Origin of the sequence: Paraburkholderia polaris (genome assembly GCF_012927345.1) — a bacterium.
In the GTDB taxonomy this organism is placed as follows: domain Bacteria; phylum Pseudomonadota; class Gammaproteobacteria; order Burkholderiales; family Burkholderiaceae; genus Paraburkholderia; species Paraburkholderia polaris.
This window is the reverse complement of record NZ_JABBGJ010000041.1, coordinates 1-57,671: the sequence shown is the minus strand read 5'-3', so window position 1 is coordinate 57,671 and position 57,671 is coordinate 1. Positions and strand designations below refer to the sequence as shown.

General features: G+C 62.0%; 49 protein-coding genes. 37 read left to right on the top strand and 12 right to left on the bottom strand.

The annotated features are described in order from the left end of the window. Positions 1–279 precede the first annotated feature (279 nt). The 6 genes from HHL24_RS32160 (at position 280) to araD (ending at position 7,589) form a co-directional block, all read left to right on the top strand. On the top strand, positions 280–1,224 hold the full coding sequence (locus tag HHL24_RS32160; protein ID WP_169489337.1) for an SMP-30/gluconolactonase/LRE family protein: 945 nt from the start codon (positions 280–282) through the stop codon (positions 1,222–1,224). 283 nt (positions 1,225–1,507) lie between these two features. Continuing rightward, a complete protein-coding gene (locus HHL24_RS32155; protein ID WP_169489336.1) occupies positions 1,508–2,677 on the top strand; it encodes an extracellular solute-binding protein in 1,170 nt (389 codons plus the stop codon). Positions 2,678–2,819: 142 nt separating this feature from the next. Then, positions 2,820–3,899 carry an ABC transporter ATP-binding protein gene (locus tag HHL24_RS32150; RefSeq protein WP_169489335.1) on the top strand — a complete coding sequence of 360 codons (1,080 nt, stop codon included), beginning with the start codon at positions 2,820–2,822 and terminating at the stop codon, positions 3,897–3,899. After that, complete coding sequence (locus HHL24_RS32145; RefSeq protein WP_169489334.1) at positions 3,896–4,774, top strand: ABC transporter permease; 879 nt, start codon at positions 3,896–3,898, stop codon at positions 4,772–4,774. Before HHL24_RS32150 ends, HHL24_RS32145 begins: the two co-directional genes overlap by 4 nt. After that, entirely contained in the window at positions 4,774–5,703 is a 930-nt protein-coding gene (locus HHL24_RS32140) for an ABC transporter permease (protein WP_169489333.1), read from the top strand. Before HHL24_RS32145 ends, HHL24_RS32140 begins: the two co-directional genes overlap by 1 nt. 146 nt (positions 5,704–5,849) lie before the next feature. Then, complete coding sequence (araD, locus tag HHL24_RS32135; RefSeq protein ID WP_169489332.1) at positions 5,850–7,589, top strand: L-arabinonate dehydratase; 1,740 nt, start codon at positions 5,850–5,852, stop codon at positions 7,587–7,589. Positions 7,590–7,758: 169 nt separating this feature from the next. On the opposite strand, the gene HHL24_RS32130 is transcribed toward araD, so the two are convergent. After that, positions 7,759–8,364 carry a short chain dehydrogenase gene (locus tag HHL24_RS32130; protein ID WP_169489331.1) on the bottom strand — a complete coding sequence of 202 codons (606 nt, stop codon included), beginning with the start codon at positions 8,362–8,364 and terminating at the stop codon, positions 7,759–7,761. Between the two features lie 207 nt (positions 8,365–8,571). Continuing rightward, positions 8,572–9,024, bottom strand: coding sequence for a DUF3005 domain-containing protein (locus tag HHL24_RS32125; RefSeq protein ID WP_169489371.1), 453 nt, complete (start codon positions 9,022–9,024; stop codon positions 8,572–8,574). A gap of 361 nt (positions 9,025–9,385) precedes the next feature. Between HHL24_RS32125 and HHL24_RS32120 the strand changes: the two genes are divergently transcribed. The 3 genes from HHL24_RS32120 to HHL24_RS32110 all read left to right on the top strand — a co-directional run bounded on the left by HHL24_RS32120 (position 9,386) and on the right by HHL24_RS32110 (position 11,778). Beyond that, positions 9,386–9,619: a hypothetical protein gene (locus HHL24_RS32120; RefSeq protein ID WP_063498620.1), complete on the top strand. Its 234-nt coding sequence runs from the start codon at positions 9,386–9,388 to the stop codon at positions 9,617–9,619. A 133-nt stretch (positions 9,620–9,752) separates the two neighbouring features. Then, positions 9,753–10,679 (top strand): serine O-acetyltransferase EpsC, encoded by a 927-nt coding sequence (gene epsC / locus HHL24_RS32115; protein WP_169489330.1) that lies wholly within the window; start codon positions 9,753–9,755, stop codon positions 10,677–10,679. Between the two features lie 277 nt (positions 10,680–10,956). After that, complete coding sequence (locus HHL24_RS32110; RefSeq protein WP_169489329.1) at positions 10,957–11,778, top strand: AraC family transcriptional regulator; 822 nt, start codon at positions 10,957–10,959, stop codon at positions 11,776–11,778. A gap of 374 nt (positions 11,779–12,152) precedes the next feature. Here the strand turns inward: HHL24_RS32110 and HHL24_RS32105 are convergent, their stop codons facing one another. From HHL24_RS32105 to HHL24_RS32095, 3 genes are all read right to left on the bottom strand, one after another. Further along, entirely contained in the window at positions 12,153–12,668 is a 516-nt protein-coding gene (locus HHL24_RS32105) for a metal-dependent hydrolase (protein ID WP_169489328.1), read from the bottom strand. A 165-nt stretch (positions 12,669–12,833) separates the two neighbouring features. Continuing rightward, positions 12,834–13,187, bottom strand: coding sequence for a sugar ABC transporter ATPase (locus HHL24_RS32100; RefSeq protein WP_206003108.1), 354 nt, complete (start codon positions 13,185–13,187; stop codon positions 12,834–12,836). A gap of 294 nt (positions 13,188–13,481) precedes the next feature. Then, on the bottom strand, positions 13,482–14,633 hold the full coding sequence (locus HHL24_RS32095) for a porin (protein ID WP_169489326.1): 1,152 nt from the start codon (positions 14,631–14,633) through the stop codon (positions 13,482–13,484). A 628-nt stretch (positions 14,634–15,261) separates the two neighbouring features. Here HHL24_RS32095 and HHL24_RS32090 point away from each other — a divergent pair. Then, positions 15,262–15,834, top strand: a complete 573-nt coding sequence (locus tag HHL24_RS32090) for a hypothetical protein (protein ID WP_169489325.1) — start codon at positions 15,262–15,264, stop codon at positions 15,832–15,834. A gap of 208 nt (positions 15,835–16,042) precedes the next feature. Here HHL24_RS32090 and HHL24_RS32085 read toward each other — a convergent pair whose 3' ends face one another. Further along, complete coding sequence (locus HHL24_RS32085; protein WP_169489324.1) at positions 16,043–16,477, bottom strand: hypothetical protein; 435 nt, start codon at positions 16,475–16,477, stop codon at positions 16,043–16,045. 240 nt (positions 16,478–16,717) lie between these two features. Between HHL24_RS32085 and HHL24_RS32080 the strand changes: the two genes are divergently transcribed. The 6 genes from HHL24_RS32080 to ggt all read left to right on the top strand — a co-directional run bounded on the left by HHL24_RS32080 (position 16,718) and on the right by ggt (position 23,652). Continuing rightward, positions 16,718–17,401 carry a CDP-alcohol phosphatidyltransferase family protein gene (locus HHL24_RS32080; RefSeq protein ID WP_169489323.1) on the top strand — a complete coding sequence of 228 codons (684 nt, stop codon included), beginning with the start codon at positions 16,718–16,720 and terminating at the stop codon, positions 17,399–17,401. Further along, on the top strand, positions 17,398–18,219 hold the full coding sequence (locus HHL24_RS32075; protein WP_169489322.1) for a HalD/BesD family halogenase: 822 nt from the start codon (positions 17,398–17,400) through the stop codon (positions 18,217–18,219). The genes HHL24_RS32080 and HHL24_RS32075 overlap by 4 nt, the downstream gene beginning before the upstream one ends. Continuing rightward, positions 18,216–19,235, top strand: a complete 1,020-nt coding sequence (locus HHL24_RS32070) for a flippase-like domain-containing protein (protein WP_169489321.1) — start codon at positions 18,216–18,218, stop codon at positions 19,233–19,235. The genes HHL24_RS32075 and HHL24_RS32070 overlap by 4 nt, the downstream gene beginning before the upstream one ends. A gap of 26 nt (positions 19,236–19,261) precedes the next feature. Then, positions 19,262–20,026, top strand: coding sequence for a phosphocholine cytidylyltransferase family protein (locus tag HHL24_RS32065; protein ID WP_169489320.1), 765 nt, complete (start codon positions 19,262–19,264; stop codon positions 20,024–20,026). A gap of 258 nt (positions 20,027–20,284) precedes the next feature. Then, a complete protein-coding gene (locus HHL24_RS32060; RefSeq protein ID WP_169489370.1) occupies positions 20,285–21,688 on the top strand; it encodes an MFS transporter in 1,404 nt (467 codons plus the stop codon). Between the two features lie 230 nt (positions 21,689–21,918). Beyond that, positions 21,919–23,652 (top strand): gamma-glutamyltransferase, encoded by a 1,734-nt coding sequence (ggt, locus tag HHL24_RS32055; protein ID WP_169489319.1) that lies wholly within the window; start codon positions 21,919–21,921, stop codon positions 23,650–23,652. Between the two features lie 206 nt (positions 23,653–23,858). Here the strand turns inward: ggt and HHL24_RS32050 are convergent, their stop codons facing one another. Then, positions 23,859–24,905 carry a S1C family serine protease gene (locus HHL24_RS32050; protein WP_169489318.1) on the bottom strand — a complete coding sequence of 349 codons (1,047 nt, stop codon included), beginning with the start codon at positions 24,903–24,905 and terminating at the stop codon, positions 23,859–23,861. Between the two features lie 246 nt (positions 24,906–25,151). Here HHL24_RS32050 and HHL24_RS32045 point away from each other — a divergent pair, with 246 nt between their 5' ends. After that, positions 25,152–25,580: a VOC family protein gene (locus tag HHL24_RS32045; RefSeq protein WP_169489317.1), complete on the top strand. Its 429-nt coding sequence runs from the start codon at positions 25,152–25,154 to the stop codon at positions 25,578–25,580. Positions 25,581–25,773: 193 nt separating this feature from the next. Next, on the top strand, positions 25,774–26,700 hold the full coding sequence (gene ppk2, locus HHL24_RS32040; protein ID WP_169489316.1) for a polyphosphate kinase 2: 927 nt from the start codon (positions 25,774–25,776) through the stop codon (positions 26,698–26,700). A 111-nt stretch (positions 26,701–26,811) separates the two neighbouring features. On the opposite strand, the gene HHL24_RS32035 is transcribed toward ppk2, so the two are convergent. Continuing rightward, a complete protein-coding gene (locus tag HHL24_RS32035; RefSeq protein ID WP_169489315.1) occupies positions 26,812–28,398 on the bottom strand; it encodes an inorganic phosphate transporter in 1,587 nt (528 codons plus the stop codon). 423 nt (positions 28,399–28,821) lie between these two features. Between HHL24_RS32035 and HHL24_RS32030 the strand changes: the two genes are divergently transcribed. Together HHL24_RS32030 and HHL24_RS32025 are read left to right on the top strand one after the other, a co-directional pair. Further along, positions 28,822–29,691: a CHAD domain-containing protein gene (locus HHL24_RS32030; RefSeq protein WP_169489314.1), complete on the top strand. Its 870-nt coding sequence runs from the start codon at positions 28,822–28,824 to the stop codon at positions 29,689–29,691. 113 nt (positions 29,692–29,804) lie between these two features. Further along, positions 29,805–31,379 (top strand): sensor domain-containing diguanylate cyclase, encoded by a 1,575-nt coding sequence (locus tag HHL24_RS32025; protein ID WP_169489313.1) that lies wholly within the window; start codon positions 29,805–29,807, stop codon positions 31,377–31,379. A 64-nt stretch (positions 31,380–31,443) separates the two neighbouring features. On the opposite strand, the gene HHL24_RS32020 is transcribed toward HHL24_RS32025, so the two are convergent. Then, entirely contained in the window at positions 31,444–32,502 is a 1,059-nt protein-coding gene (locus HHL24_RS32020; protein ID WP_169489312.1) for a VTT domain-containing protein, read from the bottom strand. A 333-nt stretch (positions 32,503–32,835) separates the two neighbouring features. On the opposite strand from HHL24_RS32020, the gene HHL24_RS32015 reads away from it, so the two are divergent. Beyond that, a complete protein-coding gene (locus HHL24_RS32015) occupies positions 32,836–33,741 on the top strand; it encodes a DMT family transporter (protein WP_169489311.1) in 906 nt (301 codons plus the stop codon). A 213-nt stretch (positions 33,742–33,954) separates the two neighbouring features. Here HHL24_RS32015 and folE read toward each other — a convergent pair whose 3' ends face one another. Both folE and HHL24_RS32005 read right to left on the bottom strand, forming a co-directional pair. Then, complete coding sequence (gene folE / locus HHL24_RS32010; protein ID WP_169489310.1) at positions 33,955–34,593, bottom strand: GTP cyclohydrolase I FolE; 639 nt, start codon at positions 34,591–34,593, stop codon at positions 33,955–33,957. A gap of 123 nt (positions 34,594–34,716) precedes the next feature. Next, positions 34,717–35,646, bottom strand: coding sequence for a LysR family transcriptional regulator (locus HHL24_RS32005; protein WP_169489309.1), 930 nt, complete (start codon positions 35,644–35,646; stop codon positions 34,717–34,719). 1,254 nt (positions 35,647–36,900) lie between these two features. Here HHL24_RS32005 and HHL24_RS32000 point away from each other — a divergent pair. The 5 genes from HHL24_RS32000 (at position 36,901) to pcaC (ending at position 41,285) form a co-directional block, all read left to right on the top strand. Beyond that, positions 36,901–37,605 carry a 3-oxoacid CoA-transferase subunit A gene (locus HHL24_RS32000; protein ID WP_169489308.1) on the top strand — a complete coding sequence of 235 codons (705 nt, stop codon included), beginning with the start codon at positions 36,901–36,903 and terminating at the stop codon, positions 37,603–37,605. Between the two features lie 10 nt (positions 37,606–37,615). Beyond that, complete coding sequence (locus HHL24_RS31995; protein ID WP_169489307.1) at positions 37,616–38,275, top strand: 3-oxoacid CoA-transferase subunit B; 660 nt, start codon at positions 37,616–37,618, stop codon at positions 38,273–38,275. A gap of 441 nt (positions 38,276–38,716) precedes the next feature. Next, on the top strand, positions 38,717–40,096 hold the full coding sequence (locus HHL24_RS31990; protein WP_169489306.1) for a 3-carboxy-cis,cis-muconate cycloisomerase: 1,380 nt from the start codon (positions 38,717–38,719) through the stop codon (positions 40,094–40,096). 5 nt (positions 40,097–40,101) lie between these two features. Beyond that, on the top strand, positions 40,102–40,893 hold the full coding sequence (pcaD, locus tag HHL24_RS31985) for a 3-oxoadipate enol-lactonase (RefSeq protein WP_169489305.1): 792 nt from the start codon (positions 40,102–40,104) through the stop codon (positions 40,891–40,893). Then, positions 40,890–41,285: a 4-carboxymuconolactone decarboxylase gene (gene pcaC, locus HHL24_RS31980; protein ID WP_054043292.1), complete on the top strand. Its 396-nt coding sequence runs from the start codon at positions 40,890–40,892 to the stop codon at positions 41,283–41,285. The genes pcaD and pcaC overlap by 4 nt, the downstream gene beginning before the upstream one ends. Positions 41,286–41,427: 142 nt before the next feature. Here pcaC and HHL24_RS31975 read toward each other — a convergent pair whose 3' ends face one another. After that, entirely contained in the window at positions 41,428–42,129 is a 702-nt protein-coding gene (locus HHL24_RS31975; RefSeq protein ID WP_169489304.1) for a TetR family transcriptional regulator, read from the bottom strand. A 393-nt stretch (positions 42,130–42,522) separates the two neighbouring features. On the opposite strand from HHL24_RS31975, the gene HHL24_RS31970 reads away from it, so the two are divergent. The 11 genes from HHL24_RS31970 (at position 42,523) to HHL24_RS31920 (ending at position 56,634) form a co-directional block, all read left to right on the top strand. Continuing rightward, a complete protein-coding gene (locus HHL24_RS31970) occupies positions 42,523–44,127 on the top strand; it encodes a 6-hydroxynicotinate reductase (RefSeq protein WP_169489303.1) in 1,605 nt (534 codons plus the stop codon). A gap of 39 nt (positions 44,128–44,166) precedes the next feature. Next, on the top strand, positions 44,167–45,105 hold the full coding sequence (locus HHL24_RS31965) for a UPF0280 family protein (RefSeq protein WP_169489302.1): 939 nt from the start codon (positions 44,167–44,169) through the stop codon (positions 45,103–45,105). Further along, positions 45,081–45,671: an amino acid synthesis family protein gene (locus HHL24_RS31960; RefSeq protein ID WP_169489301.1), complete on the top strand. Its 591-nt coding sequence runs from the start codon at positions 45,081–45,083 to the stop codon at positions 45,669–45,671. The genes HHL24_RS31965 and HHL24_RS31960 overlap by 25 nt, the downstream gene beginning before the upstream one ends. 108 nt (positions 45,672–45,779) lie before the next feature. After that, on the top strand, positions 45,780–46,364 hold the full coding sequence (locus HHL24_RS31955) for an amino acid synthesis family protein (RefSeq protein WP_169489300.1): 585 nt from the start codon (positions 45,780–45,782) through the stop codon (positions 46,362–46,364). An 18-nt stretch (positions 46,365–46,382) separates the two neighbouring features. After that, positions 46,383–48,323 carry an ABC transporter permease gene (locus HHL24_RS31950; RefSeq protein ID WP_169489299.1) on the top strand — a complete coding sequence of 647 codons (1,941 nt, stop codon included), beginning with the start codon at positions 46,383–46,385 and terminating at the stop codon, positions 48,321–48,323. After that, positions 48,320–49,129: an ABC transporter ATP-binding protein gene (locus HHL24_RS31945; protein WP_169489298.1), complete on the top strand. Its 810-nt coding sequence runs from the start codon at positions 48,320–48,322 to the stop codon at positions 49,127–49,129. Before HHL24_RS31950 ends, HHL24_RS31945 begins: the two co-directional genes overlap by 4 nt. Continuing rightward, positions 49,126–49,839, top strand: coding sequence for an ABC transporter ATP-binding protein (locus HHL24_RS31940; RefSeq protein WP_169489297.1), 714 nt, complete (start codon positions 49,126–49,128; stop codon positions 49,837–49,839). The genes HHL24_RS31945 and HHL24_RS31940 overlap by 4 nt, the downstream gene beginning before the upstream one ends. 73 nt (positions 49,840–49,912) lie before the next feature. Continuing rightward, positions 49,913–51,112: an amidohydrolase family protein gene (locus tag HHL24_RS31935; RefSeq protein ID WP_169489296.1), complete on the top strand. Its 1,200-nt coding sequence runs from the start codon at positions 49,913–49,915 to the stop codon at positions 51,110–51,112. Between the two features lie 31 nt (positions 51,113–51,143). Next, a complete protein-coding gene (locus HHL24_RS31930) occupies positions 51,144–51,650 on the top strand; it encodes a (2Fe-2S)-binding protein (protein WP_169489295.1) in 507 nt (168 codons plus the stop codon). After that, on the top strand, positions 51,647–55,258 hold the full coding sequence (locus HHL24_RS31925) for a molybdopterin cofactor-binding domain-containing protein (RefSeq protein ID WP_169489294.1): 3,612 nt from the start codon (positions 51,647–51,649) through the stop codon (positions 55,256–55,258). The genes HHL24_RS31930 and HHL24_RS31925 overlap by 4 nt, the downstream gene beginning before the upstream one ends. A gap of 167 nt (positions 55,259–55,425) precedes the next feature. Beyond that, positions 55,426–56,634, top strand: coding sequence for an ABC transporter substrate-binding protein (locus HHL24_RS31920; RefSeq protein ID WP_169489293.1), 1,209 nt, complete (start codon positions 55,426–55,428; stop codon positions 56,632–56,634). Positions 56,635–57,671: the final 1,037 nt, after the last annotated feature.

Below are 57,671 nucleotides of genomic sequence, written 5' to 3'. Positions count from 1 at the left end.
CTATTGTCATACAAAAGCAGCGCACCGGCTTTGCCAACTTCGCTTTCTTCGCCTTGACTTCGATTCGAGGTAGCGTGGTGCCGTTTACGCCCAGGTTGTTTGACAACACGGCGAACCCAGTGCTAACTTGACCGCCCGAGCCCCGTGCGTTTTGGGCATCATGAGCGAATCTGCGATCCTCGACAGCGAGTTCTCCGCGTCGGTCATAGCTGTGCCGCCGCTTGCGCGCCGCGCTTCGGCCTGCTTTCCCCATCAACTTCCATCACCTAAAGCCCACGCATGACCGACACCAGCCGACGCTATCCCGATCCCTCCATTCGCGTGCTCGATCCGCGCTTCAAAGCGCTGATCCTGACGTCCGCTTCCGTCGAATGTCTGTATCAGGGCGCGCGCTGGTCGGAAGGGCCGGTCTGGTTCGGCGACGGCCGTTATCTGCTGTGGAGCGACATTCCCAACGACCGCATCCTGCGCTGGGACGAAACGAGCGGTGCTGTGACCACGTTTCGCCAGTCGTCGAACAATGCGAACGGCCACACGCGCGACCGGCAGGGCCGCCTCGTGAGCTGCGAGCACCTGACGCGGCGCGTCACGCGCACCGAATATGACGGCTCGCTTACCGTGCTCGCCGATCGTTACCGCGGCAAGCGCTTCAACTCGCCGAATGACGTGATCGTGAAGTCCGACGGTTCAATCTGGTTCAGCGATCCGACCTTCGGCATCGACAGCTTTTATGAGGGCGAGCGGCAGGAGTCGGAACTGCCCGCATGCGTGTACCGCATCGACGGCCAATCCGGCGAAGTGACGGTAGTTGCCGACGACGTGCTGGGCCCGAACGGCCTCGCGTTTTCACCGGACGAGTCGGTGCTGTACATCGTCGAATCGCGTGGCGTGCCGCGCAAGATTCGTGCGTTCGACGTCAACGTCAGCGGTGTCAGCGCCGCGCTGTCGAACAACCGTGTGCTGATCGACGCCGGCCCGGGCACGCCGGACGGTTTTCGCGTCGACACGCACGGCAATCTCTGGTGCGGCTGGGGCATGGGCACCGACGAACTCGACGGCGTACGCGTCTTCACGCCGCAGGGCGAGCCGATCGGCCATATCGCGTTGCCGGAGCGCTGCGCGAACGTGTGCTTCGGCGGACGCCATCGCAACCGGTTGTTCATGGCGGCAAGCCATGGGTTGTATTCGCTATATGTGAATGCGCAGGGCGTCCAGGGCGGTTGAGTGGGCGAGGGGGGCGCGCAGCCTGAACGCGCCGCGTGAGTTCAGGTTGCCTGACAACCTGACGCTCAACCTGCGTGCCGACTCCGGGTTTGCCCTTGGATAAAGCACGCAACCCGTTGAGCTACAAGGATTACCCACCAGAATACCTAATTTTCTGAGCCAGGCGCCGTGGCGAGTATTTGCTTGACATCGGCAGTTCCGCTTCGCTATGTTCCAATGGTAGAGACACCGCCAGCAACGCATCTGACCGGCGGACTTCCATACCAAGAAGCGAGGAGACGCAATGACTGTTTCAGGCAGGTTGGCGCTCAGGCTGGTGTCCGTATGTCTCGCGGCAAGCGCCGCGTTTGCATCCGCTGCGCACGCGGCCGATCCGGTTACGCTCAATATCGTCGACGTAGCGGGCGATCTTCAACTCACGCAGAAGGGTTTCGAGGCCTTCAAGGCGAAGTATCCAAACCTCGTCGCCAATCTCACGTTCACCAACGCGCCCGCGCCGCAGTTGCCCGGCAAGATCAAGGCGATGCAGGCCGCCGGCCGCTCCGATATCGATCTCGTCCTGACCGGCACCGACGCACTGGCCGCCGGCATCGAACAGAATCTCTGGATGAAGCTGTTGCCGGACAATGCGGCGGCTTTCCCCGGTGTGCTCGACAAATACGCGCCCGGTCCGCGCAAGATGCAGGACCTCGCACAAGGCTTCGGTCTCGAGGTCGCGTATATGCCGGCTGGTCCGCTGCTCGAATACAACCCCGCCAAAGTCAGCGATCCGCCCAAAACGCCTGAGCAACTGCTGCAATGGTGCAAGGCGCATCCGGACAAGCTGATCTACGCACGGCCGGCGAACTCCGGTCCGGGCCGCACGTTCCTGATGGGTTTGCCTTACATACTCGGCGACAAGGATCCGCAAGATCCGGTTCACGGCTGGGACAAGACATGGGCCTTCCTCAAGCAGCTGAACGATTGCATTCCTTACTATCCTGGCGGCACATCGGCTGTAATGAAAGAGCTCGGCGAGGGCACGCGCGACATGACCGTGACCGTCACCGGCTGGGACATCAATCCGCGCGCGCTCGGCATCGTGCCGGCGGAATTCCGTGTGCAGGCATTCGACAACATGACGTGGGTGAACGACGCGCACTACATGGTGATTCCGAAGGGCGTGCCGAAGGAAAAGCTCGACGTGATCTACAAGCTGATGAACTTCATGCTCGAGCCCGCGCAGCAGGCCATGACCTATGACGACGGCTATTTCTACCCCGGGCCGGCGATCAAGGGCGTGAGCGTCGAGCAGGCGCCCGCGCACAGCCAGGATGTGCTGAAGAAATATGGACGGCCGGAGTACGCGAAGCTGCTGGCCGAGCGTCCGCATGTTTTGCCACTGAATGCAGCAACGATGGTCGCGGCTTTCAAGAAGTGGGACAGCGACGTCGGTGCGCAGAAGACCAAATAGTCGCTGAATGAGTCCGTGCACTCGTTCGTTTGGTGCGCCGGGATGCGCGCGTCATGCAAGCAGGAAACCGCCATGAAGCTTCGCGCGCATCCGTTCTATTGGACCTTCGCGATTCGTGCGTCACGCGTATCAGGAAATCGCCATGAAGCATCACTTTGAGCAGTTGCGGCTCGATTCGGTGAGTCGCAGTTTCACGAATGCGGAGGGCCAGGCGGTCGCGGCGTTGCAAGGTCTCGATCTGAATATCCAGCGTGGCGAGTTCATCGCGTTGCTCGGACCTTCGGGTTGCGGTAAATCGACGGCGCTCAATTGCATCGCCGGTTTGCAGCCGTTGAGCGGCGGCGGTATCTGGCTCGACGATAAACGCATCGACGTGTTGCCGCCGGAAAAGCGCGGCTTCGGCATGGTGTTCCAGAGCTACGCGCTGTTTCCGCATATGAGCGTGCTCGATAACGTCGGGTTCGGATTGAAGATGCGCGGTGTCGGCAAGAGCGAAGCCATGCGCCGTGCGCGTGAAGCGTTGCAACTCGTGCAACTGGTCGGGCATGAACGCAAGCTGCCCGGGCAGCTTTCGGGCGGTCAGCAGCAGCGCGTGGCGATTGCGCGGGCGATCGTGATCGAACCGCCGCTGATTCTGATGGACGAGCCGCTGTCGAACCTCGATACGAAATTGCGCATTGAAATGCGTGCGGAGATTCGCCGCATCCATAGCCAGCTCGAACGCGCGACCCTCTACGTAACGCACGATCAGGACGAAGCGCTTTCCATGGCCGATCGCATCGTCGTGATGAAAGAGGGGGTGGTGCAGCAGATCGGCACGCCGAAAGAGGTCTACACGCGGCCGCAGAATTTGCATGTCGCGCGTTTCATGGGCTATCGCAACGTGACTGAATTCGTGCTCGAAGGCACGCAAGGTGATGGGGTTGCTGTGAGCGCGAACGGCGTGCGTCTGATCGGTATGCCGATGGCCGGTTTCAACAGCAAGCGCGTGAGCGTCGCGTTGCGCCCAGAGGATATGGAGCGTGCAGCGGCTGGCACGGAAAACGCGTTCGATGCGCTGGTGATGACCGTGGAATACGGCGGCCACGATTCACTGTTGCGGGTGAAGACCGCGTTCGGCGACTTGTGGGCGCGCATCGCGGGCGAATTCGTAGAGGGCGAACGCATCAGTCTGCGCGTGCCGCCGTCACGCACGCTCGTCTATGACGGAGAGGCTGCGTGAACACGCCTACGTTGTCGCCGCCGCTCGTGCCGCGCGACGCCAAAGCGTGGCTGGTCGCGCCGGCTTTGATCTTCATCGTCGCGTTGTTTATCTATCCGTTTGCGTACGGTTTGGTCCTGTCGTTCCGGCCGATGAACGGCGGTGGCCTGTGGGCCAACTATCTGACGTTCTTCACCGACACGTCGATGTGGCCGACTATTCTCGTCACGCTCAAGCTCGCTGTACCCGCGACGCTGATCAACGTTGGCGTGTCGGTTCCCGTGGCGTTCGCGCTGCGCCGCAATTCGCCCTATCAGAAACTCGTCACGACGCTGCTGGTGATTCCCGTCACGCTCGGCACCGTGCTGATCGCGGACGGCATGCTCACGTACTTCGGGCCGAACGGCTGGTTTCCGCAGGCGTTGCAAGGCCTGCATCTCTACACCCATGAAGTGCGTTTGACGCATAACTTCTGGGGCGTGCTGATCTCGCTGATCGTGTCGGGTTTTCCGTTTGCGTTTCTGCTGACGCTGTCATACGTGACCGGCATCGATCCGACGCTCGCGAGCGCCGCCGCCACGCTCGGCGCGAGTCCGTGGGAGCAGTTTCGTCGCATCTATCTGCCGCTGCTGGTGCCTGGGTTAACAATGGCCGCGTGTTTATCGTTCGTGCAGGCGTTCTCGGTGTTTCCGTCGGCGGTGCTGCTCGGGGCGCCCGCAGGCCCGACGCGTGTGATGTCGATCGCCGCCGCCGAAGCCGCGTTCGAAAGCTACGACTATTCGCTTGCTTCCGCGATCGCGATGGTGATGGGTTTCGTGCAACTGCTGGTGGTCGCCAGCATGCTCGGCGCGCGCCGCTTCTTCTACAGCGGTCCGGTGACGGGAGGCAAAGGCTGATGGCTGCCGATCGTCACGCCGCGCATCCTTCGTGGTCGGCGTCCACATCGAACGAAAACAACGACGGCGCGCAGCAACCCAGCAAGCGCGTGAAGCAGCGCGCCAGCGTGGCGGGCCGCATCTGGCACGTGCTGGTATGGGGCGCGATGGTGTTTTTCCTTGTCAACGTGGTGTTGCTGATTGCGACCGTGGCGGTGAATTCGGTGGCGACCCGCTGGTTCGGCACCTTGTTGCCGCAAGGCTTTACGCTGCATTGGTATGCGCAGGCGTGGAGCGATTTCCAGTTGGCGAGCGTGTTGTGGGTCACCGTCGAAGTGGTCGGCGCGGTAGTGGTGTTGTCGGTTGTGCTCGGCGTGCCCGCGGCGTATGCGCTCGCCCGTGTGCAGTTTCGCGGCAAGCGCACGGCGATGCTGATTTTCCTGTTGCCCCTGATGGTGCCGCCCGTGACGTACGGCATTCCGATGGCGACCGTGATGTACAAGGTCGGCCTCGCGGGCACGCTGGGCGGCGTGATTCTCGCGAATCTCGTGCCGGCGCTGCCGTTCGTGATTCTGGTGATGACGCCGTTCATCGAACAGATCGATCCCAATCTCGAAGCGGCGGCGCGCATTTTCGGCGCGAACACATTCCGCTATTTCCGCTATGTGCTGCTGCCCTTGCTGGTGCCCGGCATGCTGGCGGCCGGGCTGCTCGTGCTGGTGCGCACCATCGGCATGTTCGAACTGACATTCTTTACGGCGGGTCCCGCGACGCAAACGCTCGTGGTCGCCTTGTACTACGCTGTATTTTCAACCGGCGTGCGCGCGCCGCAATCGATCGATGCGATGGCGATGATCTACATGGCGATCACGCTGATCTGGGTGCTGATTGCGCTGCAATTCGTCAGCCCGACTCAGATCGTGTCGCGCGTGAAGGAGCAGAAGCGCTGAGCCATTGAAGCGCTGAAGCACTGCAGCGCTGAGGCATTGAATCACGGAAGCACTGAAGCGCGGAAGCACGCGGCGAAGAAATCCCCCGCCCCGAAGGAAGTCCCGTTGGTGGATCGGGGACGGCGAAAGACATCGTGGAGTAGACGTTGACGACGAGAAAGAAACCTGAAGAACTGCGCAGCCACCGCTGGTACGGCGTGAACGATCTGCGCTCGTTCGGCCATCGCTCGCGCACCGCGCAAATGGGCTATAGCCGCGAGGAATACGCGGGGAAGCCGGTGATCGCGATCCTCAACACGTGGAGCGAGATCAACGCTTGCCATACGCATTTCAAGCAACGTGTCGAAGAAGTGAAACGCGGCATCTGGCAGGCGGGCGGCTTTCCGGTCGAACTGCCCGTGCAGACACTCTCCGAGCCATTCCAGAAGCCCACCACGATGCTGTATCGCAACTTCCTTGCGATGGAGGCCGAGGAGACGCTGCGCTCGTATCCCGCAGACGGCGTCGTGCTGATGGGCGGTTGCGACAAGACTACGCCCGCTTTACTGATGGGCGCGATCTCGATGGATCTGCCGGCAATCTTTCTGCCGGCCGGTCCGATGCTGCGCGGTAACTGGAACGGCGTCACGCTCGGCTCCGGTTCGGACGCCTGGAAGTACTGGGCCGAGTTGCGCGCGGGGACCATCACGGAAGAGGACTGGCAAGGCGTCGAAGGCGGTATCGCGCGCTCGCCTGGACACTGCATGACGATGGGCACCGCGTCGACCATGACGAGCGCGGCCGAAGCGCTCGGCTTTACACTGCCTGGTTTTGCCTCCATTCCCGCAGCGGATTCGCGGCACGCGCAGATGGCGGCGAAAACCGGCATGCGTATCGTCGAGATGGTGTGGGAGGACCTGAAACCATCCGATCTGATCACCGCCGGCTCGATCGACAACGCCGTGACCACCTGCCTCGCGCTGTCTGGTTCGACCAATGCGATCGTGCATATGATCGCGCTCGCGCGCCGCGCCGGCATCGAACTGACGCTCGATCGCTATGACGACATCTCGCGCCGCACGCCTGTCCTGGCGAACGTTCGTCCGACCGGCGCGTATCTGATGGAGGACTTTTTCTATGCGGGCGGTTTGCCGGCCATGCTCGCCGAACTGGGCGAGCTGATCGACCGCTCGCAGAAAACCGTGAACGGCCGCACGCTCGGCGAGAACCTCGAAGGCGCGACGATTTTCAACGACGAGGTAATCCGCCGCCGCAGCGCGCCGCTCCTGCCCAATAACGGCCTCGCGGTGCTACGCGGCAATCTCGCGCCCGATGGCGCCGTGATCAAACCCGGCGCGGCGGAGCCGCAACTGCTCGTCCATACCGGCCGCGCGGTGGTGTTCAAGGACTACAACGACATGGCCGCGCGCATCGACGACGAAGCGCTCGACATCGACGAAAACTGCGTGATCGTGCTTCAGCATGCGGGGCCGGTGGGTGCACCGGGTATGCCCGAGTGGGGGCAACTACCGATCCCGCGGAAGTTGCTGCTAAAGGGCGTGCGCGATATGGTGCGTATATCGGACGCACGGATGAGCGGGACGAGTTACGGCGCGTGCGTGTTGCACGTCGCGCCGGAGTCGTTTGTCGGCGGCCCGCTTGCGCTGGTGCAAAGCGGTGATCTGATCGAACTGGACGTGCCGCGGCGCAAGCTCAACATGCTCGTACCCGAGGAAGAACTGACGCGTCGCAAGGCCGCCTGGGTCAAGCCCGAGCCACGTTTTACGCGCGGCTACGGCGCCTTGCATCAGGTGCATGTGCTGCAGGCGAACAAAGGTTGCGACTTCGATTTCCTGCAGCGCGGCGGCGCGCAAACGGGCGCAACCGGCGAGCCGGAGATTCACTGAGTTTACCCAGGGCCGTGGAGAGAGTCGTGAAGCTGCCTGAGAGTGGCCACACGCAAGGGAGGGGGGCGCGGTGCGGCTGGACCGCATCGCGTAACCTTAGCGATGGGCGTAGAGGCCCGGCGCGGGCGGCTCGCGCGTCGAGCCTGTGCTTCAGACCCTGTGCGTTGCCTTAGTACCCCACGCGATACACCCGGCCCGTTTGCGCGCCTTCCACACTGCGCAGGTAGGCCTGTGCCGCACGTTCGGCGCTCACCGGTTCGAAGCCGCGGAAGTAGGGCGCAAATGCGTCGAGCGCTTCGGTCAGTACGGTCGGGCTTACCACGTTAATGCGGATGCCGCGTGGCAATTCGATCGCGGCGCCGCGCACGAAGCCTTCCAGGGCGAGGTTGACGGTGGTTGCATTCGCGCCTTCGCGAATCGGTTCGTCGCCGACAATGCCACTCGTCAGCGTGAACGAGCCGCCGTCATTCACGTACCGCTGGGCGCCCAGCACTACGTTGATCTGACCCATCAGCTTGTCGCGCAGGCCGACCCAGAACTGCTCGACGCTCATCTCCGGCAGGGGGCCGAAATGCAGCTTGCCGGTGGCGGTGACGACGCCGTCGACCTTGCCGATCTCGCTAAAGAGGCGCTCGATGCTGGCCGGGTCGGTGCTGTCGACGCGATACTGGCCGCGCGTCGCGCCCACTTCGATGACTTCATGGCGCGCTTTCAATGCTGCGCTCACTGCCTGGCCGACCGTGCCGGTTGCGCCGATCACGACGATCTTTTTCATCTGCTGCTCCGTTTAGTATTGGACGTGCAGTCGATTGTGTCGGCGTTCGGCGGGCGGAAATAGCCCCTTCGGCTCGCAGGTCCTGCAACCCTGAGTTTCTAATCCGTGACGCAACGCGCGCCGTCATTCAAACGGGGCGCGCTTTGGAATTGACTGATTAATCGGCGCAAGCGGCGCAATTCAAACGAATACGCGCCGCGCAAATACTTATTTCGCCCGATGTAATTCGATCACACGAGTGGGCCGCAAATGATTAAGGGCGTAATGAATGCGGCCGCGTTCGCGACGGCTGCGGATTGAACGAGGGTCGTCGAACTCATCATCTGCTGATTCGACGCCTTGCGGCGGGACCATGCCTTTGTCGATGACCGTGTAGCCCGGTTCGAGCGCCAGCAGCAGGTGATTGCCGCCAACCCGGCTGTCGAAGCCGGCCATGCCGTCGTGCGCCTCGGGCACACTGTTGATGAGGGTCGCGTTGCTCGTCGTGATTTCGTCGGGCGAGATCGGGCTGTGGCCGGCGATGCGGGCGGCCTCGAGATTCTTGCCGTCGGTGTCGACCGTGCTGTCATGGGTGCGGTCGTTATGCAGCTCCGTCGTGCGCGGGCCGGTGGTGTGCAGTTGCTTGCTGGCGTCTGCTGGCTTGTTGATATCGCTGTTCATCATGCATTCTCCGGTGAAGATGACATGGTTGAAGTGCAGCAAAACCCGTTCCGCCTCGCACAATGTCTTTGTGCGTGTGAGTTTGTACTGCGCTTGTGCCGCAGTCGCTTCGCGGTTATGCGCAGTTACGTATGCGGGCATTTCAACTGGCGATTGCGTCCGGAATTCTTTTCGTTTTTTTTAATGGACGCCTATTTTCTACAGAGTATGATCTTACTCCGACGAGCGAAGCGCGGTTAATTAGACGACATGCGTTGACGACATGTGTTGACGACATGTGTCCGGCGGTTTTTACCTGGCCGAGAACGAAGAGACGCGCGCTACTCAAAACATCTCACGGGGCCGTCAGGGCGGGTGACACATGCACTTCGATGCTGCATTCACACATCGCGGCTATTTGCTGAATTGCGCGCCGGCGCGCGCGGGCGATGGCACTTGGCAACCTTATGTGGTCATCTCCCGCTCGAGCGACGGCGAACTGGTCGCCAACCGTTTTTTCCCTACTGACTTGCGTTTTCCTGACGAAGCCACCGCTATCGCGCACGCACGCGACTGGGCGGTGCGCTGGATCGATGCGAGCAGCGTGACCATCTGAAGCTGAAGCGCGTCCGGCATGCGCGGGCCAACATATCGGGCGGCCGTGCGAGGCTGCGCGAACCGCGGCAAAACGCGGTAATCTCTCGGGACAATCACTCTGAACCGCGCCTGGCGCACGGCGCTGTCCTTTTATGCCTAATGTGCCTTCCCACAGCTGGGGTCTCGAACAGATCGTCGCGGACTTGCGTGCGTCGCGTGAAGAATTGCATCGCACGCGGCATCCGCTCGGCATTCGCGAGCTGCCGTCGCGCGAAGCGGTGATCGCCATTGTCGGCGGCTTGCGCGCCGCGCTGTTTCCCACGCATTACGGGGCTCCCGATTTAACCGACGAAACGGTCGACTACTACGTTGGCCACACGCTCGAAAGCACTTTGCGATTGCTCGCCGAACAGATACGACGCGCCTTGCGCTTTCTGCCCGAGTTCGGAGAAACGCCTGATGCGGATCTGAGGGAGCGCGCGTTCAACGTCGCGCGGGAATTCGGCACGCAGTTGCCTGGCATTCGCGCGTTGCTGGTCAGCGATATTCAGGCCGCTTTCACTGGCGACCCGGCTGCCCAGCACATCACTGAAATTCTGCTGTGTTATCCGGGCGTGTGGGCAATGACGCACCATCGTCTTGCGCACGCGTTGCATCGGCTCGGCGTGCCCTTGCTCGCGCGCTTCATCAACGAGATCGCGCACTCGGCGACCGGCATCGACATTCACCCCGGCGCGACCATTGGGCCGAGCTTCTTCATCGACCACGGCACGGGCGTCGTGATCGGCGAGACCGCGATCATCGGCGAGCGTGTGCGTGTCTATCAGGCCGTGACGCTCGGCGCGAAGAGCTTCGCTGCGGACCTTGACGGCGCGCTGATCAAGGGCAACGCACGCCATCCGGTCGTTGAAGACGACGTCGTGATTTATGCCGGCGCGACGATTCTCGGCCGCGTGACCATTGGGCGTGGCTCGGTGATTGGCGGCAATGTGTGGCTTACGCATAGCGTGCCGCCGGGCAGCAGCGTGTCGCAAGGCAAGATCCGCGAGGGTGAGCGCACGGACGAGGGGCGTGGTTGATGAGCGGCCTGGCTGGCGCGTCGTTCCGTAGTTTGCTGTGCGGATCGGTGTGCGGCTTGCTCCGGAGATCCGCACACGGTTCGCTGCGCAATGCGGCGTGCCGACCGCGTTGCAGTTCCGCGCGAGGATTACTGCGCAGTTCGACGTGCGGTTCGTGGCGCGTCTCACCGTGCACTTCGCCTTCCGTTTTTGCTGTGTGTGCCGCAATGCAATTCGCTGCGCACGTTGCTGCGTAATATGCTACGCAAATCCTTCTTCAACTTCTGAGAGGCGGGCCATGTCACGCGGCCGCGTTCACATGCCTCGTTGCGCGATTGCCGGCGTCGAAGCGACGGTGGCCGAAACGGCGCATTCGTTTCCGCGCCATTCGCATGATCGCTTCGGTGTGGGCGTGATCGATGCTGGCGGGCATCGGTCGTCGAGCGGGCGTGGCGTGGTTGAAGCGCGGGCGAGCGACGCGATCATGGTGAATCCAGGCGAAGTACACGACGGCAGCCCGCTTGACGAGCGCGGACGTGCATGGCGCATGTTGTATTTCGAGCCGTCGATGCTGGCCGATGTTGCGGTCGAGTTGAGTGGTGTGGCTGCGCACGAGATCGAACTGACGCAACCGGTGGTACACGATCCGTTGCTGAGGGTGTTGTTCGAGCGACTGTTCACGGTATCGGTGGAAGCGACCGTGCCGGACGATCTGGTGCGTGAGGAGGCGATGCTCGAGTTGCTCGGCTATCTGGTTCGGACTCACGCGACCATGCATACACGTTCGCGCTTGCTTCGGTCGTTGGGCCCAATTGCACGAGCGAGGGCCCGCATCGACGACGATCCATCATCACCGCTCACGCTAGCCGATCTCGCTGCCGACGCCGGCATGAGCCGCTTCCAGCTGCTACGAGGCTTCGCGCACGAGATGGGATTACCGCCACACGCCTACAGGATGCAGCGACGGGTGACACTTGCGAGGCAGCTGATCGCGAGTGGCGCGACATTGGCTGCCGCGGCTGCTGCAGCGGGCTTTGCCGACCAGAGTCATATGACTCGAGCGTTCACACGATTGCTGGGGATCACACCTGCGAACTACGCGTCTGCGACGCGGCCATAACCCATCGAGGGGAGGGATATGAATTACGCTTCGGCGCGCGCAGCGCCGCCGGAAGAATGACACCCTTGTCACTGACGCCGAATGTGCGAGAACCCGGATTCCACGGGGCCACTAGCACTTGCGGGCTACGGTTCCCACTTAGCATGAGCGGTTTTAGCTGCTTTCTCTTGCCTACTTCTCTTTGCAGCCGGCAAAGAGAAGTAGGTGCCGCCCCGCACAGGGGCGACGCTAATAGACCAATAACAATTCAAGCAAAGGCCAACACCGTAGGCACGCGGACATCAAGCGCCTCACAAACGAACAAGACAAGAAAGGACCAACCCCACAAGCACCCAAACAACAACCGCCGCGCAGGCACAAAAAAAATCCACCCCTTACCCCATTCTCAAATACCTCAAAACCGAAACCCCCTGCACCCCGTGCAACCAGACATGCTCCCCGATAAACCACGCCGCGACCCACGAAGCAGCGACCACGATCAAATCACAGTGCCCGCTATTCCAAAGATTCAATGAATGCCGCCTGGCGACCCAAGGCACCCCCAAAGGATTGGGCCAATCGGCCAACAGATGCATCAACCCACCACAAGCAAACCCAAACGCCGGCGCGGCATAACCAGAACGCCCAAGCCAATGGTAAGAAACCGCGAGCAACGCGACCCACCCTACACCCCAATGCGTCAACGTACGATGCGTAATCCACAGCCTTCGCTTGCGTGACCACCACGCCACCTCCAGCCAGTCCGGCGCCGTACTCCCTGCCACCCCGGCGATGAAACTCAACAACACGCCGATATGAAACGAACCGCCGCCGCCGACGCGCGCGACAACAGCCGCCGCGATAACGCCGGCTGCAAACCCAGTCGCGTGATGTGCTTTGTTGGATGCCATCGAACCTCACGACGCAGCGCGCCGGATAAAAGCCAAAGGGCGGCTATGTTCGCAGATGAGCAGATAAAAAAATAGCCAACAAGCGATATAAAAAATCGCGCATCGGCGTGGCCTTCAGTGTGGTCTCAGTGTTGTCTTCAACAACGCAGCCGTGCGATCAAAAACTCAGGTCGCACAGCGCGCAATATCGACGCGCATTTCAGGTTCAGGCGGATCGTCCGGCGCATTCGCGGGATGCATCACCTTGATGACCGAGCCGGCGTTGAACGGCGTTAGCGTGACGAAATACGAATTGTTCGAATCGGAGCCGACGGCGATCTCAGTCGCGTCGCCCACGCGCGACATCCGCACGCGTGACAGTTTGCTTTCGAGGCAATCGGCGACATAAGCAGGGGCGCGCTGCGAAGACACGTACATCATCGGCTGGGACGCATCGCGGGCGGGGCCGCTGGAAGAACCGCAGGCAGCGAGAAAAGCGGTGACGGCAGCAGCAGGGGCAAGCAGGAGAAGTCTTTTCATGGTCCGATCGTCGGCGTCCCCGGTCGTGCACGGGAACTTGGGGCGCGGGCAAAGCGCGACGCGATTGAACGCAACGTCATGCTTCGCGACGAAGCCGCCGTTCAACCGCAACGACGTTACGGCAAGGAAGGCAGCCGGTCTCAGTATACCCACGGCGCGCTTCTGCCGTCACTATGACTACGTCGAAATGTAAGACCGTAAGCCCCATGGAAAAACCCGCGCGTGATCGTGTCACGCGCGGGTTCGGCTGCAGAGCGGACCGGTACGCCGCTCTGCACGTGTTGCCAGAAAAACTTAGAAGCGGTGACGAAGGCCGACGGCCGCAGCGACCTGGTTGCCGGTCGACGACGGCGCCAGCGTATTGATCGCCGCCACGTTCGCACCGAAGTTGCCCAGTTCGCCGGATGCGTGCTGGTACACGCCTTCCACGTACACGTCGGTACGCTTGCTCAACGAGTAGTCGCCTTGCAGCGACACCGTTTGCCACTTCGGATCGCCCGAGCCGTTCGAACCCGACATCTTGCCGTCGGTGAACGTGTACGAAGCCGCGAGGCTCAGTGCCGGCGTCAGTGCGTATTTGCCGTTCAACTCGTAGTTGTCCAGATGCAGGTTGGTGCCTGCCACGCCAGGCAGTGTCGCGCCGCCGACGTCCACACCCGTGATGCCGTCCAGTTGCGTATGCGTGTACACGAAGCCAACCGTTGCCGGGCCGTACGTGTAGTTGATGCCCGCACCGAACGTGCGTTGCAGGTTCGCCGCGATAGCCGCGGTGCCGTCGCCTTGCGAAACCGGGCCGCTCAGGTTCGAGCTACCCGAGTTGTTCAGTTGCAGGTAAGCGGCGGCTGCGCTCAGCGGGCCGTTGTCGTACGAAGCGCCGACGCTCCATGCGCGGTTGTTCGAGAACTGGCCGGCTGTATTGCTGAAGCCGTACAGGCCGCCGAATTTCAGACCGGCGTAGTTCGCGCTCGTGTACTTCACGGCGTTCTTGATCGAGAACGAGTTGTCCAGATTGTCGTTATCGAACGGATGAGCGGCCAGGTTGTTGCCGTAGCCCGCGCCTGCTTCCGACAGCGGCGCGAGGTAATCGACCATGGAATCGTATTGACGGCCGAGCGTCAGCGCACCGTACTGATCGCTCTTCAAACCGACGAAAGCCTGACGATTGAACATCGTGTTGCTTTCCGTATCTTGGCCGTTGTTCAGGTTGAAACCGTTTTCCAACGTGAAGATGGCATGCAGACCGCCGCCGAGGTCTTCACTGCCGCGCAGGCCGAAGTAGGTGTTCGACACCGAACCGCTACCTTGTTGCCAGTTGCTGTGGCCGCCCTGGTTGTTCGAGTAGACGAGGCCGGCGTCCAGCGTGCCGTACAACGTGACGCTGCTTTGTGCGTGGGCGGTGATGGCAAACGCGCCCATGAGGCCTGCTGCGATGAGGGTTTTTTTCATGTTCAGATAACTCCGGGACAGTGCATAGAGAATCGCATTCCAGTGCTTGCCGCCGCTTCCGCCGGCTGCCTGACGATCCGCTGCGAAGTGTATTCCTGCTATTTATATCTTTAAGCGTATATGCCGCAACAATACATTTTCTAATTCGTAATAGCGGATTTTGGGATGGGTAAGTGCGAGTAAATAAAGAAAAAATTCCTGGTAGGCGATAGCGCTGTAACTGTTTGTCAAATTGTGGGTGTTGCTCGATCGCGACGCTCTCGCCGTGTCATGATCAGTAAGGATTCGAGCGCTTCTTCGCGGGGAACTCGATTCGTTCTGTTTTCTGCAATGCACTCTTCCAATTCGTGTTATCTATATCAGCGAATTACGGTTCTACAATTCGCTTCACCCTTTGACCAAGGGTGTCTTTTTCATCTTTTTATACGCGGCTTTCGGGCCGCGTTTTTTTCACATTTTTTATAATCGATTGATAAGTTCCCGCGAATAACGAAATGCACTATTTCGATTGGCGAGGAGCGCGCCCCGGCTTGTCCGTTCGTCAGGGGGCCGCATTCGGCGTGCGCGGGGCGGGTAGAATCGCAGGCTTGAGATGTGTTTCTGCCCCGCGAACGTGAGTAAACCTGTAATGACCGATACCCCCCTTCCATCGTCCGACACCGCTGCTGACTCCACGACGGAAGGCGCGTCCGAAATCCACGAAACCCCGCTCGAGCACCTGGACGAAGCGCAGCCCGAAACCCTGCACGAAGCGCGTCTGTGGCGCGACGACGGCTGGACCGCGCGCGTCATCAAGAACGAAGACGATGAAGGCTGGGCCGTCGCAATGATCAAGGACGGCGAAGCGGAACCGGCGCTCGTCGGCCCTTGGACGATGGGCCGTAACAAGAAAGATCCCAAGCCGCTCGACACGTCGGCGTTCAACACGCTGGTGAAAACCGCGTCCGAGGTGTTGCGCCGCCATGAACAGCAACTGCGCGCCCAGTTGCATAAAGAAGTGCGCGTGGCCAGCGCGGATGGCAATGACGAACTCGACATCACGCTCGACATCGTCCCCGACGAAGACGAACCGTACGCGCTGCTGACCGCGCTCGACGCATTTGGCGAACAGCTCGCGCAAGTGCAGGTCGCGCCGAACTTCAAGCTGAGTAAGGCGAGTGCCGTTGCGTGGGTCGAAAACGAATTCCGCCGTCCGGGCTAGACCGGTGATGGCAGGGTTCAGCTAACGAATAGCCAAACGCGGCATTACCAAAGCGCTTCAATATACTTTCACATTCGCTTCATAGAGTCCTCGCGTCATCGCGGCGCGAGCGTGAACCATGCGGTTTTGGGGCTGAGTGCGTGCCGGCTGTGCATTCACTCACGCTACCCAAACCCTGGACCACGACAACATGGCAACGCCAACCGCCTCAACTCCGCTTGCAGAAAATCGCCGTCACGAGCGGCGCCACCCGATGGACGATCGCTGTGCTGCCGGCTTGGGCGAGCGCGTTCTGGACCTTTGACTCGCCACCCAACACCACGACGCCATAGGCGGAGCGGGCCACCGGTTCACCGTCACCGACGCGAAACATCGGATCGTCTTTTTCGTAGCCGACCACCGCGAAAACGTGAAAGCCGAACGCGGTCAGGTCGGCACCCTGCGTCGGCGAAAACGCATTGATGGAGTTGCTTTCGACCCGCGTCGGTATCGGGTCGATCAATTGCTGCTGGGCGAGGTCGGCAATGAACTGATGACCGCTTTCATTGCAGGCCAGCGGTGCGTCGAGGGCTGCGGCGTGGCTGGTGAGCGGTAACGCCGCGGTGATCAGAGCAAGGAGTACAGAAGAAAACAAGCATTTCATAGGCGTGAATGGGGACCCGCGTTCGATGTAGTGTGTTCGCAACGGGTGCAGAGCAGGTGCCGCGACCCGAAAGACGTTGCGCATCGAAGTGATCCATCGTGACAGACGCAACTGGGTTCGCACTTTAACGTGATTCGGCATATCTTGCGCGGCGCCTGTCAGGCAGCGGCAACACATGATCCTTAAGAAAACGTTAAGGAACGAAGCACGTTTTCGCGATCCCGTATATATTTCCGGGTTATGAATTCCCGATCACAAATTCCATTGAATGTTCCGGCCCCCAGGACCTGGGACGCGAGGCTTGCCCGTCGGCTTGTCACGCCGCTCGTTGACACGTGGGTCACGCCGAACCATCTGACTACGCTGCGTCTGCTGATTGGTCTGGCTGGCGCGCTGTGCCTCGCTCATGGCGGATTTGCCTGGGCCAATGCGGGTGCCTTGCTGATCGTACTGTCGAACTTCGTCGATCACACGGATGGTGAGCTTGCGCGCATCGGCGGAAAGTCGAGCCGGATCGGTCATTTTTACGATCTGGCTTGCGACGCGCTCGTGACTGTTATGTTGTTTGTCGGCATGGGAATCGGTACGACGCATGTTGGCACATTGAAAGTTGCACCCGGATGGCTCGGCGCCGTTGCGGGCGTTGCGGTCGCATTGATTTTCTTCCTGCGCATGCGCATCGAGGATATGGCGGGCAAGGCGGGCACAAAGCAGGCATCGGCCGGCGGTTTCGAAACCGAAGACGTGCTGTATCTGCTACCCATTGTCACGTTGACTAGCGTCGTCATGCCGTTCGTCGTGGTTGCATCGATCGGCGCGCCGCTCTTTGCTGCCTGGGTCGTGGTCGATTACTGGCGCGTCGCGCGCTCGGCGGCCGCCCCCGCCAAGGCGCCTGAAACCAGTCAAATGTGGGCCAGCGAATGAGTATGCACGCCGAAGACGACGTGATCGCGCCAATTTCAGTTGAACGTTCGCCGGCTTCTTTGACGGCCACGGCTGCACCGAATGCTGACCGCGCAGTGGCGAGCCGCACGCGCACTTTCGACACCTCGCGCCTCTCCAAGGATTTTGCCGAGCAGGGCGCGTTCCTGTATCTGCAAGATTTCCTCGCGCCCGAAGTCACCGCCCAGCTCGTCCAGAGCGCGCGGGGTCTGCTCGACGAAGTGAACCGCAATTATCTGCCGGGCCACAAGCAGGGCGGCAGCGTTAGCCGGCATACGATCGACCGCCTCGCGCCGTTCATCGCCGAGCTGTATCGCTCGAAGGAACTGATCGGCTGGCTCGAGCAACTCAGCGGCGACAAACTTCAAGTGTCGCCCGCGGACGATCCGCACGCGTACGCACTGTATTACTACACGCGTGCCGGCGATCACATCGGCTGGCACTACGATACTTCGTACTATGACGGCCGCCGCTACACGCTGCTGCTCGGCGTCATCGACGAATCGTCGTGCCGGCTCGATTACGAATTGCATACGCGCAATCCGGACGTGCCGGACCAGCCGGGCTCGGTGCAGATTCCGCCGGGCGGCCTGGTGTTCTTCGACGGCGACAAGCTGCGTCATCGCATCACCCCCGCCGGGGAAAACCAAATGCGCGTGTCGCTGACGTTCGAATACGTCACCGACCCGAACATGCGGCCGTGGCGCCGTTTCATCTCGAACATGAAGGACGCGATCGCGTACTTCGGTTTCCGCCAGGTTTTCCGTCAGATGACGAAGCGCGGCAAGGACCACGCATGACACGCGCGGCCCTGATTCTGCTGTCGATCGGGACGGCGCTTTTTGTCGGCCTGCTTGCCTGGCAGGGTTTCGGTTCCGTTGCCTCGGCGCTGGCCGCGGCAGGCTGGGGGCTTGTGCTCGTCGCGGCGTTTCACCTCGTGCCGCTGGTGCTCGACGCCGGCGCAATCTCGGTGCTGTTTCAGCGCCAGCGCGACGGCGTGCATCGCGACGTGACGCTGCGCGATGCATTGTTCGCACGCTGGATTGGCGAGTCGGTGAATAGCCTGTTGCCGGCTGGCCAGATCGGCGGCCCCGTGGTGATGGTGCGGCAACTGTCCCAGCGCGGTATGCGCATGCGTGATGCGGCCGCCTCCGTCACGGTCAGCACCACGGCGCAGGCGCTCGCGCAAATCGTCTTCGCGCTGCTCGGGCTGCTGCTGTTCGGCGCTTACGCCGCGCATGGTGCGCTTCACGATCTGCGAACCGCCACGCTCATTGCCACCGGCGTGCTGGGCGCGATGATCGCGGGCTTCTATTACGCGCAGCGGCGCGGCCTGTTCGGCCGTCTGCTGGGCGTGCTCTCGAAAGTGTTCGGCAAGCGCGACTGGTCGTCGTTGATGACACGCGCCGAAGCCGTCGACGCCGCTGTGAAGGCGATGTACCGCGAGCGCGGCCGTGTCGCAGTGAGCTTCGCACTGAGTCTGGTGGGCTGGATCGTCGGCACAGTCGAAGTGTGGCTCGCGCTGCGCTTTCTCGGCCATCCGGTCGACTGGGTCGACGCACTCCTGCTCGAAAGTCTCGGGCAGGCGATTCGTGGCGCAGCGTTCATGATCCCGGGCTCGCTTGGTGTACAGGAAGGCGGTTATCTGCTGCTCGCGCCGCTCGTGGGTTTGCCGCCGGATGCGGCGCTGGCGTTGTCGCTTGCCAAGCGCGCACGTGAAATCCTGCTAGGTTTGCCGGGACTCCTGGTTTTGCACTTCAGCGAACGAAGCTGGCAACGGCGGCGCGCCACGGGGCGCGTACCGGTTGTCGATTAATCTCCGAATTTTTTCAAGGACTGCGCATGCGTGCCATCATCCTCGCAGCGGGCCTCGGCCTGCGTCTCCAGCAACCGCCGCAGGCACAGTTCCCGAAGTGCCTGTTGCAGTTCGACGGTATGAGCCTGCTCGAACGGCATCTGCAAATGCTGGAAACCGCCGGCGTGACAGACGTCGTGCTGGCGCTCGGTTTTCAGCCGGAATCGGTGCAGGCGGAACTGGAGCGGATCAACTGGCCGCATAAGGTGGAAACCGTGCTGAACCCGCGTTACGACCTGGGCAGCGTGCTGACGGTGCACACGGTGGCCGAGGCGTTGACGCGTGGCGGCGACGTGCTGCTGATGGACGCCGATGTGCTTTACGACGAGCGCATTCTGAGCGCGCTGGTCGAAGGCGAGACGGTCAACCGTCTGTTGATCGACCGTGATTTCGAAGCCGGTGACGAGCCCGTGAAGCTGTGCCTGAAAGACGGCGTGCCGGTTGAATTGCGCAAGCAGCTCGCCGTCAATCTCGAGTACGACACCATCGGCGAATCGGTGGGCTTCTTCCGCTTCCGCCAGGAAACCGCGCAACGTTTCACGCAGATCGTCGCGGGCTACGTGGATAGCGGCCGGGCCAACATGCCGCACGAAGAAGCGGTGCGCGACCTCTTGCTGGAGCGCAGCCAGGTGTTCGACACGGCCGACGTGACCGGCTCGCCGTGGATCGAGATCGACTTCCCGAACGACGTCGCTCGTGCGAGCACCGAGATTCTGCCGCAGCTGCAACCGCTGGTCAGCGCATCGCGCTAAGTCTCGCTCCCGAATTGCTGCTGTATTGCATGGTGAGCCGGCAGTATGCCGGCTCGTTATCGCGTCGGTTTTTCTCTTCTTCTTCGCGCCTGTTTTTCGTAGTCAGTGCTGCCTCGTTGCGCGCTCAACGATTGGGTGCGGGATAGCAACGTGTCATTCGCGTGACTACAAAAAGGCTTCGCCTGGCAACATCTGTTGTCGATGCGGTGCGATAATTACCGCTTTACACCGGCGGCCTTGCAACCCGTCGTCATGCCAATGCCTCTCGCTTTAGGCACTTTCATTGTTCCACTGATCGTCGCGTGTGCGATGTTCATGGAAAACGTGGACGGCACGGTCATCGTGACGTCGCTGCCAGTTCTGGCGCGCGATCTCGGCCAGGACCCCATCACCCTCAAGCTTGCCGTGACGGCTTACGTCATCGGCCTCGGCGTTTTCATTCCCATTTGCGGCTGGGTCGCTGACCGCTTCGGTTCGCGCACGGTGTTTCGCACGGCGATCGGCATCTTCATGGCCGGCTCGCTGATGTGCGCGGCGTCCACTTCGCTCGGCACCTTCGTGGTTGCGCGCTTCGTGCAAGGCCTCGGCGGTGCGATGATGGTGCCGGTGGGGCGCATCATCATTTTTCGCTCGGTGCCCAAGTCGGACTTCATCCGCGCGGTCAACTATCTGACGGTGCCCGCGCTGCTTGGGCCGGTAGTGGGCCCACCGCTCGGTGGCTTCATCACGACGTATCTGCACTGGCGTCTGATTTTCTTCATCAACATTCCAATCGGCCTGCTGGGTATCTGGCTTGCGAACAAGCACATCGCCAACGTGCGCGAAGCGCACCCCGGCCGGCTCGACTGGACCGGCTTCGCGTTGTCGGCGAGCGGGGCGTCGCTATTCATGCTGGGGCTCTCGCTGGTAGGCGGCGAACTCGTTTCCAACACGGTTTCGGTCAGCATGTGCGTGATCGGCGTGGTGTTGTTGGTGATTTACGTGCTGTACGCGAACCGCGTCGAATTGCCGGTGCTCGATTTGCGGTTGTTGCGCATTCCGAGTTTTCACGCGAGCGTGGTGGGCGGTTCGCTATTTCGTATCGGGCTCGGCGCGGTGCCTTTTCTGTTGCCGCTTGCGTTGCAGGAAGGCCTTGGCATGACGGCGTTCAAGTCGGGGTCGATCACCTGCGCGTCCGCCTTTGGCTCGATCTTCATGAAGGCGGCTGCGTCGCGCATTCTCGGCCGTTTCGGTTTCCGCACGGTGCTGATGTTCAATGCCGGTTGCGCGGGCCTGGCGATCGCTGTCTACGGTCTGTTTTCCCCCGGTACGCCGCACTGGTTGATCTGGTGTGTCGTGCTGTTCGGTGGCTTCTTTCCGTCGTTGCAATTCACCTCGTTGAATACCTTGGCGTATGCGGATATTCCGAGCCGCGACGTCGGCCGGGCGACGAGTGTCGCGAGTGTGATCCAGCAGATTTCGTTGGGGCTCGGTGTGACTATCGCCGGCATCGTGCTGCAGATCTCGCATAACGTACAGGGTCATTCGACCATCGTGTTCTCCGATTTCTGGCCGGCGTTCCTCGTGGTCGGCTTGTTCTCGTTCCTGTCGATTCCGGTGACCGCGCGCTTGCCGCAGGGCGCCGGCGATGAAATCGCACGCGGCAGTCGCGGGAGCGCCTGAGTGTCCAACTCGCGGTGCGCCTCGTTCGTGGCGCAGTGCGTTTACTGCGTTCGATGCCGATTCGAACACGGCTACCCGCGAAAATTAGCGTCGTGAAGTGGCGCGGTTTTTGTGTGCTGCAGCATGCACCAGATGCGTGCAGAAGCTTCGCAAATAGCGGATCCGCGTGTTATAAGCCCAAGGCAGCTTTCGTTTTCGTCAGATGAAGAAGTCGTCTTGGGGGATGTCCAATGAAGTTGTTTCACAACGCTAAATCGTCCGCTAGCGGACTTGCGCTGGTCGCACTCGTCTCTGTTTCAAGCGGTTTTCTCGAAGCCACCCCGGCCTTTGCCAAAGCGCCCGAGAAAGCGCAGCCGGCCGTTCTCACGGCCTCCGCCATTGCGGCCGCGGACAAGTACAGTGCCGACGCTGCGGAACAGATTTTCAAGGAAGGCGGCAACGCCGTCGACGCGGCAGTTGCGATTGCCTTCACGCTTGCCGTGACGTATCCGGAAGCGGGCAATATCGGTGGCGGCGGTTTCATGACGCTGTATGTCGACGGTAAGCCGTACTTCCTCGACTACCGCGAGCGCGCGCCGCTGGCCGCGACCAAGAGCATGTATCTCGACGACAAGGGCGAGGTCATCAAAGACATGAGCCTGTTCGGCTATCGCGCGGTAGGCGTGCCGGGTACCGTCGACGGCATGTGGCAAGCGCAGCGCCGCTTCGGCAAGCTCAAATGGAAGCAGGTGCTCGCACCGGCAATTCACTATGCGCGCGACGGCTTTGAGGTCAGCGAGCAATTGCAGCAACGCCGCGACGACGCGGCGAAAGACTTTGCCGGCAAGACCAACTTCGACACCTACTTCGGCAACCTGAAGCAGGGCGTCAACTTCAAGCAACCGGATCTCGCCGCCGTGCTGCAGCGCATTTCGGATCAGGGTGCAAAAGACTTCTACTCGGGCAAGACGGCTGATCTGATCGCGGCGTCCATGCGCGGTCACGGTCTGATTACGAAGGCCGATCTGCAGCAGTACAAGGCGGTGTGGCGTCAGCCGATCCAGGCGGACTGGAACGGCTATCGCGTGATTACCGCGCCGCCCCCGAGCTCGGGCGGTATCGGTCTCGTGCAATTGCTGAAGATGAAGGCCGACATTGCGCCTGACTTCAAGGACGTCACGCTTAATTCCGCGCAGTACGTGCACCTGATCGCGGAAATCGAGAAACGTGTGTTCGCCGATCGCGCGCAGTATCTCGGCGATCCGGACTTCTACAAGGTGCCGGTCGCGCAATTGACCGACGACGCGTACATCGCAAAGCGTGCAGCGGAAGTCAATCCGAATACGCCGTCAGATACGAAGAGCATTCAGGCCGGTCTGGGCACCTCGATGCCGGAGAAAGCGGAAACCACGCACTTCTCCGTGATCGACAAGTGGGGTAACGCGGTATCGAACACCTACACCATCAACGGCTACTTCGGCTCGGGCGTGGTGGCGGATCGCACGGGCATCGTGCTGAACGACGAGATGGACGACTTCTCCGCGAAGCCGGGCATCGCGAACCAGTTTGGCGTGGTGGGCAGCGACGCGAATTCGATCGATCCGAAGAAGCGCCCGTTGTCGTCGATGACCCCGACGATTCTGACGAAGGACGGCAAGGTGTCGCTCGTAATCGGCACACCGGGCGGCTCGCGCATCTTCACGTCGATCTTCCAGGTGATCAACAACATCTACGATTTCAACATGCCGTTGCAGGAAGCTGTCGGCGCGATGCGCTTCCATCATCAGCTGTTGCCGCCGAACACGATTTTCTGGGAGCCGTACAAGCCAATCGACGGCGAGCTCGCCAAGCAGATCGAAGCCAAGGGCTACAAGCTGGAGGGGCAGGATTTCAGCGGCGACATCCAGGCGATCAAGGTCAATGGCGATACGCCGGAAGCCGCAGCCGATCCGCGCGGCCGTGGTGTGACGCGGGTGATTCAGTGAGCGTTTGACTTGAATCGTTTAGGTGCATCTTAGCGGCGCATCTTTGTGGCGCCTCTTTGTGGATGCGCCGCGTGCAGAAAAAAGGCCTCGCGCTCGATTGAGCGCTGAGGCCTTTCCTATCTGTGAGATTGATGGAGCGTGAGGGCTCATTTATCCCCGAGCTCGCTTGAACGTGAGGCGTTTTCCCCCGCCGGTAGTCGAGCGAATCAGCTTGTCTGCTCGACCGGCGTCAAGGTCAATTCGAGCCGTTGCGCGCCACGCAACACGGTCACATTGACGGGTCTGTCGATACGCGACGCGTCGAGCGTACGTTGCAGGCTATCGACGTCTTGCACCGCAAGCGCATCGATCGCAACGATCGTGTCGTCGGTGCGCAGGCCACCGAGTGCGGCCGGGCTGCCTTTGACGATTTCCATGACATGCACGCCGCTCTCGGAGCCCAGGCCGAAATAGCGCTGCACGCGGCGCGACAGTGGCCGCGTGGTGCCGGCCACGCCGATGTACGCGCGCCGCACGCGGCCGTGCGCGAAGATCTGCATGATGACCCACTTGGCCGTATCGATTGCGGTGGCGAAGCAGATCGCCTGCGCGCCCGGAATGATCGCGGTGTTCACACCGATCACCTGACCGGCCGAATTGATCAGCGGCCCGCCCGAATTGCCGGGATTGAGCGCGGCATCTGTCTGGATCACGTCATAGATCATGCGGCCCGAATTCGAGCGCAGCGAGCGACCAAGCGCCGAGACCACGCCAGTCGTCACGGTTTGCGCGAGGCCGAGCGGATTGCCGACCGCGATCGCGATTTGGCCGACCCGCAACTTCGACGATTCGCCGAGTTCGACGTGCGGCAACGGCTCGGGCGAGCCGATGCGTAGCACGGCCAGATCGCTGCCGGGATCGTCGCCCACCAGATCGGCGTCGAATTTCGCACCGTCGGCGAGCGTCACCTTGATGTGCGTCGCGCCATGCACGACGTGGCTGTTGGTGAGCAAATAGCCGTCGGGCGTGAACAGAAAGCCCGAGCCCGTGCCGCCGCGCGCGCCGCGGCTGTCGCGCCCGGAGGGGGCGCCGGGTAGCCGGCGTTCGACGGAAATGAAGGCGACTGCCTGTTGAACGCGTTCCAGCGCGCCGATTACGGTGCGGGAATAGGCGTCGAGCAGGGCGTCGTCGGATAAAGCGTTGAGTGGATCGGGCCCGGGGGCGTCGGATGCGGCGCGCGACAGGTCATCGATGAAGCGTGGACGGCTTCCCATGGCGATGCTCCGGATAAACGGAAATCCAGATGCGGGGCGGTGAACGGGTTTTCAAGTGCGGGCGGGGTGGGATGCGCGAGGCTGACTATGAGACACTTTCCTGTGTCCGGTCACGCCAAAGCTGGGGTCGTTGCCCGAGCGGGAACGCGGGCCAATGTCTGGACCGACGCCCACGCCGATGCTCGCAACGCCCGGGCACACGTCATGCAAGCCGTCAGGCGTCGTCATGCCAAGGAGACAGCCGCCATGAACTCACCCGCCACATCAGCCGCAGCCTCTGCCTCGTCGAGCGCGCCGGCAGACCCGACGGAACCGAGCGAGCCGCGCATCGAGTCGCTCAGCGCCATCACGCTCGCCACCGGTGATATGCCTCGCGCTGTGCTGTTTTACGAAGCACTTGGTTTTCCGATCAAATTTGGCGGTTCGCACGAAGCATTCACGTCGTTTGCATTCGGCGGTTCGTATCTGAACCTGATCGTCGATACGCGCGCGCCAGTCAACTGGTGGGGGCGCGTGATCATTTATGTGTCGGACGTCGACGCGCTCTACCGGAAGGCGCTGGCGGCGGGTTTGAAGCCGTCGCTCGAACCGTCCGATGCACCGTGGGGCGAGCGCTATTTCCACATCACCGATCCCGATGGCCACGAACTCAGCTTCGCGAAGCCATTGCGTTAGCGGCCGGCGGTCGCGCTAAACTCGCTATCATGGACGGCTATAAGGCGCGCAGGCTGCTGGCGAACGCCTATCGCGCCGAAGGCGCGGCTGCCGCGCTGGTAACACGGCTGACACTTCGCGCTTCGATAATCGAACCCGTTCGCGATGCGCATGCGCCGCGCGCCTAACCATTTCCGTTGCCAGGAGAGTCGCAATGAAAGAGCTGGACCCGAGACCCGAGGCCGAAGTCATGGCAGAACGGCAGCGTCGTTTCGAGGAGGACCTCATCGATGCCTACGACGAGGAACTCGAAATGGAGGTCGACGACCGTATCATCGACGGTGCGGAGGGCTTCACCCCCGAACATCGCGAGGCGCGCAAGGTGTACTTCCGCGAGCTGTTCCGGTTGCAGGGCGAACTCGTCAAACTGCAGGACTGGATCGTACAAACCGGGCATCGTCTGGTGGTGATATTCGAAGGACGCGACGCGGCCGGCAAGGGCGGCGCGATCAAACGCATCACGCAGCGGCTCAATCCGCGCGTGTGCCGTGTGGCGGCGTTGCCGGCGCCGAACAACCGCGAACGCACACAATGGTATTTCCAGCGTTACGTGTCGCATCTGCCGGCCGGCGGAGAAATGGTGCTGTTTGACCGCAGTTGGTACAACCGCGCGGGCGTCGAACGCGTGATGAATTTTTGCAGCGACGACGAGTACGAAGAGTTCTTCCGCTCGGTGCCGGAATTCGAAAAGATGCTGGCGCGAAGCGGTGTGCAGATTCTCAAATACTGGTTTTCGATCACCGACGAAGAACAGGAAATCCGCTTTCAGAACCGCATCCGCGATCCGCTGAAACAGTGGAAACTGAGTCCGATGGATCTGGAAAGCCGGCGTCGCTGGGAAGCCTATACGCAGGCGAAAGAAGTCATGCTGCAGCGCTCGCACATTCCCGAGGCGCCCTGGTGGGTCGTGCAGGCGGTCGACAAGAAGCGCGCGCGTCTGAACTGCATTCACCATCTGCTGAGCCAGGTGCCGTACCACGAGATCGAACATTCGCGCGTCGAGTTGCCGGCGCGGGTCTATCACGACGAATACAGCCGCCAGCCGGTGCCTTCGTCGATGATCGTGCCCGAAGTGTATTGATCGGGTGTCAGCTTGGTGAAGGTAAAAGAGCGCGGTAAAGACCGCGCTCTTTTACTTTCACCGTCGCCGGATTTGCACCCGGCACCAGCGGTTTCAGTGGTTACAGCGATTTCAGAACACCAGCCGGAACAACCAGTACAAGCCCCCGGCCAGCGCGATCGAAACGGGCAGCGTCAGCACCCAGGCGAGAATCAGGCTGCGCACCGTACCCCATTGCAAGCCGGAGCCGTTGGCCGCCATGGTGCCGGCCACGCCTGACGACAGCACGTGCGTTGTCGAGACCGGCAAGCCGTACATGTCGGCCGCGCCGATTGTCAGCATCGCCACCACTTCAGCCGCCGCGCCCTGCCCATAGGTCAGATGCTGCTTGCCGATCTTCTCGCCGACCGTCACGACGATGCGCTTCCATCCGACCATCGTGCCCAGACCAAGGGCGATAGCGACCGCAACCTTGACCCACGTCGGAATGAACTTGGTGGCGTGATCGGTTTGTGCCTTGAAGTTGTCGATGGCCTTGGCGTCTGCCGGCGAGAAGGCCGGTTGTTTGCTCTTCTCCATCAGGCGAATTGCTTCAGACGCGACATACATGTTGTTGCGCACGTTATCGACGATGTTTTGCGGCACGGTTGCTATCGATCCGGACTCGTTGACCTGCTGGCCGATCAGATCGGTCAGTTGCTGCAAGGCCGGTAACGTGGCGGGCGTCAACTGGCGCGTGCGCACATACGCTTCGACATCGGCACGCGGATTGGCGGACGGCGCCGCGCCTTGGGTGTACCTGGCGAGCGTGGCCGAGGCCTGATGTGCGACCGCGAGATAGGTCTGCGTTTCCGCCGGCGTGACCGCCTTGTTCAGCGCGTAGGCCGTCGGCACCGTGCCGATCAGGATCAGCATGATGAGACCCATGCCTTTCTGTCCGTCGTTCGAACCGTGCGCGAACGAAACGCCGGTACAGGTCAGAATCAGCAGGCTGCGAATCCAGAACGGCGGCGGCTCCTTCCCCTTCGGCTCCGCGTACAACGCGGGAACGCGCACCACGGCCTTGAGGATCAGCAGCAGTAAACCGGCGGCAAGAAAACCGACCAGCGGCGAAAACAGTAGCGACTTGCCCACGCCGAGCGCCTGATTCCAGTCCACGCCGCTCGTGCCGTTCGCGCCGTGCATCAGCTGATTCATCAGACCGACGCCGATGATCGAGCCGATCAGCGTGTGCGAGCTCGACGACGGCAGTCCGAAATACCAGGTGCCCAGATTCCAGATGATTGCAGCGATCAATAGTGCGAAGACCATCGCAAAGCCCGCGCTGCTGCCCACTTGCAGAATCAATTCGACGGGCAGGAGTTGCAGAATGCCGAACGCGACCGCGCCAGTTGAAGTAAGCACACCGATGAAATTCCATCCGCCGGACCAGACCACCGCAATGTTCGGCGCGAGCGAATGCGTGTAGATCACGGTGGCGACCGCGTTGGCCGTGTCATGAAAACCGTTGACGAATTCGAAGCCGAGCGCGATCAGGAGCGCAATGCCGAGTAGCAGGTAGGGCAAAAACGAGGCTTCGCGAACCGGTTGCAAATCGTCCGCCAGATGCATGGCGCAATAAGCAGCGCCGATCGCAATCACAACGAGGAAGATGATCAGGCCGATACTGCGCCCCTTTCCACTTGCAGAGCCCGGTTGTGGGTACGAAAGTTCCGGCATGGCATGAGCCTCAAAAGTTTGTCGCGGAACTGCCGATCCTGCGGTGCCTATGTGTCGTTATGATGACAATGGCGTGACAGCTATGCGGGACCGATGTTCGCGGGAAGTGCGCGGTGATTGACGCTAAAGGATAGGTCCCCGCCTGTGCGGCGGGCCGGAATGATAAGCGGTCCGAAAAGAACTACGCGAAGTGCGCCTGTACGGCGGAATGGATTTTCCGGTTCAACTGTCGCCAAGATCGCATTCAGACTCGCGCGACCCTGGCGGCCGCCACGATTTGCGGTGGCTTACGACCATGCAACGCGCATTTTCCTACGGCGATCCTCGTGCAGTTTAGGCGACCCGCGAGCGGATATCCACCGGGACCTTTTTTTGCTAGGCTGACATAACGGGACTTATAACGGGACTTTTGAAGGACGTTCGATGAAGCGCGAGAGCCGGAAGATCGACAAACAGGCTGCGGATAGCAAGCCGGCCGGCGCAGCGTGCTCTGCGGAGTCGGCCTTCGCGTCGTACGCGGCGCCTCTCGTCGATGAGGCGATCGAATACGCCAATGCTTTGCGCGAAGACGCATCGCCCGAAGCGCTGCATAAATTGCGCGTATCGCTGCGGCGGTTGCGCTCGTTGTGGTGGGCGTTCGGACCCTTGCTGGACAAAGGCGAGAATACGCGCCAACGGGCGCTGTATAAGTATCTGGCGACGGCAGCCGGCAAGACGCGCGATTGGGACATTCTGATCGAACTGATTGCCCACGACGGGCGCGTTGCGCACGAGATGGCACCGAAGCTCGAGGAGGCGCGCGGCGGCGCGTTGGCGACGAGTCGTGAAACGCTTTCGAACGCGGACGTCAAACATCTGCTGCAAGATGCCCTGACCAGTGCCAGTAAGGAATTGAACACGGCCCACGAGCGCGTGCCGTTGCGAAAATTTGTCGATAAGCGCGTGGCCGCTTCTGAACGTTCGCTGAAAAAGCGCATAAAACGGGCCTCTCATGCGAAGCGCTCCAACTACACCGCATTTCACGACGTCAGAAAGGCGGGGAAAAAAGTGCGGTATCTGCTCGAGTTTTTCGAGCCGGTTCTGGACGGCAGCCACAAACGTGTCCTGAAGCGGCTAAAGCAGATTCAGAAGCGTTTCGGTACGCTGAACGATATTGTCGCAAGCGAGATGCTGCTGCGCGACAATATGGGCTTGCTGGCCGGGTCCGGCGACACCGATGCAGTGCTTCATTGGCTCGGGAAGGAGCGCAAACGCCGGATGCGCGCGGCAGTGGGACTGCTGCGCAAACTGTGATGCGGCTCAAGAGGCGGCCGCATGCTCGAGCGAAGCGGCCCGAATAACCACATAGATTTTGCGTCCGTACCTGATCGGTCAGGTGGACCCTTTGCGAAGGAGGCGATGCGCACGTGGCACATCAAACGCTCTCGCTGCGTCGACGGTTGCGATTCATGTCGCGCGCCGGTGGGACCGGTGTGGCGCGTTACGTGGGCAACCACCCGTTTTTCGCCGGCGTGGCCGGCACCCTGGTCGCCGTGGCGATGGCCGGGTTGACGCTTCTGACGCTGAGCAGCGGTCGCGCCGACGCGCTCGACCATGCGCGTGAAACGGCACAAAATCTCGTCTCGATCATTTCCACCGATCTCGAACGAAACGTTGAGATCTACGATTTGTCCCTGGAGGCGATGGTAGACGGGGCACGCGATCCTGGTACGTGGACCCTGTCTGGGGGCTTGCGGCGAGCAGTGCTATTCGATCGCGCAACCACGGCGGCCTACCTCGGCGGTGCCTATGTGATTGGCCCGGACGGTCGAGTGATCGCTTCACAGAACGGCGAGGTCGATGCCGCAGTCAGCCTGGCCGACCGTGACTACTTTCTGGTGCATCAACGCAGTCCGGCCGTCGGGCTCTATTTCTCCCACCCGTACCGCTCGCGGCTGCGTGACGGCAAGCTTTCGATCGGTCTCACACGTCGCATCAACGAAGCCGATGGCACATTTGGCGGCATTGCGCTTCTGGCGATTCGCATCGAATACTTTCAGCGTCTGCTTGATCGGATCAACACGGGCGAACTGGGCTCCGTGTTCATCGTGATGGACGACGGCACCTTGCTCGCACGCAAGCCGTTTTCCTCGCGCGATATCGGCTCGAGCATAGCGAAGTCGCCGACCTTTCAGGTGATGGCCGCGCACAACTCGGGCTCGTATGTCGCGAACTCGGCGGTGGACGGCGTGAGCCGGATGTTCACCTATGCACGCGTGCCGGGCGCGCCGCTGATTGCGGTGGTTGCGCCGTCAGTGGATGAAGTGCTCGCGCCGTGGCGGCGCCGCAGCAGGATTGCCGGCGTGCTGACGCTCGCTTTCGGCGCGGTCTTCGTGATGGTCTCGTGGCTGCTTGCTTTTGCCTTGCGCGACAAGATGCGCGCGCAGGCGGCGCTGGTGCGTCTGGCCGCGACTGACCCGCTTACCGGGCTCAGCAATCGCCGCGTGCTCGACAAGCGTCTCGACGAAGAATGGCGGCGCGCGCGGCGCTCCGGGCAATCGCTATCGGCGTTGTTCATCGACATCGATCATTTCAAGCAATTCAACGACGTCTACGGCCACGCTAGCGGCGACGAGGCGTTGACCGCCGTGGCCGAATGCATCTCGGCCACGGTGCTGCGCTCGCTCGATCTGGTGGCGCGATACGGCGGCGAGGAGTTTGCCGTTATCTTGCCGGACACAACGGCCGAAGGCGCGCTCAGGCTCGCAGAGAAGATTCGCCACAAAGTACAGAGCCTGCGAGTCTTGCATCGCGATGGTGAAGCGATCGCTGTCACGGTGAGCATTGGTTGCGCGACCTGTGTGCCGGCGGAAGGTGCAAACGCGCTCGATCTGCTGGCCGCTGCCGACCGGCAGCTATACGCCGCCAAGGCGGCAGGGCGCAACCGGGTCAATTCGACGGTATGGGCGGGGCGTTCGATGGCGCAGGATTCGTCGCCGTGAACGGCGGCGTCTGATGGCGGCGCCTTGCATGTGACGACGTTCCGGCGCCGGGCCGGGCGATCACTCAGGGACTTGCCCAGGCGCTTTTGCTGCGCCGAGGGGCGAACCCGCGCAGCGTCACCGCGCCGCGTGCTTCGCCGTAGGGCTCCGGCGTGCGTTTGCCGGTGGTCGATTGGTCCGACAGCCAGAGAGGTTCGACGGGAAACCCGCGCCTTTGCCAGGCGTCGAGGCCGCCCCTCAATGCGCGAATCCGCGTGTAGCCGTTCAGGCGCATCCTTTGCGTGATCTCGACGGCGGTCGCGCTGTCCGGGCAAATGCAGTAAATCACCATGTCATAAGCGAGCAGCGCGAGGTCGATCTGTTCAGGCGAGTGCGGGTCGAGCGCCAGCACACCGGGAATAGAGCGCAGTGCTTCGCCTGCTGATGCTGGCGGGCGGGCATCCAGGATCTTGGGGGGCGTGATGCGGCGCCATCCGCTGGGTGTCGCTTGGGACGCAGCCGCCGAGGCGGCGTCCGCGAAACGGCGCCGCTCGCGGCGTCGCTGCTGCAGGCGATACACCAGATAGGCTAACGCCGCGGCCAGCAGAATGTCGATCACCGTGCCGCCGCGCGCTTTGACGAGGGCGAGCAGCATATGCAACTGCCTTTCCGCCGCGGCGCCGCCGAGCAGCCAGAAGGTGGCCCACGCCAGCGCGCCCGCGAGGTCCCACACAGCGTAGATGCGGCTGTCCACGGCTGTCGTACCCATGAGCGGCGGCGTGATGAGTCCCAACCCGGGGACGAACTTCGAGATCGACACGAGCGGCACGCCGAAGCGCTCGAATAGCGAGCGAGCCGTGTCGACCTTGGAATCGACCGCCGGGGAGATCCGGCTTAAGGCGGCGATCAGTTTGCGGCCGTAGATGCGGCCCGCGGCGAACCATGCGCCGTCGCCGATGAGCGCGCCGAGCACGGCGGCGAACAGAACCGGCCAGAAAGATAATGTCCCGGCGGCAATCGCGGAGCCCGCGAAGAGCAACACGGGGACCGCGGGGATCGGCAGGCCGAGGCGCGTCAACAGGACGTTGAGAAAGACGACTGCGCCGCCCCAGGTTGAAACCGCCGATGACGGAAACTCTATCAATTGCGGAACTCCTGTTGTTGCGGTTGGGCCGCACTGCGGCGGGAGCCTGTTGTTCCGGGACGCAAAGTGTGTACCTGGGGCGTTCATCTACTGACCCGCCCGGTTTGTTGGTTCGCGTCGCGGGTGGCGTTCTGTTTTGATCAGGATACTCGATGGGCCACGCTGGGGCGCCTGCCGGTTTCCTCCTGGCTGTAAGCCGGATTCGCGTCAGTATTTCGCGAAGCTGACGGTACGTCGAGAGCCTTGGCAGGCGCTTTTTCTGCAATTTCGTTCAAGACCGCGCGCGTCCGCGCCCCTAATCTGCCTATTCGTTCAAAGGAATAGGACAGCAGCATGAATTCACGGTATGTCGGCTATCTGTTTTGCGCGCTGGCGATGATCGGGGTCGGCAGCACGGTTGTCGTCAGCAAATCGATCGCAAGCGGATTGCCGCCGTTCAGCGCGACTGCATTGCGTTTTGCCATCGCGTTTCCCCTGTTTGTGCTGGTGATGCGCTGGCGTGGCGTGCGTTGGCCACGTCTCGATCGATACGACACGGCGCTCGTGATCGCCCAGGCGGGGGCGGGCAGCGTCGGTTATACGGTGTTGCTGATCAGCGGTATGAAGCTCGCATCGGCCGCCGATGCAGGCGTGATTGCCGGCACCTTGCCTGCTGTGTCGGCGATGGTCGCCATGCTGGCGCTGGGTGAGCGCCCCGCGCCCGCGTTGATCGGTGCGATTGTCCTCGCCACCTTGGGCGTGCTGGTGTGTACCGTGCGTATCGACGATTTCACCGTGCCGCATGCGGCCAGTTCGCTGGCAGGTAACGCGTTGGTGTTCGCGGCGATCGTCTGCGAGGCGCTCTTCATCCTGCTCAATCGCAAGTTGCGCACGCCGGTCGCGCCGCTACCGCTGTCGGCGTTGATGTGCGGCATCGGTTTCGCGGTGGCGATCCTGCCGGCGTGCTTCGAGAGGCCTTGGAGCGTGCCATTCAATGCGAGCGCCCTGAACGGTGTGCTGTATTACGCGCTCGTGCCGACCGTGGCTGGCTTCGTTCTCTGGTATGCGGGCGCTGCGCGCATCAGCGGGGCGGAAGCCGGGCTCATGACCGCACTCGTGCCGGTGAGCGCGGTCGCGTTGGCCGCTGTCGTGTTGCGGGAACCGGTTAGCGCGGCGCAACTTGCTGGTGTTGCATGCGTGTTGGGTGCGGTGCTGCTGGCCACCTTTGGGAAGATGCGTACGATGCGCGGCACGGCGTGAGGCTTAATCCGGCGTGAGGCATAACCCGGGCGCGAGGCCATAACCCGGGCGCGAGGCCATAACCCGGGCGTGAGGCATAACCCGGGCGCGAGGCATAACCCGGTGCACGGCGCGATGGCCTGAAGCCGCAGCATGAAGCACGGCCGATGGGCGCGGAATCAGTATTCGACGCCGCAGCCTGCACCACGGCGCGAGCGAATCGCTGTGCGGGCTTCAGGTATTGGCGACCGCCACCACACCCGGATTGCCCACGATCGACAAAAACTCGCGCCGCGTCGACGGATCGGTACGGAACGTGCCCAGCATGCGCGAGGTGACCATCGTGACCCCGGCCTTGTGCACGCCACGTGTGGACATGCATTGATGGGCGGCTTCGAGAATCACGCCGACGCCCGCCGGTTGCAGCACTTCGTTCAATGTATCGGCGATCTGCACGGTCATCTTTTCCTGGATCTGCAGACGCTTGGCGAACGCATCGACGAGGCGCGCCAGCTTCGAAATGCCGACCACGCGATGCTCGGGAAGGTACGCAACGTGCGCCCGCCCGATGATCGGCACCATGTGGTGTTCGCAATAGCTCTCGAAGCGGATATCTTTCAGCACGATCATTTCGTCGTAGCCGTCCACTTCGGAGAAGGTGCGGGCGAGGAGCTCGCGCGGATCGACCTGATAACCCGCGTAGAACTCCTCATAGGAGCGCACCACGCGCGCCGGCGTATCGAGCAGGCCTTCGCGCTCGGGATTGTCGCCGGCCCAACGCAGCAGCACGCGAACGGCTGCTTCAGCTTCTTCGCGGCTGGGGCGGTCTACTGCGGCCGCGGGTTTGGTTTTCTTCGCTTTGCTGCTGGCCATCCGTCGCTCCTCTGGGATCGCGCGTCGACGCTAGACGGAGCGCGCGGGGTCAATGAGTGCGGCCATTGTTCCATGTTTTGCGTCGCATCGTGTCGATGTCCCGTTCGCGGACGGGGCGCGCGCTCACTTCGGCCACTCGTCCATATCGTCGTTGAAGAGCTCGGCGACGATACCGCGCAGCCAGCTCGCCCGCGGATCGTTATGAAACTTGCGATGCCAGTGCTGCCGCAGATCGAAGCGCGGCAAGGGCAGCGGCGGCTCGACCAGCGTGATCGACGCATACTCCGACACGTACGCAAAGCCGATTGCGTGCGGCACCGTCGCGAGCAGATCGGTACGCGCGAGGATGAACGGCAGACTCATGAAGTGCGGCGTTTCAAGTACGGCGCGGCGCTTGATACGTTTCTTTTCCAGGTAATGTTCGAGGACTTCCTGGCTGCGTCCTTCGGCACGCACGACTGCGTGTCCCGACGCCACGTACTGAGGCAGTGTGAGCGGGGCTTTCGAAAGGGGATGCCCCGTGCGCATCAGGCAGATGAATCGATGGGTGAAGAGCCGTTGCTGGAAGAAGTTATTGCCCGACAGATCGGGAAAATAGCCTACGGCGAGATCGACGTCGCCCGATTCGAGTCCACGTTCCACGTGCGAGGGCGAGAGCGACACTGAGCGCAGATTCGCATACGGCGCGCGTTCGGCGAAGAGTTGCAGGAGCCGCGGCAGGAAGACGATTTCGCCGACGTCGGAGAGCGCGAGGGAGAAGGTATGGGTGCTCGTGGCCGGATCGAAATCCTGCACGTCGAGCATGCCTTTCTCGATACGCAGGAGCGCGTCGCGGGCCGCGGGGAGGATGGCGAGCGCGCGCGGCGTGGGCTCCATGCCTTTCGATGTTCTAACGAAGAGCGGATCGTCGAAGTATTCGCGCAGGCGGCCTAGCGCGGTGCTCACGCGGGGTTGGCTGACGCCGAGTTGCTCCGCCGCGCGGCTGACGTTGCGGGTGTCTTCTATCGCTACCAGGAAGGGGATCAGGTTTAGATCCAGGGTGGTGTCGGACATGCTGGTTTTCTTTTGCCTGCGGCGCTGGGGGGTATTCGCGATATGGATAGAGGGTAGTTTAATAATCTTAATTTGGGATAGTGGGGTTTTCTTTGCCTGCGCGGCGCTTTCTGTCTGTTTGCCTGTGGCTTTGGCCTTTCCTTGAATTGTTAGTGGTCTATTAGCGTTCGCCCCTGTGCGGGGCAGGCACTTACTTTCTTTGCCGCCGCAAAGAAAGTAAGCAAAGAAAGCGGCTCAAACCGCTCATGCTAAGTGGGAACCGTAGCCCGCAAGTGCTAGTGGCCCCGTGGAATCCGGGTTCTCGCACATTCGGCGTCAGTGACAAGGGTGTCATTCTTCCGGCGGCGCTGCGCGCGCCGAAGAGTGCTTCGTAAAGCCACCCGCTGCGTTTCGGCTCTTGCGCTTTGCCAGGCATCGTAACTCGTCGTCGCATCGCCTTTCTGCCGCAAGTGCAAGTGCGACACACCTACATTTCCTTCGGGGTGCGGGTTTGCCCATGAAGTGCCGCTGTGCCTCGCCGAGGCGAAGCCGACGGCCCCCGCCGCGCAAAACCGAAGCCGACGGCCCCCGCTGCGCAAAACCGAAGCCCCTTGTTTCCCTGGCAGACCCGTCCGCGACGCACGCAGTGCGGAGTGGGAGCTGATGAGCCCTTAGTCACTGCGGGTGGAGCTCGTGGGAGCCCGGATTCCACGGAGCCACTATCTCTTCCAGGCAACGGTGCCCACTTAGCATTAGCGGTGTGAGCCGCTTTCTTTGCTTACTTTCTTTGCGGCGGCAAAGAAAGTAAGTGCCTGCCCCGCACAGGGGCGAACGCTAATAGACCACTAACAAATCAAGGAAAGGCCAACGCCATAAGCAAACAGACAGAAAGCGCCGCGCAGGCAAACAATCCAAGGATCCGCACCAAACCCCAGTCGCCGACACCACGAACAAGACAAGGAAGGGAAGGGAACGGCGCCAAAAGCCAGGCAGCCATGAGCAAACAACCCCCCGCCGGGCAGGCAAAAACCTATGATTAAGGGGAATCCCCTGCCTTGACAACTCGCCCGAAGGGCAACCATAATCGCCTGAGCGTTCGCTAAACGAATCCATGTTCATCTAACGAACAAATCCGCAGCGAACAAACCAAAGGCGCCAGCCCGCATCTCCAACTGGCGAGCCGCCGCCAGCACAGGCCCGGAGACCGTTCCGCACAAGCCCTTGCCTGCAAAGGCAGAGCCCCACGGCACGCAGCGCCGCAAAAGGAAATTCGACATGATCAACAAGATTTTCGAGTCACTTCAATCGGCGGTCGCCGATGTCCACGACGGCGCAACCGTCATGATCGGCGGCTTCGGCACGGCCGGCATGCCGTCCGAGCTGATCGACGCGCTCATCGAGCAAGGCTCGCGCGAACTCACCATCGTCAACAACAACGCCGGTAATGGCGATATCGGCCTCGCGGCGCTACTCAAAGCCAAACGCGTGCGCAAGATCATCTGCTCGTTCCCGCGCCAAACCGATTCGTATGTGTTCGACGCGCTCTATCGCGCCGGCGAAATCGAACTCGAACTGGTGCCGCAAGGCAACCTTGCGGAACGCATTCGCGCGGCAGGCGCGGGCATCGGCGGATTCTTCACGCCCACTGGTTACGGCACCAAGCTCGCGGAAGGCAAGGAAACCCGTCTGATCGACGGCAAGCATTACGTGCTGGAATCGCCGCTGCACGCGGACTTCGCGCTGATCAAGGCGTTCAAGGGCGACCGCTGGGGTAATCTGGTCTATCGCAAGACCGCGCGCAACTTCGGCCCGATCATGGCGAGCGCGGCGAAAACGGCCATCGCGCAGGTGTCGAAAGTGGTGCCCCTCGGTGAGCTCGATCCGGAAAATATCGTCACGCCTGGCATCTTCGTGCAACGCGTGATCGAAGTGCCGCAAGCTGCGCATCAAGCCGAACTTGCATCCGCGACCGCCGCCTGAGGAGACCGACATGAAAAAACTGACCCGCGATGAAATGGCCAAGCGCGTTGCCCAGGATATCCCTGAAGGCGCTTTTGTGAACCTCGGCATCGGCGTGCCCACGCTGGTGGCCAACCACCTCGCCGCCGACAAGGAAATCTTCCTGCACAGCGAAAACGGCTTGCTTGGCATGGGCCCGGCACCCGCGAAGGGCGAGGAAGACGACGAACTGATCAACGCCGGCAAGCAGCACGTCACGCTGCTCACGGGCGGCGCCTACTTCCATCACGCGGATTCGTTCGCGATGATGCGCGGCGGCCATCTGGATTTCTGCGTGCTCGGCGCGTTCCAGGTGTCGGCGAAGGGCGATCTGGCGAACTGGCACACCGGCGCGCCCGACGCGATTCCGGCAGTCGGTGGCGCCATGGATCTCGCAATCGGCGCGAAGCAGGTCTACGTGATGATGGAGCACCTGACCAAACAGGGCGAAAGCAAGATCGCGGCGGAATGTACGTACCCGGTCACGGGCGTGAACTGCGTCAACCGCGTCTATACAGACCTGGCAATGATTGACGTCACCGACCAGGGTCTCGTGGTGCGCGAGATCTTCTCGGACATCGACTTCGACGCGCTGCACAAACTGACCGGCGTGCCGCTGATCGACGGCACCCAGGCGGCTCGCGCGGCTTAAGCATAGCCGGCAGCCGTCGGCACAGAGGCTGCCGCGAAGTCGAAACGCTGCGAGGCGACGACACTTAAGCGGCAACCGCAGCGCTGGCGACGCAACGGCGCCGCTTAAGCGGATGCCAGCAACTCTGGTAACGCAACGGCGACGCTTAAGCGGATACCAGCAACTCTGGCGACGCAACGGGCAACGCTCACGTGCCGCTACGTCACGCCAGCGTGCCGCCAATCATGTCTGGCGTGCGCTTTGGGCAAGCTTCATGCCTGTGACCCGATATTCTGGTGGTACGGCAAGGCGTCGCGTCGGCATTCGAAGCAGAATGCGCCGCAACGCCGCGTGCGGTACGCTCTCGATAGATAGCGCCTCGGGTGCATCTTGGTCTGCGTCGCCGCGCGCCCAGATCGCCGCGGCGAAACCTTCACTTTCGATTTCCTCATCGACGCCATCATGCTCGACTCCAGCGCCCGTCTGACCGGCCTTCTTTGCGGCACACAGCCGATGAACGACATCTGGGCGCCGCGTGCCACGCTGCAACGGATGCTCGATGTCGAAGCAGCGCTCGCGCGTGCTTCGGCTGCCCATAACGTGATTCCGCACAGCGCCGTGGCCGCGATCGAGGGCGCCTGCCATGCCGATCAACTCGATGCCGACGCACTTGCGCGCGACGCGGCACTCGGCGGCAACCTCGCAATTCCCCTCGTCAAACAACTCACCGCGCGCGTCAAAGCGGCGGATGCCGAGGCGTCGAAGTACGTCCATTGGGGCGCGACGAGTCAGGACATCATCGATACGGCGACCGTGCTGCAATTGCGCGACACCTTCTATCTGCTCGACAACGGCCTGCAGGCCACGTGCGATGCACTGGCGAAACTCGCGGCCACCCATCGCGCTACGCCGATGATCGGCCGCACCTGGTTGCAGCAGGCGCTGCCCATCACACTCGGCCTGAAATTCGCGCAATGGCTCGACGCTTTGCTGCGTCATCGCGAACGGCTCGATGCGCTGCGTGCGCGTGTGCTGGTGCTGCAATTTGGCGGCGCGGCTGGCACGCTGGCAAGCCTGCGTGACGCGGCGCCACAAGTGACGCAATCGCTGGCGCAAGAACTCAAGCTCGCCGTGCCCACCTTGCCGTGGCACACGCAGCGCGATCGCATCGCCGAAACAGCGGCGCTGTTCGGCATGCTGATCGGCACGCTCGGCAAAATCGCGCGCGATATCTCCTTGCAGATGCAAACCGAAATCGACGAACTGGCCGAGCCCGCCGCTGCAGGCAAGGGCGGTTCGTCGACGATGCCGCACAAGCGCAATCCGGTGGGTTGCGCCGCGGTGCTGACGGCCGCGACGCGCGCGCCGGGGCTGGTGGCCACGGTGTTCGCAGGCATGGTGCAGGAGCACGAGCGCGCGCTCGGCGGCTGGCAAGCCGAATGGGACGCGCTGCCTGATCTCGCGCGCCTTGCAGGCGGCGCGCTCGCTAACATCGAACAGATCGCCGCGGGCCTCAACGTGAATGTGCCGCGTCTCGCCGCCAATCTCGACGTCACGCACGGATTGATTCTCGGCGAAGCGGTGATGCTCGCACTCGGCGACAGCATCGGCCGGCTCGATGCGCACCATCTGGTTGAGCGCGCGTCGAAAGCGGCGATCGCCGAGCGCAAGACGCTTTTCGACGTGCTCTCGACGGACCCCGCCGTGACCGAACATCTTTCGCTCGAGCGCCTGAAGCAACTGCTCGATCCCGCTCAATACGTCGGCCAGGCGCACGCCTATGTGGACGCCGCGCTGGCACTTCATCACACGCGCGCCAAGCGCGCCATTTCCAAGGAGTAATCGGCATGCCTTACGCCGCAGTCAACGGTACCGAGCTTCATTATCGAATCGACGGTGACCGTCACGGCAACGCGCCGTGGATCGTGTTGTCGAATTCGCTCGGCACCGATCTGTCGATGTGGGCGCCGCAAGTCGCGGCGCTGTCCAAACACTTCCGCGTGCTGCGCTACGACACGCGCGGCCATGGTCACTCGGAAGCGCCGAAAGGCCCGTACACGATCGAGCAACTGACTGGCGATGTGCTCGGCCTGATGGATACGCTGAAGATCGCGCGCGCGAATTTCTGCGGTCTGTCCATGGGCGGTCTGACCGGCGTCGCGTTGGCCGCACGTCACGCGAATCGTCTTGAGCGCGTGGTGCTGTCCAATACGGCGGCACGCATCGGTTCTCCGGAAGTGTGGGTGCCGCGCGCCGCGAGGGCACGCACGGAAGGCCTGCTCGCGCTGGCCGATGCTGTGCTGCCCCGTTGGTTTACCGCGGACTACATCGAACGTGAACCGGTGGTGCTTGCAATGATCCGCGACATATTCGTGCATACCGACAAGGAAGGCTATGCATCGAATTGCGACGCCATCGACGCCGCCGATCTACGCCCTGAAGCCCCCGGCATCAAGGTGCCGGCGCTGGTGATCAGCGGCACGCACGATCTGGCCGCAACGCCGGCACAAGGCCGCGAACTGGCGCAAGCGATTCCTGGCGCGCGTTATGTCGAACTGGACGCCTCGCATATTTCCAACATCGAGAAAGCCGAAGCCTTCACCAAGACCGTGCTCGACTTCCTGACGGAGCAGAAATGAACGACGAAGACCGCTATGAAGCTGGACTCGGTGTGCGCCGCGCGGTGCTGGGCAGCGCGCACGTCGACCGGTCGCTCGCGAATCGCACCGAGTTGACCGAGGAGTTCCAGAACTTTATCACCCGCTATGCATGGGGCGAAATCTGGACACGCGAAGGTTTGCCGCGTCACACGCGCAGCCTGCTGACCATCGCGATGATGGTCGCGCTCAATCGCAGCGAAGAACTCGCATTGCATTTGCGCGCCGCGAAAAACAACGGCGTGACACGCGAGCAGATCAAGGAAGTGCTGTTGCAAACTGCGATCTATTGCGGCGTGCCGGCAGCCAACTCGGCGTTTCACCTGGCCGATAAACTGTTCCGCGAAGACGACGCCGCAGCGGCAAAGCCATAACGACGTTGCAACACTGGCGCGGCGGGTGGCCTCGTCGGCACTCGCCGCGCGCCACACCATTGCGCCGTCATGTTTTCCCGCCGGAATGAAGCGGATCAAAGCGTGATGCCGAGCCCGAAGCATACGTCAGACGAAACGCGCTTCAGGCAATCCTGCTCTCGTTCATCACTGCGGTTTCAGCCGGCAACTGCAAGCTCACCGCACGCAACACCGTATCTTTGATGACCTCGCGCCAATGCGCGAGTGCGGCCTTATCCATCAGCGGTTCACCGAGAAAAGCACCCAGTGTGTACTGATTGGCGTTATAGAAATACCCGAGCGACGCAATCATCAGATACACATCACGCGCTTTGACGTCGGTACGAAAGACGTTTTGCGCCTTGCCTGCGTCCAGCAACTTCTGCACGACCGAAATCGCATAGCCGGAAATCTCTTTCAGTTTTGACGATTTCTTCGCGTGCTTGCCCTGGTGCAGATTCTCGCTCGACAGCAGCGTGACGAACTCGGGATGATCGAGGTAGTACTGCCAGACGAATTCGACCATCTGCTCGAGCCCATGCACGGGATCATCCAGATCGAGATCGAGCTTGCTTTCCGCCTCGTTAAACTGCGTGTAGATCGTCTCCAAAACTTCGACAAACAACTGTTCCTTGCTGCCGAAGTAGTAATAGATCATTCGGTCGTGCGAACGCGCGGCCTTCGAAATACTTTCGACCCGGCCGCTTGCATAGCCTTGTTTTGCAAAGACCTTGATGGCCGCTTTGAGAATCTTGGCGCGCGTGTCCTGCGCCTGCTTCGCGCGGATGCCGATAGCGCCCGGCTTGCGAGCGGCAGTGGGACTCATGGCGGTCTCGGATCTCTTTGTTAGCGTCAGGTTGAACGGCATGCGCCGTAGCCGCCAGGGCACGCTTACTTGCGCGTGAGCACGGCGCGCCTTCATCATACAGCCCATATTACGCGCGACGAAATGCCCTGCACGATCACGTGCTTCGGCGTAGATTGAATCGTGATTCATGCGGCGATGCCGCGCCGCAGCATTCAGATGTCCGCCGGGAAACTCGTTGCGCAGTCTATTTTGATCGAGTAGATTTCAAGCAAGTTTGGTGTAGCGGATACTACACGAACGGTGAGTGAGCGCAACACGGAAAAATGCGGATCGAGAGAAAGTCCCTTTAAACAGGGGCTATTCATCAGCCGGGCAGGACCGATTGTAATGTCGTCGTATGGGAACCCCAGCATGACAGAACATACGAAGGTCGATTTCGGTGCGGAGAGCGTCGACGGCGAAACCGCCTCGACGCCCGGTCCGACCGTGCTCGAGAAAGCGGCGCCGCGCAGCGAGCGGATGGCGTCGAACAAGATTGAATGCAACGCGTGTCCGGTGTTGTGCCAGATATCGGAAGGCCGCACCGGCGCGTGCGACCGTTATGCGAATGCGGATGGGCGGCTGATTCGCGTCGACCCCGTAGTGTTTCTGTCGCGCGCTGCTTTACCTGAAACGAGCGCGAGCAGTGCGGATGCCACGATCGCTTTTGGTGCATCGTCCGAAGTACACGATCCTGTTGCGGAACAGGCGCTCTTTGTTACCGGCATTGGCGCATCGTCCACTTATCCCGACTACAAACCCGCGCCTTTCATTGTTTCTTCGAAGCTCGACGACGTCGACATGATCACGGTCGTCACCGAGGGCATTTTCAGCTATTGCAGCTTCAAGGTGAAGATCGATACCGATCGCTTTCTCGGGCCGGAGCAATCGAACGTGCGTTGCGTTGGTGAGATCGTCGGCCATGTGACTACGGCGGAGTATGGCTCGCAGATGCTGAGCCTCGGCGGTGTGCATCATCTGACCGGCGGCAGCAAGAAAGAAGGCCGCGTGACGTGCGACATGATGCTCGCGCTCGGCAACAAGGAAGCGGTGGAGTTGACCATCGACGGCGGTGCGAGTCTGGTGATTCGCGCGGGCGCGGCGCCGATTGTCGACGGCGTCGAAGAGCAGCGCATGCGCGTGGGCTGTGGATCGGCCACCATCGGCATCTTCGCGAAGCAATGGTTTGGTCATGCTGACGAAGTGGTGGTGGTCGACGATCACATCACCGGCGTGCTCACTGAACACCAGGCGGGCCGCTGTCTCGGCATGACGCGCTCTGGTCTGAAGATTCGCGGGCGCAAATCGACGCCGGGCCGCTATTTTCAGGTCGCGAATCCCGGCACCGGTTGGGGCGGCACTGATATTCAGGACCCGCTGGCGATCGTCGAAGGCTTTGACCCCGCCGTGGCAAAGCCGGGTATGCGCTTACTGATGGTGTCGACTACCGGCGAACACGCGCAGTGGTATGAACTCGATCAGGACCTCGTGCCGCGCATCGCAGCCATGCCGGATGCCGTGCGTCGCACGGTCGAACGGATCGGCGAGAACTGCGAGCCGTCGCTTGCGACGGTGCTATTTCTCGGCGGCGCGGGCGGCAGCTTGCGAGCGGGAGCAACGGAGAATCCGGTGCTGCTCACACGTGCCATCAAACAGAAACTGGTCAACGTAACATGCGGTGGGGCGCCAGCCTATGTATGGCCGGGTGGCGGCATCACGGTGATGGTGGATGTCTCGCGTATGCCCGACCGATCGTTCGGCACCGTGCCGACGCCCGCGATCGTCGCGCCGATAGAATTCACCATGACGTATGACGCGTATCGCGATCTCGGTGGCCATCTCGACGCGGTGCGCTCACTGGAAAGCGTGTTGGCGAACGGACCGGAACATACGGAAGGGGCGCCGCTGGCGCGCAGAACCCTGGCGCGCAATCCCGACAACCCGTGGCCGCCGGCCATGCCGTCGCTGCTCGGCTAACGGCTGCACCATGACCGACACGACAACGTGACGAACACGATGAACGCAACCCGAAACCAGCTCGACGCGGCCCGCTGGCATTGGCAGCATGGGCCGATCGATCTGATCCTCAGTGCGGACGGCGAGCCGTCGGCGGTGCAGGCCGCGCACGAGGCGTGCTGGGCGCGCTTTGTAGAGGTGTTGCCTGAGTTGGTCGGCGAGTTGAAGCTGCTTCGGCAACCTGTGCCGAGCCATGCGGCGCATAGTGACTGCGCGCTGAAAAGCCCCGTAGCCCGCCGCATGTGGAGCGCGTGCCACCCTCACCGCGCGCGTTACATCACACCGATGGCGGCCGTTGCAGGCAGCGTCGCGGACGAATTGATCACGGCGTTCGCGCGTGAAGGCATATCGCGCGCCTTCATCAACAATGGCGGCGACATCGCACTCTATTTGACTGAAGGGCAACAGTACCGCGTGGGCGTGTTTGCCGATCTGGCGAAATTTTCAGGCGGTAAGCTGTCAGGCGATCAAGCTTTAGACGCAAACCTGACGCTCGACGCCGCCATGCCGATTCGCGGCGTCGCGACAAGCGGCTGGCGCGGGCGCAGCTTCAGCCTGGGGATTGCCGACAGCGTGACCGTCCTCGCCCGCAACGCCGCGACCGCCGATGCCGCCGCGACGATAATCGCTAACGCCGTCAATCTGGACCATGCGGGCATCGTGCGCAGGCCGGCTTCGTCGTTGAAGGACGATAGCGATCTTGGTGACATGCTCGTGACCGTCGACGTGCCGTCCTTGCCGCAACCGTTGATCGATTTCGCGCTGGCGTGTGGCGTCGACGCCGCACAGCGTTTGCATGAACAAGGCTTGATCGAAGGCGCCGCGCTGTTCCTGCAAGGGCGGGCGCGTGTGACTGGTACCCATCACAAAGGCGCGTTGTTCAGGAATCGCGCTGAAATTACAACGGAGGCTCCGTGTTCGAAATACGCCGCGTACTGACGCACGTCGAAGACATTTTTCACGAGTTCGGCCCCGCGCCCGCGCAGCCGCTGCGGCGCGGCGCGATTGCGGCGGTGATGACGAATCCGTTTGCCGGCCGCTACGAAGCCAGCATCGAACACGCTATGGAAGCGCTCAAGCCGATCGGCTTCGACATGGCGCAACGGCTGCTGGCGGCGATGGCCGTGCCGCACGCATCGATCGAAAGCTACGGCAAGGGCGCAATCGTCGGCGCGCGTGGCGAACTCGAGCATGGCGCGTTGTGGCATGTGCCCGGCGGCTATGCGATGCGCGAGTTGCTGGAGAAGAACGGCGTGCCGACCCATGCGATCGTGCCGTCGACCAAGAAAGTCGGTGCGCCTTCCACCGCGCTAGACGTGCCGCTGACGCATGTCAACGCCAGCTACGTGCGCAGCCATTTCGATGCGATCGAAGTGCGTGTGCCCGGCGCCCCCGCCGCGGACGAACTGGTGTATATCCTCGTGATGAGCACAGGGCAGCGCGTGCATGCGCGTGTCGGCGGCCTGGCGAAAGAGGCGATTGTGGGCAAGGACGGCTTGCGCTGAGCGGCGCTTGAGCCACGCAATGCGCTGAAGCATTGCATTGAAGCACTGGGCTGAAGCAATAAAGCTAATGCAATCAGGCAGAACACGCATCGAAACCCGGAGAGTGAAATGGCAATCAAGCTTCGCAAGCTGGTCGTGCAGGTCGATGAAACACGCATTGAAATGGGGCAGCCTATCGAGCCGCCGACACGCCGTGCAGTCGCGATTGCGGTGATCGACAATCCCTATGCGGGCCGCTACGAGGCCAAGCTGGACGCGCTGATCGAAGCCGGCGAGGAACTGGGTGCATTGCTCGGCAACAAGTGCATCGAAGCGTTAGGCATCAAGCCGGGCGAGGCGCAAAGCTACGGCAAGGCGGCGATCGTCGGCGAAGCGGGCGAACTCGAACATGCGGCGGCGATCCTGCACCCCAAGCTCGGCGCCCCGCTGCGAGTCGCGGTCGAAAAGGGCGCGGCGCTGGTGCCGTCGGCGAAAAAAATGGGTACGCTTGGCACCGCGATCGACGTGCCGCTGGGTCACAAGGACGCCGCCTTCGTGCGCAGCCATTTCGACGCGATCGAGGCGCGGGTGTCGGACGCGCCACGCGCGAATGAAATCGTCGTGGCCGTTGCGGTGACGGCTTCGGGCCGGCCGCTGCCGCGCATCGGCGGCTTGCAGGTGAATGAGATCAAGGGCGAAGACGGTTTGCGCTGAGTTCTTTTAAGGGTCGCGATGCTTTCGAATTTGCTGGTACAGCTGGTCAACGGACTCGCCGACGCGTCGACGCTGTTTCTCGTCGCCGCCGGTTTGTCGCTGATCTTTGGTGTGACGCGTATCGTCAACTTCGCGCACGGCTCGTTCTATATGTTCGGCATCTATGTCGCGTATAGCATCGCGAGCCGCTTCGGCCATACGGCCGGCGGGTTCTGGCTGTCGGTGCTGGCCGCGGCGCTGGTCGTCGCAGTGCTCGGCGCGCTGGTCGAAATGATCGTGTTGCGGCGCATCTATCAGGCCCCCGAGTTGTTTCACCTGCTGGCAACATTCGCGCTGGTGCTGATCTTTCGCGACGCCGCGCTGTGGCTGTGGGGCCCGGAAGACCTGTTCGGACCGCGTGCGCCGCATCTGGCCGGCGCAGTCGATTTTCTCGGCCATCCGCTGCCGACCTACGACATCGCGCTAATCGTGATCGGGCCGGTGGTGTTGCTGCTGCTCTGGTACGCGTTGACGCGTACGCGTTGGGGCACGCTCGTGCGCGCCGCGACGCAGGATCGCGAGATGCTCGGCGCGCTCGGCATCAATCAGGCGTGGCTGTTCACCGGCGTGTTTTTCGTCGGCGCATTTCTCGCTGGTTTGGGCGGTGCGCTGCAAGGGCCGCGCATGTCAGCGAATCTGTCGCTGGATCTGGAGACCATCGGCAATGCGTTCGTCGTCGTCGTGGTCGGCGGCATGGGTTCGATTCCGGGCGCGTTCGTCGCGGCGTTGCTGATCGCCGAGATCAAGGCGCTATGCATCGGCATCGGCCATGTGTCGGTGTTCGGTATCGATCTGTCGCTGAGCCGCTTTACGCTCGTCGCGGAATTTGTCGTGATGGCGGTGGTGCTGGTGGTGCGGCCTTGGGGCTTGCTAGGGAAGGCGAGCGCTGCGGTGCGCGGCATGGCTGCGCCTGAAGCGCCATTGAGGCCTGCAGGCAAACGCCTGAAGTGGTTGGCGGCAATCGCTTTGTTGGTGCTGATACTCGCGCCGCTTGCGGCCAATGCGTTTCCCTACATGCCCGTGCTGCTGGTTGAAATCCTGATTGCCGTGTTGTTCGCGACGAGTCTGCATTTCATCATGGGCCCTGGCGGCATGCATTCGTTCGGCCACGCGGCGTACTTCGGCCTGGGTGCATACGGCGCCGCGTTGTTTCTCAAAGTACTCAATCTGCCGATGGAAGCCGCGCTACTGCTCGGCCCGTTGCTCGCGGTGGCAGGCGCGCTTGTGTTCGGCTGGTTTTGCGTGCGCCTCTCGGGCGTCTACCTTGCGATGCTGACGCTCGCGTTCGCGCAGATCGTGTGGTCGGTCGTATTCCAGTGGGACGACGTGACGGGCGGCAGTAACGGCATTCTCGGCTTGTGGCCGTCGAACTGGTTGTCGTCGCCAGTGGCTTTTTACTATCTGACGCTCGCCTGCGCTGTGGCCGGTGTGTGGTTGCTGCGCAAGATGCTGTTCTCGCCGCTCGGCTATGCGATGCGGGCGTCGCGCGATTCGGTGCTGCGTGCCGAGGCGATCGGCATCGACGTGAAGCGCGTGCAGTGGGCGGCTTTCGTCGTCGCGTCGCTGTTTTGCGGGCTCGCTGGATCGCTTTATGCCTTCTCCAAGGGGACGATTTCGCCGGAAGTGATCAGCGTGAGCCGCTCAGTGGATGGCCTCGTGATGGTGCTGCTCGGCGGCTTGCAGACGTTGACGGGCCCGATCGTCGGCGCCGCCGTGTTCACGTGGTTGCAGGACACCGTCGCGCGGCAAACCGATTATTGGCAGGCCTTGCTGGGCTTCACGATCCTGCTGCTGGTGATCGCGTTTCCGCAGGGTATCGTCGGTTTCATTCGTGAGCGTTTTGGCCACGATACGGCGGATAAGGCGGAAGAGCGCGTTCCATCGCCAGCACAGGGTACAGCGATCAAGGAGGGGCTATGAGCTTGCTGCGCGTTAGTGGCCTCTCCAAATCGTTCGGCGGCCTGAAAGCGGTCGACGATGTTTCCTTCGATCTTGAAGCCGGTCAACTGCTGGCTCTGCTGGGTCCGAATGGCGCGGGCAAGTCGACCTGCTTCAACATGGTCAACGGGCAGCTGCAGCCGTCGTCCGGTTCGATTCGCCTCAACGATCATGAGTTGGTTGGCATGCGGCCACGCGATATCTGGCGGCTGGGTGTCGGCCGCACGTTTCAGATTGCCGCGACCTTCAATTCGATGACCGTGCTCGAGAACGTGCAGATGGCCCTGGTCTCGCGTGAACGCAAGACGTTCGGTCTGTGGAAATCCGCGGGCTCGCGCTACGCCGATGAAGCCATGACGCTGCTCGAACAGGTCGGCATGGGCGCCGACGCGAACCGCGCCTGTGGTGTGCTCGCATACGGAGACGTCAAACGAGTCGAACTCGCTATCGCGCTGGCAAACCGCCCGAAGCTGCTGCTGATGGACGAGCCCACTGCCGGCATGGCGCCAAAGGAGCGCAACGAACTGATGGCGCTGACCAAGCGTCTCGTCACCGAGCACAAAATCGGCGTGCTGTTTACCGAGCACAGCATGGACGTTGTATTCGCCTACGCCGATCGCATGATCGTGCTCGCGCGTGGCAAGCTGATCGCCGAGGGCGACGCCGAAACGATCCGCAACGACGCACGCGTGCAGGAAGTCTATTTCGGCACCGGCAAGACCTTCCAGCCACGCGCGCCGCTGCATGAAGCGGCAGGCGGCCACCAAGGACAAGGGGCGCTGCAATGAGCGAGCCGATGCTGAAAGTCTCCGGCCTCAATGCGTTCTATGGCCGCGCGCACATTCTGTTCGACGTGGGCCTCGAAGTTGGCCGCGGCGAAGTCGTCGCGCTGATGGGCCGCAACGGCGCCGGCAAATCCACAACGATGAAAGCGGTGATGGGATTGCTGCCGCGTCGTCAAGGAGAGGTACGTTTTCGCGGGCAAAACATCACGGCGTTGCAGCCGTATCGTATCGCGCGCATGGGTATGGGCTTCGTCCCCGAAGACCGCCGCGTGTTCTCCGATCTGACCGTGATGGAGAACCTCGATACAGGCCGCCAGCCGCCACGCGACGGCGCGCCTGAATGGACTCCGGAAAAATTGTTCCGTCTTTTTCCCAATCTCGGCGAAATGCCGAAACGTCCAGGTGGCCAGATGAGCGGCGGCGAGCAGCAGATGCTCACGGTCTCACGCACGCTGATGGGCAATCCGTATCTGGTGCTGCTCGACGAACCGTCCGAGGGCGTCGCGCCCGTGATCGTCGAACAGATGGCGAACATGATTCTCGAACTCAAGCGCGAAGGGCTGTCGATTCTGTTGTCCGAACAGAACCTGCACTTCGCCGAACTGGTCAGCGACCGCGCGTACGTCCTCGAGAAAGGACAGATCCGCTTTAGCGGCACGATCGGCGAACTCGCACAGAACGAAACAGTGAGGCGCGCTTATTTGAGCGTGTGATTCCATCGGCGAACGAGGCGTGCAGGGTTTGCACGCATGCGGCGCCCGGCAGTCGTTGCGAAAGGAGAGGCAGATGGCAGCAGAGACGTTGACAGGCTTGTCGGGCAAGGTCGCCATAACGAACATTGGTCTGCTGTTATCCGGCGACATCGACTGGCCGATTCTCGACGCGGACACGCTGTTGATCGACGACGGCGTGATCGTCGCGGTCGGCCGGGAGAAAGATTGCGACCTCGAAGGCGCGCGAACGACCGTCGACTGCAAAGGCACCACCGTCGCCCCTGGTCTGATCGACTCGCACGTGCATCCGGTGTTCGGTGACTGGACGCCGCGCCAGAATCAGATGGGCTGGATCGAATCGAATCTGAACGGCGGCGTGACGACGATGATCTCCGCCGGCGAAGTGCATTTGCCCGGCCGTCCCAAAGACGTGATCGGTGTAAAGGCGCTTGCCATTACGGCTCAACGCTCGTTTGAAGGGATGCGTGGCGCGGGTGTCGGTGGCGGCGTGAAAGTCATGGCGGGTGCGCCGGTGATCGAGAAGGGCATGGTCGAGGAGGACTTCAAGGAGCTCTCGGAAGCGGGCGTGAAGTTACTCGGCGAAGTGGGTCTCGGCAGCGTGAAGGGCGGCGAGGAAGCGGGGCAGATGGTGGCGTGGGCCCGCAAGTACGGCATTCAAAGCACGATTCACACGGGCGGCCCGTCGATTCCCGGCTCGGGTCTGATCGACAGAGACGTGGTGCTCGCCGCCGATGCGGACGTGATCGGCCACATCAACGGCGGCCATACATCGCTTTCCTATCGGCACGTATGCGATCTGTGCGAACAATCGAGCCGCGCGCTGGAGATCGTTCACAACGGCAACGAACGGATCGCCCTGCTCACCGCACGTCATGCGATCGAATTGAAGTGTCCGCATCGGATCATTCTCGGCACCGACAGCCCGGCGGGTTCCGGCGTGCAACCGCTCGGCATTCTGCGGATGATCGCGCTGATCTCCAGTCTCGCCGACGTCCCCGCTGAAATCGCTTTCTGTTTCGCGACCGGAAACACCGCGCGGCAACGCAATCTGCGCCAGGGGCTAATCGAAGTGGGCCGTCCCGCCGACCTCGTCTTCATGGACCGTGCACAGCACACAGCCGCCGATACGCTGCTGGAAAGCGTGCAACTCGGCGACATTCCCGGCGTCGGCATGGTGATGATCGACGGTTTGATCCGCTGCCGGCGCAGCCGCAATACACCACCGGCGACCGAAGTGCCGGTGGTGCTTTGAGCGCGCGCCGCACGGCGTGGCCGGCATTGTCATGAACCGCCCGGCGCCTCTTACGCTGCACGTCAACGGCGCGACACATCTGGTCAGCGCCGCTGCCGACACGCCACTGCTGTATCTGCTGCGTAACGATCTCGCGTTGAACGGTCCGAAATTCGGCTGCGGCCTCGGCGAATGCGGCGCGTGTACGGTATTGCTGGACGGCATGCCGAGGCGTTCGTGCGTGACGACCGCTAAGGTTGCATTGGGGCGTGAAATCACCACGCTCGAAGGACTGGGCACGCGCAACGCACTGCATCCGGTGCAGCAGGCATTCATCGAAGAACAGGCCGCGCAGTGCGGCTATTGCCTGAACGGCATGATCATGACCGCCAAAGCGTTGCTCGATCGCGATCCGGATCCGAGCGTCGAGACGATTCGGCGGGAATTGTCGCGCAACCTCTGCCGGTGCGGCACGCATGTCGAGATCGTGCGCGCGGTGCAGCGCGCAGCGGTTTTGCTCGCTGAGCAACCGGCGCTGGATCAGGGAGCGCGGGCATGACCGGGCCGGATTTTAGTGTCGATCGCCGGGCCGTGCCGCCGTCGCGGCAGCAGCTCCATGACGCGCAGAATGTGCTGATCGTCACGCGGCCCCCGCAAGCGCCGGTGCGAGCCGCGATTGGGCAGCCGGGGTCGCGGTCCACGTTCGTGCCGACGGAAGCGGACATGTTTCTCGTCGTGCGCGACGACGGCAGTGTGGTTGCGTTCAATGGTCATGTCGATCTTGGTACCGGCATCGGCACAGCGCTCGCGCAGATCGTCGCGGAAGAACTCGACGTGCCGTTGACGCGTGTATCGATCGTGCTTGGACACACGAACGAAGCGCCGAATCAGGGTCCCACGATTGCGAGCGCGACGATCCAGATTTCAGCCGTGCCGTTGCGGCAGGCGGCGGCGCAGGCGCGGCAGTTTTTGCTGGCGGAGGCGGCGCGACGCCTGAATGTGAGTGCTGACAAGCTCGACGTGCGCGACGGTGTGGTCTTTCAGCGCGACGGCGACGCCATCAAAGGTATGGGCTACGGCGAACTGATCGCCGGACGGCGCGTTGAATTGACGCTCGCCACCGATGCGCCGCTGAAATCGCCCGACACGTACAAGATCGTCGGCAAGAGCTCGCCGCGTGTCGATATCCCCGCGAAGGCCACGGGCGAATTGAGTTTCGTGCACGACGTGCGCGTGCCGGGCATGCTGCACGGCCGCGTCGTACGGCCGCCTTATGCGGGTGTCGCGCAGGGCGAGTTCATCGGCAATAGCCTGCTGCTCGTCGATGAAAACTCCATCCGTGACTTGCCCGGCATCGTCAAGGTCGTGGTGATCCGCGATTTCGTCGGCATCGTGGCTGAGCGCGAAGAGGTCGCGCAGCAGGCGGTGAAGCGGTTGAATGTGCAGTGGAAAGCAGTAGAAGGTTTGCCGCCGCTCGAAACCAGCGAGGAAGTGGAAGCGGCGCTAAGAGCGAATCCGGTCAAACGACGCGATCTGGTGATCGAGGGCGATATCGACGCGGCACTCGCGCAAGACGCTGCTCGAACGCTGGAACGCACCTACGTATGGCCGTTTCAGATGCATGCGTCGATTGGACCGTCGTGCGCAGTGGCCGACTACCGGGATGCGAAGCTGAAGGTCTGGTCGGGCACGCAGAATCCCCATTCGTCGCGTGCCGATCTCGCTTTGCTGATGGCACTGCATGAAGCGCACATCGAAATCGTGCGCATGGACGCGGCGGGTTGCTATGGCCGCAATTGCGCGGACGATGTCGCCGCCGACGCTGCCTTGCTATCGCGCGCAACCGGCAGTCCGGTGCGCGTGCAACTATCGCGCGAAGACGAGCATGCATGGGAGCCCAAAGGCGCTGCGCAATTGATGGATGTGCGCGGCGCATTAAGTGCAGAAGGCGAACTCGCGGCATACGATTTCGCGACACGCTATCCATCGAACGATGCCCCCACGTTAGCACTGCTGCTTACCGGAACCATCTCCGCGCAGCCGCAAGTATTCGAAATGGGCGACCGCACGTCCGTGCCGCCATACGACTACCGGACCATGCGCATTGTCTGCGACGACACGCCGCCGATCGTGCGAGCATCGTGGCTGCGGGGCGTGTCCGCGTTGCCGAACACGTTCGCGCATGAGTCTTTCATCGACGAACTCGCAGCGGAAGCGGGCGTCGATCCCGTTGAGTTTCGGCTGAAACATCTCACTGATCCGCGTGCGATCGATCTCGTCAAGGCAGTGGCTGAGAAAGCCGGCTGGCAAGCTCGTACCACCGCTTCGAAAGATGCTCAGGAAGAGGGCGACGTTGCGCGCGGCAGAGGCTTCGCTTACGCCCGCTATGTGCACAGCAAATTTCCTGGCTTCGGCGCGGCATGGTCCGCGTGGGTCGCTGACGTCGAAGTCAATCGCAAGAGCGGCGAGCTTGCCGTGACGCGCGTGGTGGTCGGGCAGGACACCGGCACCATGGTGAATCCCGACGGCGTACGTCATCAGATACACGGCAATGTGATCCAGGCAACCAGCCGCGCGCTGAAAGAACGCGTGACGTTCGGCGAGAACGCGGTGACGAGCCAGGAGTGGGGCGCATATCCGATCCTGACTTTTCGTGAAGTGCCGGTGATCGACGTGGTGATGATGCCGCGCCACGGCGAGCCGCCGATGGGCACGGGCGAATCGGCGTCGCTGCCTGGCGCCGCCGCGATAGCCAACGCGCTGTACGACGCGACCGGTGTGCGCTTTCGCAGGCCACCGTTCACGCCCGAGACGATTCGCGCCGCGCTCGCCGATGCGCAAGCGGAGGAAGCGGCTGCGCGCAAAAAGAAGCGTTGGCGGCTCGGCTTTCTCGGTGCAATCGCCGCGGGCGCGGCCGGCTGGCTCGGGGCACTGGCTATGACGCCGCAAGCTATCGCGCCGATTACGCCACCGCTTGCGAGCGCGTTCACGCCCGAGCTGGTGGCGCGCGGCAAACTGCTCGCGTCGCTGGGCAATTGCGCGGTTTGCCATACCGCGCACAATGGCGTGCCGAATGCGGGCGGCAAACCACTCGATACGCCATTCGGCACCGTCTACAGCACTAACATCACGCCTGATGGACTGACAGGCATCGGCACATGGTCCCTTGACGCATTCGTGCGGGCGATGCGGCAAGGTATAAGCCGCGACGGGCATCGTCTGTACCCCGTGTTCCCCTACACGTCGTTCAAAAACACGTCCGACGACGACCTGAAAGCGCTCTACGCGTACCTGATGGCGCAAACGCCGGTGCGTTCCCGGCCGCCAGAAACGAAGCTGGCGTATCCGTTCAGCGTGCGTCCGTTGATGGCCGTATGGAACGGACTATTTCTTGGGCGCAATACGTTTGCCGCCAGCGCGACGCAAAGTGCGCAATGGAATCGTGGGGCGTATCTCGTGAACGGCCTCGGCCATTGCAGTGCATGCCATACCCCGCGCAATGCATTCGGCGCCGAGAAAACCGGCGCCGCATTCATGGGCGGCGGCCTGGCGGAAGGGTGGGAAGCGCCCGCGCTGTCGACGCTTTCCAACGCGCCCGTGCCCTGGAGCGAAGACGAACTGTTCAGCTATCTGCGCGACGGTCACGCGCCGCTGCATGGTGTCGCGGCCGGGCCGATGGCGCCGGTCGTCAGCGAACTGGCGGCATTGCCTGACAGCGATATTCGCGCGATGGCCACGTATCTGGCGTCTTTGAATCCCCTGGAGGCTAACGCCGATCCTGCGGCGATGGCACGTCAATACGAGCAGGCCAGCGCGATTACGGGTCCGACAACGGGCCTCGGTGCACGTCTCTTCGATGGCGCGTGTGCCGCCTGTCATCACACTGGCAGCGGGCCGCAATTGTTCGGTGCGCATCCGTCGCTAGCGCTTAACACGAATCTGCACAGCACGACGCCTGATAATCTGATTCGCGTGATTCTCGATGGTATCGGCTCGCCTGCGCGCCCCGAACTCGGTACGATGCCGGCTTACCGCGACAGTTTCAACGACGCCCAGGTCGCAGAACTCGTGACATACCTGCGTCAGCAATTCGCCGGCGGCAAGCCGGCATGGCAGGACGTCACGGCGAGCGTCGCCAGAATCCGCGCGACGCCGCGGGCAGAGTGAAATCGCCAAACGCATTGCAGCACGGATTGCAGCATCACTTGCAGCACCACTTGCAGCACCACTTGTGGCACAACTTGCACCACGGCTCGCTGACCGAATTACGAAACGCTTCAACGCTTGATAAAAACGACCGCATTCCCGCAATCCTTTTGATAACGGAGAAACGCATGACCACGCGCGCAGGATGGATCTCTCGCCTCACGGTTTCAACGGTTCTATCGTTCGCGGCCCTCGGCGCGAACGCACAGCAGACCATCAAGATCGGCGAAATCAACAGCTACAAGGCGCAGCCTGCCTTTCTCGGGCCTTACAAGAACGGCTGGAATCTCGCGCTCGAACAGGTGAATGCGGCGGGCGGCGTACTCGGCAAACCGCTCGAAGTAGTGTCGCGCGACGACAACGGCAATCCGGGCGACACGATTCGCGTCGCGCAGGAGTTGATTGCACGCGAGCAGGTGCAATTACTGTTCGGCGGTTTCCTGTCGAACACGGGCCTCGCGCTGACTGACTTCGCGAAGCAGAAGAAGATTTTCTTCCTCGCCGCCGAGCCGTTGACCGACAAGATCGTTTGGGCCGACGGCAATAAATACACGTACCGTCTGCGTCCTTCGACGTATATGCAGGTGGCGATGCTGGTGCCCGAGGCGGTGAAGCTGAAGAAGAAGCGTTGGGCACTCGTGTATCCGAACTACGAGTACGGGCAATCGGCGGTGGCGACGTTCAAGAAGCTGATGACGGCGGCGCAGCCGGACGTGGAGTTTGTTGCCGAGCAGGCGACGCCGCTGGGTAATGTCGATGCGGGCGCGGTGTCGCAGGCGATTGCCGATGCCAAGCCGGATGCGATTTTCAACGTGCTGTTCGGCGCCGATCTCGGCAAGTTTGTGCGCGAGGGCAATACGCGCGGGTTGTTCAAGGATCGTAGTGTGGTGTCGTTGTTGACGGGCGAGCCGGACTATCTCGATCCGTTGGGGGCGGAGGCGCCGACTGGCTGGATCGTGACGGGCTATCCGTGGTATTCGATCGATACGGCGGCGAACAAGAAGTTTGTGGATGCGTATCAGGCGAAGTATCACGATTATCCGCGGCTTGGGTCGGTGGTGGGGTACTCGGCGTTGATGTCGATTGCGGCGGGGATCAAGAAGGCCGGGTCTACTGATTCGGATAAGTTGGCTGCTGCGTTCAAGGGGCTTGGGGTGGAGACGCCCTTTGGGCCGATTACTTATCGGGCTCAGGATAATCAGTCGACAATGGGGGCTTTTGTTGGTGTCACCGGTCTTAAGGATGGCAAGGGTGTGATGACTTCGTATCGGTATATTGACGGCGCTAGTGTGCAGCCGTCGGATGCAGAGGTTAAGAAGTTGAGGGCTTCTGAATAAGGTGGTTTTTTTGCCTTTTGCGGCGGCGTTTTTGTGGTTTTGGGTTTTGGATGGGTTGCCTGTGCGGTGCTTTGTTGTCTGTTCGCTTGTAGCGTTCGGCTTTCCTTGATCTGGCGTTTTGGCCTTTGCTTGATTTGTTAGTGGTCCATTAGGGTCGCCCCTGTGCGGGGCGGCACTTACTTTCTTTGCCGCCGCAAAGAAAGATAAGCAAAGAAAGCGGCTCAAACCGCCAGTGCTAAGTGGGGCCCGTGGCTCGCAGGAGGTAGTGGTGCATCTGGAATCTGTGTTCTCGCACATTCGGCGTGAGTGACAAGGGCGTCATACTTCCGGCGGCGCTGCGCGCGCCGAAGCGTACTTCACAAACCCACCACTACGTTTGGGCTCTCGCGTTTTGTCACGCAACCGTGGCCCGCAGTCGCATGAACTGTAGACAGCAGCACTTGACTCGACAGGCAGTCTCAGTTCATTTCGTCATTCCCGACTTGATAGCTGCCTTTCCTTCCGGTGCGAGGAAAAGGTCAAGCCCGGAGCCGCGAAGCGGCGCGCCAGAGGCGCAGGCTTGAGGTTCGACTCGCCCCGGAGAATCATTCCCATAGTCGGGAGTGGACGACATCTCCGCTGACATTGTCTGAGCAGTCGAGTGCCGGCTAATACATTTGAAGCGGGGTTCCCAAGTGAATGCAGAGGCGCGTCGCCGAGGCGAAGCCGACGGCTCGCACGGCACCAAAACGAAGGCGCTGGTTTCCCTGGCAGACCCGTCCGCGACGCACGTAGTGCGGAGTGGGAGCTGATCAGCCCTTAGTCACTCCGGGTGGAAGTTGTGGGGGCCCGGATTCCACGGAGCCACTACCACTTCCGAGCAACGGCGCCCACTTAGCATTGGCGGTTTGAGCCGCTTTCTTTGCTTATCTTTCTTTGCGGCCCTCCATGTCAGGCTAGTTGTCGCCTCACCCGAACCGATTGATGTAAAGATGGGGGGCGGACAGCGAATGGGAAATGAAACGCTATTCAGCGGAAACCCGGGAATGGGCAATCCA

What these genes read in the sequence shown, in the direction of transcription:
- HHL24_RS31975 (WP_169489304.1), bottom strand. Translation starts at nt 42,129, where the DNA reads ATGAGTCCCACTGCCGCTCGCAAGCCGGGCGCTATCGGCATCCGCGCG.
- HHL24_RS32120 (WP_063498620.1), top strand. Translation starts at nt 9,386, where the DNA reads ATGCACTTCGATGCTGCATTCACACATCGCGGCTATTTGCTGAATTGC.
- HHL24_RS31920 (WP_169489293.1), top strand. Translation starts at nt 55,426, where the DNA reads ATGACCACGCGCGCAGGATGGATCTCTCGCCTCACGGTTTCAACGGTT.
- HHL24_RS32030 (WP_169489314.1), top strand. Translation starts at nt 28,822, where the DNA reads ATGAAGCGCGAGAGCCGGAAGATCGACAAACAGGCTGCGGATAGCAAG.
- HHL24_RS32125 (WP_169489371.1), bottom strand. Translation starts at nt 9,024, where the DNA reads ATGAACAGCGATATCAACAAGCCAGCAGACGCCAGCAAGCAACTGCAC.
- HHL24_RS31970 (WP_169489303.1), top strand. Translation starts at nt 42,523, where the DNA reads ATGACAGAACATACGAAGGTCGATTTCGGTGCGGAGAGCGTCGACGGC.
- HHL24_RS32160 (WP_169489337.1), top strand. Translation starts at nt 280, where the DNA reads ATGACCGACACCAGCCGACGCTATCCCGATCCCTCCATTCGCGTGCTC.
- HHL24_RS31995 (WP_169489307.1), top strand. Translation starts at nt 37,616, where the DNA reads ATGAAAAAACTGACCCGCGATGAAATGGCCAAGCGCGTTGCCCAGGAT.
- ppk2 (WP_169489316.1), top strand. Translation starts at nt 25,774, where the DNA reads ATGAAAGAGCTGGACCCGAGACCCGAGGCCGAAGTCATGGCAGAACGG.
- HHL24_RS31930 (WP_169489295.1), top strand. Translation starts at nt 51,144, where the DNA reads ATGAACCGCCCGGCGCCTCTTACGCTGCACGTCAACGGCGCGACACAT.
- HHL24_RS32015 (WP_169489311.1), top strand. Translation starts at nt 32,836, where the DNA reads ATGAATTCACGGTATGTCGGCTATCTGTTTTGCGCGCTGGCGATGATC.
- HHL24_RS31965 (WP_169489302.1), top strand. Translation starts at nt 44,167, where the DNA reads ATGAACGCAACCCGAAACCAGCTCGACGCGGCCCGCTGGCATTGGCAG.
- pcaD (WP_169489305.1), top strand. Translation starts at nt 40,102, where the DNA reads ATGCCTTACGCCGCAGTCAACGGTACCGAGCTTCATTATCGAATCGAC.
- ggt (WP_169489319.1), top strand. Translation starts at nt 21,919, where the DNA reads ATGAAGTTGTTTCACAACGCTAAATCGTCCGCTAGCGGACTTGCGCTG.
- HHL24_RS32080 (WP_169489323.1), top strand. Translation starts at nt 16,718, where the DNA reads ATGAATTCCCGATCACAAATTCCATTGAATGTTCCGGCCCCCAGGACC.
- HHL24_RS32130 (WP_169489331.1), bottom strand. Translation starts at nt 8,364, where the DNA reads ATGAAAAAGATCGTCGTGATCGGCGCAACCGGCACGGTCGGCCAGGCA.
- HHL24_RS32090 (WP_169489325.1), top strand. Translation starts at nt 15,262, where the DNA reads ATGACCGATACCCCCCTTCCATCGTCCGACACCGCTGCTGACTCCACG.
- epsC (WP_169489330.1), top strand. Translation starts at nt 9,753, where the DNA reads ATGCCTAATGTGCCTTCCCACAGCTGGGGTCTCGAACAGATCGTCGCG.
- HHL24_RS32100 (WP_206003108.1), bottom strand. Translation starts at nt 13,187, where the DNA reads ATGAAAAGACTTCTCCTGCTTGCCCCTGCTGCTGCCGTCACCGCTTTT.
- HHL24_RS32050 (WP_169489318.1), bottom strand. Translation starts at nt 24,905, where the DNA reads ATGGGAAGCCGTCCACGCTTCATCGATGACCTGTCGCGCGCCGCATCC.
- HHL24_RS32150 (WP_169489335.1), top strand. Translation starts at nt 2,820, where the DNA reads ATGAAGCATCACTTTGAGCAGTTGCGGCTCGATTCGGTGAGTCGCAGT.
- HHL24_RS32155 (WP_169489336.1), top strand. Translation starts at nt 1,508, where the DNA reads ATGACTGTTTCAGGCAGGTTGGCGCTCAGGCTGGTGTCCGTATGTCTC.
- HHL24_RS31945 (WP_169489298.1), top strand. Translation starts at nt 48,320, where the DNA reads ATGAGCTTGCTGCGCGTTAGTGGCCTCTCCAAATCGTTCGGCGGCCTG.
- HHL24_RS32085 (WP_169489324.1), bottom strand. Translation starts at nt 16,477, where the DNA reads ATGAAATGCTTGTTTTCTTCTGTACTCCTTGCTCTGATCACCGCGGCG.
- HHL24_RS32070 (WP_169489321.1), top strand. Translation starts at nt 18,216, where the DNA reads ATGACACGCGCGGCCCTGATTCTGCTGTCGATCGGGACGGCGCTTTTT.
- HHL24_RS32110 (WP_169489329.1), top strand. Translation starts at nt 10,957, where the DNA reads ATGTCACGCGGCCGCGTTCACATGCCTCGTTGCGCGATTGCCGGCGTC.
- HHL24_RS32035 (WP_169489315.1), bottom strand. Translation starts at nt 28,398, where the DNA reads ATGCCGGAACTTTCGTACCCACAACCGGGCTCTGCAAGTGGAAAGGGG.
- folE (WP_169489310.1), bottom strand. Translation starts at nt 34,593, where the DNA reads ATGGCCAGCAGCAAAGCGAAGAAAACCAAACCCGCGGCCGCAGTAGAC.
- HHL24_RS31935 (WP_169489296.1), top strand. Translation starts at nt 49,913, where the DNA reads ATGGCAGCAGAGACGTTGACAGGCTTGTCGGGCAAGGTCGCCATAACG.
- HHL24_RS32105 (WP_169489328.1), bottom strand. Translation starts at nt 12,668, where the DNA reads ATGGCATCCAACAAAGCACATCACGCGACTGGGTTTGCAGCCGGCGTT.
- HHL24_RS32075 (WP_169489322.1), top strand. Translation starts at nt 17,398, where the DNA reads ATGAGTATGCACGCCGAAGACGACGTGATCGCGCCAATTTCAGTTGAA.
- HHL24_RS32095 (WP_169489326.1), bottom strand. Translation starts at nt 14,633, where the DNA reads ATGAAAAAAACCCTCATCGCAGCAGGCCTCATGGGCGCGTTTGCCATC.
- HHL24_RS32000 (WP_169489308.1), top strand. Translation starts at nt 36,901, where the DNA reads ATGATCAACAAGATTTTCGAGTCACTTCAATCGGCGGTCGCCGATGTC.
- HHL24_RS31955 (WP_169489300.1), top strand. Translation starts at nt 45,780, where the DNA reads ATGGCAATCAAGCTTCGCAAGCTGGTCGTGCAGGTCGATGAAACACGC.
- HHL24_RS32045 (WP_169489317.1), top strand. Translation starts at nt 25,152, where the DNA reads ATGAACTCACCCGCCACATCAGCCGCAGCCTCTGCCTCGTCGAGCGCG.
- pcaC (WP_054043292.1), top strand. Translation starts at nt 40,890, where the DNA reads ATGAACGACGAAGACCGCTATGAAGCTGGACTCGGTGTGCGCCGCGCG.
- HHL24_RS31950 (WP_169489299.1), top strand. Translation starts at nt 46,383, where the DNA reads ATGCTTTCGAATTTGCTGGTACAGCTGGTCAACGGACTCGCCGACGCG.
- HHL24_RS32140 (WP_169489333.1), top strand. Translation starts at nt 4,774, where the DNA reads ATGGCTGCCGATCGTCACGCCGCGCATCCTTCGTGGTCGGCGTCCACA.
- HHL24_RS31990 (WP_169489306.1), top strand. Translation starts at nt 38,717, where the DNA reads ATGCTCGACTCCAGCGCCCGTCTGACCGGCCTTCTTTGCGGCACACAG.
- HHL24_RS32060 (WP_169489370.1), top strand. Translation starts at nt 20,285, where the DNA reads ATGCCTCTCGCTTTAGGCACTTTCATTGTTCCACTGATCGTCGCGTGT.
- HHL24_RS31925 (WP_169489294.1), top strand. Translation starts at nt 51,647, where the DNA reads ATGACCGGGCCGGATTTTAGTGTCGATCGCCGGGCCGTGCCGCCGTCG.
- HHL24_RS31940 (WP_169489297.1), top strand. Translation starts at nt 49,126, where the DNA reads ATGAGCGAGCCGATGCTGAAAGTCTCCGGCCTCAATGCGTTCTATGGC.
- HHL24_RS32005 (WP_169489309.1), bottom strand. Translation starts at nt 35,646, where the DNA reads ATGTCCGACACCACCCTGGATCTAAACCTGATCCCCTTCCTGGTAGCG.
- HHL24_RS32065 (WP_169489320.1), top strand. Translation starts at nt 19,262, where the DNA reads ATGCGTGCCATCATCCTCGCAGCGGGCCTCGGCCTGCGTCTCCAGCAA.